A 56,926-nucleotide genomic window follows, 5' to 3' on the forward strand; every position below is an offset into this window, starting at 1 on the left:
CGAAAGTAGGTGGACAGCTCCATCGGACACTTGACCCCCTTGGGGATGTAGCAAAACGAGCCATCGGTAAAGACAGCGGAGTTGAGTGCGGCGTAGTAGTTGTCACCCACCGGCACCACGGTTCCCAGGTACTTTTGTACCAGCTCGGGGTGGTTTTGCACCGCATCCGACATGGAGCCAAAGATGATGCCCACCTCGGCCAGCTTGGCCTTGTAGGTGGTGGCTACCGAGACACTGTCAAAGATCACGTCCACCGCCACACCGGCCAGCGCTGCGCGTTCGTGCAGGGGCACGCCCAACTTCTCAAAGGTGCGCAGCAGTTCGGGGTCAACCTCGTCCATGCTGGCCAGCTTGGCCTTCTTTTTGGGCGCAGCGTAGTAGCTGATGGCCTGGAAGTCGATCTTGGGGTACTTGACAGTGGCCCACTCGGGCTCCTTCAATGTGAACCAGTGGCGCAGCGCTTTCAAGCGAAACTCCAGCAGCCAGGCGGGTTCATTCTTCTTGCCCGAGATCATGCGCACCGTGTCTTCGCTCAGGCCCTTGGCCGCTACATCACTGGCAATGTCGGTCACAAAACCATGCCGGTACGGCTGGCTGACGAGGTCTTTCAGGGTGCTGCTCATGGTGCTGCCTTTTTCAGGTTGAAGCTCTCGCCGCAGCCGCAGCTGCTGCTCACGTTGGGATTGTCGAACTGGAAGGTCCGCTTCATGCCCTCGGTGACATAGTCCATGCGGGAGCCGTCGATGCTGGAGAGGCTGATGGCGTCGACCACCAGTTTGGCGCCGAAGTCTTCAAATACCTGGTCGTCGGGTCGTAGCGTGTCGGCAATATCGTAGGTATAGGCAAAGCCTGAGCAACCCACAGGCTTGACCCCAACGCGCAGGCCCATGCCGCTGCCACGTTTTGCAAGTTGCGCGTTGATTTGTTTGGCTGCGGCTTCGGTCAGGGTAATGGCCATGGTTGGTTTCCTTGACATAAGATATATTTTGAATCAATCTTATAGAGCACACTGCGTTTGTCAAACGGCCTCGGGACAAGTTCAGGGTGCATCCACCAGACTTAGCCGCAACCCCATCACAAAATAGCTAGATAACCCCCGTGGATATTGCATACTTCGCTATAAAAATAATAGCGTTTTTGACTGGATGTGGGCACTGCCAGAGGGGATGAGCGCCCCTACTGGGGTCCCGGATATTGGCGTTCCAGTCAGCCTGGTGCAGCGACAGCCCCTCTGAGCGGCGCTGTCGCGGGAGTGGATGCGCGCACGTGCCCTATCCACCCAACCCCTCGCGCTCAAACCGGCCCAGCCTCTTATCCAACGAGTCCTTGCCGCACTCACAGCAACTTCACCAAACAGTGCGCTGAACGCAATGTAGGCGAGAACGCGCCGCTGCCCTCACCCATTAACTACACGATCGTCTCGCAGAGCCGCTCACTGAAAGGCAGGTCGAATCTTGCTGCCATTTTTCAAAGAAATATGAAGGTTTTTTAAAAGTCTTCGTTTCCAAAAAGTCTCTGGTTTGGATCTATGACTGCCTCTACCATTCACCCGGCTACTTCTATTCCATTAGCCATTTTTTCAAGGAAAAACGCATGAAATGCCCCACCTGCACTGATGTTGCCCTGGTGATGACAGATCGCCAGGGTGTCGAGATTGACTACTGCCCGCAATGCCGCGGCGTTTGGCTCGACCGTGGCGAACTTGACAAGCTGATCGATCGTGCGGCCGTTGTGCCAACACCGCCTAAAGGAGAGGCCGGCGCCCGCTCACGACCCGACTTTGCGGACTCGGACTATGGCCACGCACGAGGGCATCAGCATAAACGTCCGAAGTCCTGGCTCAGCGAAATCTTTGATTGACACCCAAGCAATACAGATATCCCAGACCTATCGCCAAAAAGGAACACCGCTATGCGTCACTATCCTACCGACAGCCCTCAGGCTGCCGCCCGCATCATCGCGCTTACCGTAGTAGCCGACGGAGAGATTGACCAGACCGAACTGGACTTACTGGATCGCCTGGGCGTTGACACCCAGCTCGGGCTGGGTCGAGGCGAACTGCAGATCGTGCTCGATACTTTTTGCGAGGACCTGCTGTCCAGCCACCAACTTCAACTGTCGGATGCGTGCCCGGTAGATGATGCAACGCTGATGCAACTTATGGGCGACATCCAGTCGCCCGCATTGCGCAAACAACTGCTGCGCCTTTGCATTGATATTGCCGAATCAGACTCCTATGTTGCCCAGGGCGAAGCCATTGTTCTCAATGCTGCAGTGGAGCACTGGGGACTACAGCGCTTTATGCTGGAGCAGCCCCACGTGCAGGCTAAACCACCCGAGCGCGCATGCGCCGGGCCCGCCGGATCACAGGCGTGAGAAAAAACATCTGCACCGACACATAGGCGGTGACAGCCAGTAGGGTTGCCAGTACCGGCAAGCCCAATAGCAAGGGCCAGCCCAACGCAGTCATCCACTCGCCCAACCCGGAAGCCCATTGGCTGAAGTTGCCGTGCGGTACCACGAAGGGCGGCATAGCATGCTGTCCTGGTAAGAGAAACGCGCCGATCTGAAACGCCAGCCAATACAAGGGCACGATGGTCAGCGGATTCGTGTAGGCCGTTGTAAGCGCGGCGGCTATGGCGTTACCCCTCAGCCAGGCGCACATTCCCAGCGAACCCAAAACCTGCAGCGGCCCGGGAATCAGGCCGCACAGCATGCCGATGGCTACTCCACGGGCCAGCGGCTCGCGGGTGAAGCTGAAGACATCGTGCCGGTCCAGCCACGGGCGCATGCCGCGTAACCACGGATTGTTCAAAATGTCCAAGACCCGGGGTTCCAGATGCCGCAGCCAGGAACGGAACCTGTGTACCTTGCTCATGCCTTATGGCTGGTGGCGTCACCGCTGCGGCTGCTCACCACCGAGGCGATCACCGAAGCCACGATCAAACCCGCAGTCACCATCAGCGCGACGCCAATCGGGATCTTGTAAAAATCAATCAAAAGCATCTTGCCACCAATGAATACCAGCACCAGCGCCAACCCATAGGCCAGCAGGTGAAAACGACTGGCCATGTCGGCCAACAGAAAATACAGGGCGCGCAAACCCAGAATGGCAAAAATGTTGGCCGTGAGCACAATGAACGGGTCGCTGGTGATGGCAAAAATGGCGGGGATGCTGTCCACCGCAAAAATTACATCAGTCGCACCAATCATCACCAACACGACAAACAATGGGGTGTAGTACTTGACGCCTGATTTCAGCGTGGTGAGCTTTTCGCCATCAAAGCGGTCGCTTATTTTGATGCGCTTACGTAGAAACTTGAGCACCGGGTTGTCGGCAATGTCCGGCTCTTTACCGGCTGCGATCCACATCTTTACGCCAGTCACTACCAGGAAGGCACCAAACACATACAGCAGCCAATGGAAGGTAGCCAACAGCCACGCACCCGCCAAAATGAGCACTGCACGCAACACAATGGCACCAATAATGCCGATGATCAGCGCGCGCTTCTGGTACTGCTCGGGCACCCCAAAGTAGGTGAAGATCATCAGGAACACAAAGATGTTGTCGATGGACAAGCTCTTCTCCACCAGGTAGCCGGTGATGAACTGCATGGAGACGGTGTTGGCCACCTCGCGGCTTTGCGAACCGTCGAGGTACCACCACAGCGCGGCCACGAACACAAAGGCCATTGAAAACCACAGGACGCTCCACAGGGCTGCTTCTTTCATGGTGACCTTGTGGGCACCCTGCTTTTCCATGACCAAAAGGTCAATGGCAATGGCCACCACCACAAAGACGGCAAAGCCCACCCACATCCACCAGGTTCCTATTGTTTCCATCGTATTTCCATTTATTGTCGATGTGGCCTGGCTGGTGCCGGGCCACTGTATTGTGCTTCCGAGTCAGGAGCCGCGGCTAATCGTCGCCGCTGCCCAATCCAAACAGGCTCAGCAAACTGGTGAAAAGGTTGAATAGTGACACGAACAAACCGACCGTGGCCAGCACATAGTTGGTCTCTCCCCCATTCACAATGCGGCTGGTCTCAAACAGGATCAATCCCGCTGAGAGCAAAGCCACCATGGCCGACACCGCCATGCCCAGCGCAGGCACGTCAAACACCATAGCCCCCACACCCGCCAGCAAGGCAATCACCATGCCGGCAAACAGAAAGCCACCCATGAAGCTGAAGTCGCGGCGGGTGGTCAGCACATAGGCCGACAGGGCAAAAAACGTCACACCCGTGGCACCAAGCGCCATACCGATCACCTCGCCACCATTGGGCAAGCCGCTGTAACGGGTAAGGATCGGGCCCAGGGTATAGCCCATAAATCCCGTCAGTCCGAACACGGCTGGCAGGGCCCAGGCGCTGTTTTGCAGTTTGTGCACCGCGTACAACAGGCCAAAGTAGCCCACCAGCGTGATGATGATGCCGGGGCTGGGCGCCTGCAACGCCATAGCGGCTGTGGCCACACCGGCACTGAACAAAAGCGTCATGGCCAGCAGGGCATAGGTGTTGCGCACCACCCGGTTTTGCAGGGCGGGGGATGCTTGGCTGCTGCCGGCTTCGGCCTGCCGCGTGGCGCGTCCGGGCCAAGCAACGGCGCGGGCCTGGTTGTGTTGGGTTGAGTCGTTCATGGTGTTTTCTCCGTTAGTTTGGATCAGGTTCAGCCGTCGGTTTGTGCCAGCGCCAGGGTTCTCATGGATTGGCGCTTGGGCCGCTTGGCTTGGGACAGGGTTTTGACCATCTTGGCCACGATGCGGCGCAAGGCGCCTTCCAACGCCGTGCGCCAGTTGCTGGCCGTAGCACCGACGATCACGGTGCCGTGGGACTCCAGATGCAATTGAATCTGGGCATGCTTGTCGACTCCCCCGCGCGGCCCGTTCACGTCGGTGAAACTGACCCGTGCGGTACTGACTTGCTGCGCCATACGGCGCAGAGCAAAACGCAAACGGTCGGCAGCAATGCCCTTCAACGGTTTGGCATCGGCCGGCTTGGCGTCAAAAACAATCTGCATGGTTGGCTCCAGAGGTTAAGGGATTCAATGTCTTCCGGAATTGAATGTAGGCGCCTCAATGGAATTAAAAAAGAATGTAATATCTTTATATTAGAAAGTAAATTACTTACTTTATCTGCATGCTGAAACTGCCCTATATCCATAGACTCGCGATATGACAAGCTTGCTCGACCCTGCCAATCTCTTTTTCCTGTTCAGCATCCGTACTGGCTTGTGTGCCGGGATAGCGCAATAATTTGTAATTGGATAGTGACCCGCAATGAGCCAATCCTTCAACTACCGCCACCTCTACTATTTCTGGATTGTTGCCAAGGAGGGTGGAATGGCCCGCGCTGCTGAGCGGCTGGACATGTCGCTACCCACCATCAGCACCCAGGTGCGGGAGCTGGAGAAGTCGCTCGGGGTGAGCCTGCTCAAGGCTCAGGGGCGCAACCTGGTGTTGACAGAGGCCGGTGTGGCAACCATGCGCGAGGCCGATCAGATATTTGCCTTGGGCGAAGGTCTGCCGCATCGGGTGCGTGAAGCCGTGAGCGGAACCAGCGTGCGCTTCAATGTCGGTATTTCAGACGGTATTGCCAAGCTGGCGGTGCACCGTATTCTGGCCCCGGTACTGAGCGAACCCAAGCTGCGTCTGCTGTGCCATGAAGGCGAGTTTGAGCAACTGCTCGCGGAGTTGGCTTTGCACAAACTGGATGCTGTGCTGTCCGACCGGGCGGCCCCCGCCAAGTCGGAGTTGCGCATAACCAGCCAGGTGCTCAGCCGAAGCCCCATCGGCTGGTACGCGCCGAAGAATTGGTCGGAGGCAGCCCGCAGCGGCTACCCGCACAGTTTTTCCAATGTACCCCTGTTGCTGCCGACACGGCACTCCGCAGTGCGCTTGCGTATCGACCATTGGTTTGAGCGTGAGCGTATCAGGCCCCTGATTGCAGGGGAATTTGAGGACAGCGCACTGCTAATGACTTTTGGTGCAGCCGGTGTGGGCGTCTTTCCGGCGGCCGTATCCATCAACGACGACTTGCTGGAGACCCACAAACTGGAGCAGATCGGAATATGCGAGGACGTGGAGGAAGAGTTCCATTTGATCTATACGGCACGCAAAGTTCTGCACCCGCTTTTACTGCGGCTCCTGGCAAGTGACTAGTGGCCCGAATGCGCTGCGAGTACCGCACCAAACCAGAGTGGCAGGCGAAGCCAGCTAATGGATCGATTCTTTACGCCGAAGTCCAAGAACGCCCGCTACGCGCAACGACCAACCGAGGTGCGGGCCGGTGCATACGGTGCTGATCTGGCCGCCTCACTGAATCAAAAGGAAAAACTCACCAGGAATGGCTGGGCTTGGACAGGTTTGGGACTTGGGTTCATCGTTACTGTTGGCGCCGGACTGGTTGCACAGGTTCCGGGAGGCGGCGAGATTGCCAGGCTTAAACCGCAGGGACACAAACTCTATTTCCTCGGCGCACTGACTTCGCTGACCTACGGGTTCTCGCTGTGAAGCTGCCATGAAAATGCAGATCACACGACTTGTGCTACTTGCAGCGGCCCTGGCAGTGGTCAGCGCGTCGTTGGTGGTGAAATGGCGTTTCGACAACGACCTGCAGCGCGCACGTGCTCACGCGGCACAAGGTGGCGTGTTGCTGCCCACCCGCTGCGGCCCGATCGAGTATCCGAAGTCGGGCTCCGGTGTGCCTTTGCCGGCGCGCTGGCAAAGTACGGCATTCGGATCATTGCGATGTCCCGCTTCGGCTACTTGCGCACGCCCACGCCGCCCGAGCTTCTCGCGCATGCCAGCCCGCCAAAACGGGCGCAGCCATGACACCGCGAATGCCTTCATCATCCGCAGCATCCCTACTGACGTTCTTCGCGCTTGCGTTTGTCTGGTCCTGGACATGCTGGTTGCTCGCACCCGTGCTGCAGGCGGAGCGTCCATTTGCGGCGACCGCGCTGTCATTGGCGGGCGGCTTGGGGTCGAGCCTAGCGGCGGTGATTGTGATGGTCTACGGCAGCGGCATTGGGGGGCTGCGCCGCTGGCTGGTGTGGTGCATGCGGTGGCGCGTCACCAGCGTGTTGCTGGGCGTAGTTTGGGCGGTCTGGCACCTGCCGCTCTTCTACAGCGCAGGCACTGAGCAAAGCCATCTGCCCATGGGGTTGTATGCGCTCAGCGCGGTCGCCTCCTCGGTGCCGTTCACGTGGTTGTTCAATTTGAGCCAAGGCAGCGTCATTCCCGTGCTGGTGCTGCACACCGCGGTCAATGCTTGGTCCTGACAGCCATCGCGCTGCTGCTCCGCGGCGAACGAATACCCAACAAGGTCGTGGGTCCTGACTAGGACTTCGCCTCACATGGAAATGGAGTATGGGCATGGTGCCATTGTCGCCAGGGCCTTTACGCGACGTTCTGCTCGATGGTTGCCGCGTTGCGGCTGGCCATGCGGGCGTGCGGCGCGACAGGCATTCGGGGGCTGCTCAAACGGTCCTTCGACTTCCGGCGCATCGCCGACAAGCAGTGCTACAGGCCCGACCTGCTGATGCCCGTAGGTAGTGCTTTGGAGGACGCGGTCTGGATTTTGAGGTTCCAACGAGATGCCAACTTGAAATAAAAAGCCGTGCAGCCCCTGTAGAAATTGCATGGACAGCTATTTATTTGATAGCAATTTTGGCTGATCTGATTCGCTTACTTGCGCGGCGGTGGCAAGTCGGTACAGCTACTGTGCGCCACTTCTGCTGCCATGCCGATGGCCAGGACCTTGCCGTGGCCGTGGGCCTCGGGTAAACCATCAAACGGCCCCCCTTCTTTACATAACTTTAATACCCCCCGGGGATGTAATATAAGCACATACGGATTTAAAATCCCTTACGGTGCCGGCTCGCGGGTTCCGCAGCAAGGCTACCCCGTATGCAGTCCTAACCGAGGCCTTACGTCATGTTGTCGAAAAAGTTGTTCTCGTCCATCGCGCAAGTGTTCAAGCAACTCTGGTTCCTCGATCCGCGCGCCGAGCAGCCCTATATCAACGATATCGCTGTGCGCATCCGCGCCGGCCTGTTGCTGGCTATTCCTCTGTACATGGGCTTCACGCTGTACGAGGCCGTCTACGGCTCGCACTGGATCGTCACCGGCAATTCGGTCCGCGACACCTTCGACACTGACTTCGACGGCCACATCCTCTACAGCGTCGAGGCCATTCGCCGCACACTCGATTATTCGAAGCAGACCTGGGTGCTGATGTACGCCTTGTTCGAGATGCTGGCGGGCATGTCCGTCATCACCTCGCGGCTGTCACCCACAGTGCTGATCAGCAGCTTCCTGGCCAAGACCCATGAGCCCGTATGGAAGCCGCTCATACCCAAGCGCTTTGCCTGGTCCATCGGTGCGACCTTCATCTCGGTGTGTCTGGTCTTCTTCAATCCGGAGGTGTTCGCCGGCTTTGTCAACTGGGTCGCCCACAGCGCCGTCCTGACGACCACCTCCAACTACATGCCCAAGTGGATTCCGCTGGTTCTGGTCTGGGTCTGCGTCGGCTTTATGTGGATGGAAGCCGTCTTGGGATTCTGCGTCGGCTGCAAGGTGCATTCCCTAGGCGTAAAAATGGGCCTGCTAAAGGAGGAGTGCGAGGCCTGCAACAACCTGAGCTGGCAAAGCTAAGGTCCTGCGCTGCCCAGTTCCCAGGTGCTGCCTATCAGCATTGCACCCCGTTCAATCCTTGAAGACCACTCCCAGAACACTCAGCTTTTTTGCGTACGAATCCCTGCGTTTTTCCGCTTTGGCAGCGGTTTCGACCGCCGCCTGAATGGCCAAGGGCCCCTTTTTTGCAACCACTTTGATCAATCCGAACTTGTGCGCAGCATCTGCCTGCGCTCTTCTGTAAGCAGCGATGAGTTCGGGGTGGGGGGTGTTCGGGATAGGTTGGTTCATATGGCCCTCATTGTCATCACACAAGCTCTGCGCTGCCCTTGCTCACGCTTTCACCGTCTTGTGGCCGCAGGGTCCAGAACGCTGCCGATGACACCATGGTCAACACCGCCAGCGCCAGGAACGCGTGGTGCAGCGAAGCGGTCACCGCCACGCGGTCTGACTGCGGCAGGCCGCCTAAAAAATACGCCGTGATCAGCGAGCCAAAGGCCAGGCCAAAGCTCATGGACATTTGCTGCAGTGTGCTGGCCAGGGTACTGGCCGTGGCCGTGTCGGCGTCGTTGATGTCGGCGTAGGCCAAAGAGTTCATGCTGGAGAACTGCAGCGAGTTGAACAGGCCCGATTGCCACGCCGGAAAGCCCAGGCCCAACTGGTACAGCAGCGGAAGCAAAAACGGCATGCCGCCCACCCCCAGTCGCGTAGCAAAGCCACCCAGCACAGACACCCGAAACGTGCGCGTGGCAAACAAAGACAAGCGCAACGGCGGATACGGACGGATAGGCGATTCAACCACATGGGGCCAAGTATCGCACCGTTGAAACTCCCTCAATCCGTGTGAAACGCCCGATTTACTAGCCCAGGTACCAGGTTCACCACCAGCGCTTGGTGTTCAAGAGCGAAAATTGCGGTGCGCGGCATGTATGGGGCGCAGGGCCAGCCCGCAGAGAGTCAAAACCGCCGCCGCAACCAGTCACCAACCTGTGCGCTGATCGGCACAGTAATCGGGGGCCGGTTGCTCTGCCAGATCCCAGTCCGGCTCGACCGCAACACCCTCAACCGCCTGCGCATCGCAGTCGTCCCACAGCGGTGGCCCGCGCGCCGGAGCTATGTGTGGGGGCTCGGGGTCGACCCCAATGTGGTTCAGGATCTTCCTGATCTGTGAGCCCTCGGTGACACAAGCGATCGGGCGCATCTGGCCACCGCACATCGGGCACAGCAGCGGGAACACCTCGTAGATTCTGGCGATCAGCACTGCCCATAGATAGTGCGCTGGGCGCTTGGGCGGCACCGGCACCGGCTGGACAGGCTGGACAGGCTCGGCCTGCGCCGTGGCCGGTTGCGTCGGCGGCATCGCTGCGCCCTGTGCCAGCGCCGTGACCGCACAGCGCAGTGGTGAGTTCGGTGCCAGCACTCCGAAGTAGCGGTGCCGATGGGTGCGTGGGGGCGGCACCAGGGCCGCAATGCGGTCGATCAGCTCCAGTGGCGTGAGGGTAAGCTCGTCTGCTTTTGCACCGCGCTTGTCACTGGTGGGCTCACTGCGCTGCTTGGCGCAGCGGTACACCAAATCGTTTCCCTCTTTGCGCAGCCGATCCAGGCCAGCGCGGTCGTGGGCGTCAATGCACACCCCCGCATCGACCGAGAAGCCGCTGTGCTGGTAGGCCAGCATCTCTTCGGCGTCAGCCTTCTCCAGCAGTCCCCAAGCGACGAAGGCACGCAGGATGCGCTTTTGCAAGGTGGCCTGCACCTGGGCCACGCCATACGCATCGATTGCACCGGCCGGGTGGAAGATGACACCCGGCGGTGGGGCTTGCACATCGGCATCGGCATTGACATCAACGTCGCCCTCGCCCACCATCGCCTCAAACACCCCATCGACCACACAAACATGGAAGTGCACATGTTGGTTCAGGCTGGAGCCAAAGCGGTGGATGAAGGCGATTGCGCCAATGTGCAGGGCCGCATTGTCTACCTGCGCCGCCCCTGGGCTGCTGGACTGCAGGCTCTGCGCGATGACCCGCAAGAAAATACGCAGCACCATGTTGAGCACTGGCCCGTCGCGCTGCATGAAGTAGCGCAAGCGCTTTGGCACGGACAGCACCCACTGGCGCACCGGCAGGCGGGGGAAGACGTGGTCCGTGAGGTGCGCCGCCGTCTCCACCATGCGTCGTGTGTTGCATGAGGGGCAGACGCCACGGCCTTTGCAGGAATAGGCGACAAAGTAGTCATGCCCGCAGTCGTCACACCACGCCCGGGCAAAGCCGTGCGCGAAGATGCCGCATTCCAGGTATTTGCGAAAAGTCTGGCGGACATAGGGTTTTGGCGTGTGGTGGTCGCCTTGCCCGTCAAACTGGCCTGCACTGGCGAGTTCATGCCAGGTCTCAAAGTGTTCGGCAATCGTTTGGTAGAGCAGCGTGCGCTCAGGGTGGCAACCCGGCAAACGGCGACAGTGCCGAGGCGAGTGCCATCCCTGCCGTGTACCAAATCACCAAGCGCCCCTGCTGCGCCGCGCTGGCGCGCTTGGCCAGCAGCACCAATGTTGGCGCACGCACCACTGAGGCGCGGACGAGACCGTCACCAACCTGCGTCAGACCGCGGCCCAGCTTACGGGTGAACTGCGAGCTGCGCGATGAACAACCGCTTCGCCGCCGTCGCGATGGTCCTGAACGACTACTTCGAAAGCCTGTACCGCAGCGATTCAAAAATCCTGCGGCGGTTTTTTCATTTCTCGGCACTCTACGCCTGCGCAACGGACGGCACCCTGCTCACCCTGCAGATGGATGCATATTTCCGATCATTGATAAGCGGCCATCTCCAGGGAGCCGTGGCGATCCCACGACGGACCGCATTGTTGCCATCGAGTTCGCGGGGCCGGTCACCGCCTTGGCGCGCGTGGAATGCTCCGTCTTGCCCATGCGTTTCATTGATCTGCTTACGCTGGTCCACATAGATGGGCGCTGGCGATTGATCTGGAAAGTCTTTCACGACGAGTTGGCGCAAGGCCTTCGGATCGACTGAAAATCCAACATATTTCCGATTCAAAATGCAACTTATATTCATCGGTGATCCCATGTGCGCCTAGTGTTACAGCTTTGGCAATGAGCCGATCTGCAGAGCAGTCGTTATGGCACGGATCATCGCACCCGAAGCCCCATTGCTCGTAGTGTTTCGTGCTCTAAAGCGCGTTTTATGTCGACGGACTGGACACTACCGATGCGCATGTTTTCGCCCGCACCACAGCAAATTCGCTGACCGCATTGGGGTACGCAACGTCCACGACTACCGTGCTGAAGTGTTTCATGGCTAAGGAAACCATTGCGCAGACGGGCGAAGATTTCGCCACGGCCAAGCTTTGGGGAATTCATGGTTTTCCCGCGCTCCTGCTGCAGAGGAATGGCAAGTTGCGCTCCGTGACACACGGGTATATGAGTGCGGCAGATATGCGGTTGGCGTTGCGATCCGTTGCGTGCGAGGTCAGCGAAGCGTGACGGCACCACCGTGAAGCTGAGAGCGACCAAACTAGGCATGAGTTGATCCATCCAATAAGCGCGCATGCTGAGCATGTACTTAGTCCAGCAGTGGTACGGTCTGGCTGACGAAGCCGTGGAAGACGCGGTCTACGACTCGCAGGCACTGCGTAACCGCTCGGCTCAATGCGCTGTTGCCTTGCGTAGTTTGTACACGGTCAGGGGAGAGCTACGCCCATAGCGGGCCAAGGGGCGCCATAGGTGTCAAAACAAGCCTCGAAAGAGGCGAAAAAACTAAAAATTCGGTGGAGCGCAGAAAAATATATGCGCTACGCCAACGCCACGGCAAGACTTGATTTGATCCGCGTTTCCTTAGGAAAATCAAGAATTCAACATCCAGTTCAGACATGCCCCGATTTTGCGATGGGGGACAGCACGGGTACCACCAATAATGCTACTGGATATCGCCACAATCACTTGGCTTCGGGAGCGCAATTCATCGCAGCTTACTAGAATAGCCGGCGTGGTGGTTTACGAGACTTGAGGATTTTTATGATGGCCAATACCAATTTCTTTGCTAAGCGCACGCTGCTACTAGCGTTCTTACTGCTCATTGGCGCGTGCGGAAGCAAGGGTGAAGACGAATTGCTTGTCTCGGCCGAAAGGTACTTGCAAAAGAATGAACTCAAGGCCGCAACGATCGAGCTTAAGAATTTGCTGCAAAGCAATCCTTCATCTGCGCCAGCCCGCTTTTTGCTGGGGAAGACCTTGTTTGACGCGGGCGATATGCCAGGGGCCGAGATCGAGCTCAGGAGGGCTTTGGAGCTCGGTCACCCGCAATCTGCAGTCGCGCCGGTCCTGGCCCGTGTCTTGTTGGCGCGCCAGGAGCTCAAGAAACTAATCGAACAGTACGGTGACCTCGCGCTAGACGACAAAGCGGCCATGGCAGCCGTCCAGGCGCAGGTCGCATTGGCATATGCCGCGCAGGATCAACACGCCAAGGCCCGTGAGGTCATAGTCAATGCGCTCAGGTTGGCGCCACAGTCCCCATCCGTGTTGCTCGCCAACGCACGTATCAAAGCGGCAGTGTCAGATTTCGACAGCGCGTTGGCTGCGCTCGACGAGATGTTGGCCCGCACACCGTCTGATTTCGAGGCGTTGCAATTTAGAGGATACGTGTTGCTTCATGGAAAGAAGGACCAGAAGGGCGCCATTGCAGCCTACAAGCAGGCACTCGTGGTCAAGCCGGACGATCCATCGGCCCACTCGATCCTGATTTCGCTCTATCTGGTGCAGCGCGATGGAAATGCCGCCAGCAATCAATTCGAAGCGCTCAGGACGGCACTCCCCGATCACCAGTTGACCAAGTTCTACGATGCCCAAATCACCTTTGCAAGGGGTGAATTTGTGCGGGCCCGCGAACTCGCACTCGACTTGGTGCGTCTCGCGCCGAGCAACGCGGCTTTTCTTCAACTGGCCGGCGCAATAGAACTCAAGCTCGGCGAGCTATCCCAAGCCGAGACCTACCTGACCCAAGCGGTGCAACTGGCGCCGCAATTTGGGGGAGCCCGCACGCTGCTGGCCCAACTCTATCTCCGAACGGATCGGCCGGCCAAGGCGACGTCGATCTTGCGCCCGATGCTCGATCGACCTGGCGCAGATTCCGAAATTCTGATGCTTGCCGGGCATGCAAACCTGCTGGTGGACGACACAAAAGCGGCCGACGTTTATTTCAAACGCGCCGCCGCGCTCAAACCCGGCGACAGTGCTCCCCGCAGCGCACTAGCCCTGTCCCAACTGTCCAAAGGCAATACAGAGGCAGCATTCAGCGAACTGCAGTCCATCGCCGCGAGCGAACAAGGCATTGAGGCGGACTTGGCCTTGATCGGTGGGCACATGCGACGCCGCGAATATGACCTTGCCATGCGGTCAATCGCAGATATGGAAAAAAAGCAACCCCAAAACCCGATCGCTGCCGACCTTCGTGGCAGGGTGTATTTGCTGCGCGGCGACCTTGCCGGCGCCCGAAAAAGTTTCGAGCAAGCAGTGGCCCTCAAGCCTGGCTACGTGTCTTCGGTCATCAAACTTGGGGCCATCGACCTGATTGAGAAAAAGCCGGAGGCAGCCGAAACGCGGGTACGCGAACTGCTCAAGGCAGATCCCAAAAACGTTCAAGGCTGGTTAGCCTTGGCGGACCTCAAGCGCAGGGGCGGCGGTACGCCGGGCGAAGTCGCAAAATTGATGGGCGAAGCTATCACCGCCAACCCGACCGACCCCGAACCGAGGCTTGCGCAAATCGACTTCCACCTAGGACGTGGGGACATCCCCGCGGGACTCGCGGCGGCGCAAGCGGGCGTCGCCGCGATCCCTATGAGCGCCGAGTTGATGGACCGCCAGGCCCGGGCCTTAATGGTGAGCGGCGATCTCAACCGTGCCAGCAGCACTTTTGCCAAGATTGCGGCCGAGCATGCGGACTCCGCACTTGGCTACCTGGGGCTTGCCGAAATCAACGTGGCGAATCGAGACTACGCGGCCGCAGCCAAGAATTCGAAGCGTGCCCTCGAATTGGCTCCCACATCTGAATCCGCACAACAGCTTTCTGTCATCGCCGCCATTCAGCAGAAACGACCAAAAGAAGCGCTCGCAGTGGCGCAGATGATGCAGATCCAACGCCCGAACGACGCGATTGGGTGGATCTTCGAAGGAGACATCGAGATCGGCGAAAACAACTGGGATCGCGCACAGAATGCGCTCCGTCAAGCCATCAGCAAACCGAATCCGGCGCAGGCACCAATGCGTCTGCACTTCGCCCTGCTGGGTGGCAAGAAAGCCCCAGAAGCCGATAAATTTGCGGCTAGCTGGATCGCTGCCCACCCCCAGGACATGGCATTCCTGACCTATTTGGCCGGAGTCGCGACCAACCGCAACGATGCGGTGCTCGCTGAAAAATACTACCAGCAGATTCTCAAGTTTCAGCCTGAAAACGCCTTTGCGTTGAACAATTTGGCATGGGTGTTTATCAAACAAAAGCGCCCGGGTGCGGTCGCCCTGGCCGAGCGCGCGCTCAAGAGCGCCCCCGCGCAAGTTGAAATCATGGACACACTTGCCTCTGCTTTGTCGAGTGAAAACCAGCACGCAAAGGCCATCGAAATGCAAAAGAAGGTGATTTCGCAAGCGCCCAACACCCCGGCCTATCACCTGACGATGGCCAAGATCTATTTGCAGGCGCGTGACCCGGCGCTCGCGAAGGCAGAACTCGAAGGTTTAGCGAAAGTCAAGGAAAACTTTCCCGGTCGTGACGAAGTGGCCCCGTTGTTGAAGTCGTTGCCGTAATCCTGAAACCGGCCGAGCCACTCTACCGCCCGTTCGTTCGCTCGCCGTCGCTGTCGAAAAAGCTTACAGCTCAATCAATTCGGGCTGACGAGCAGGTAGTAAATCATTGTTTTTAATGGATTTTTTAACTTTGGCCCGGTTATTGCTTATATTTTTTGCGTTAATTACATCTGAAGTGCCTCAGGTCCGGGCGGTGTGTTCGAAAACCTGTTTCAGATACCTTCAACAGTCTCAATTTCAAGGAGAATAGCCATGATCAAGCGTTTTCTCGTCGCGACAGCTTCCGCCGCCGCACTATTGGTAGGCTCTGCCGCCTATGCAGGTCCGTTCATTCTGGCTGGGACGGATGCCGATGACCATGGCTTCGCCAGTGGTGGCAACCAACAAGGGTGGCTGTTCATGCAGAAGGCCCTGGAAAATTTGGGCGCTGGTGTCACCAACGGCAATAAAGTCGTCACAATTTTGGGAAGCACCAGTACTGCTAGCACTGCTGCCAATTCGGCATTCAACCTTTCGAGTTTGGTAGGTGCGGGATGGACCGTCAACACGGTCCTGGTCTCGAACTTCGGCACTTTCTTCACTGGCGCTGGCCTCGCCGCTTCCGGCATCCTGATGATGGACTCCGGAGGTAACGTTGGTGGTGGTGTTGGCGGAAGCAGCTATACGCCTTACGCAACCGACATCAACAACTTTCTCGGCGCTGGCGGCGGGCTGTTTAGCCAAGCCAACGGCTACCAGTGGTTGTCTACCCTGGTACCAACGTTAACGGTTGTCAACGAGTCAGGATCGGGTCTTGGCCTTACAGCGGCTGGCAATACTGCTTTCCCCGCGTTGACCAATGCTGATTTGAGTTCAGGCCCTTGGCACAGTTCGTTTAGCACTACGGGTGCAATCCCGGTTCTCGCAGTCTCCGACAACGGTAGCACTTTGAACCATGCCGTGATCATCGGTGGGGCTACTGGCTCCATCACCGACCCTGGTGGCACTGTGCCTGAGCCAGGTTCACTGGCTCTGCTCGCAGTGGCTCTGGGCGCGGCTGGCATGTTGCGCAAGAAAAAAGCAGCCTAAAAGCCTGTCTCTTGACAAAAAACCCGCCCGCATGGCGGGTTTTTTTTGGCCTCGAGAGGCCGCCGTTCGGTTGCAGACGCGGGCAAGCGCACGAAAGGGGCCGACCTCCGTCAATAGGGCGGGCAAAATGCTGCACACACCCCGCATTTTTTACCTGCATTTCAAAGTCGCTGTTTCACGCTGCACGCTTTGGTTCTAGCGACGGATAGATGCTATGGGTGCCCCCTTCGCCGCGGGGCTATCAATCGGAGCTCCAAAATGCAAGTGCGAGTGAGGCGTTGGCGGCCACCAGCGAGGAGCTGTCCGGGCAGGCGGAGCAGTTGCAGCAATCGATTTCCTTCTTCAACCGGGTGCCAGCTCGCCAGGGGATCGAGGTTTTTTGAATGCGTAAACCGCAGCAAGCAGTCCGGAAAGCACCAGAAAACTCATCGGCAACACGAATTGCATATCTTTCAAGGCGGGGTTCTGCGGCAACAGTTGGCTGACAAATCCGATGCGCGCAAAACTGCTGATGGCCAGAACCGAGAAGAAGCTGCCCATGAATTGACCTTCCGCGCCGCGCGTTCCGAATGCACAGGCCTGCTCCAACAAGCCGGCAAATGCTGCCGCCCAGCCGACCCCGGTCAGCAGTTGCATCAGAATGAGGACTCCCAGACTGCCTGCGTCCGCAGCAGCGTAGCTGACAAGCGCTGTCAGCAGCAGTCCACCGGTGGCCACAATTAATGCACCGAGGCGCTTGATGATCGCGCCGACGACCAGCAGGGCCGCGAAGAAGCCGACCCACAGCAAAGGCATCAGCCAGGGTATTTTTTCCTTGGCGGCAAAGGTCAAATACTGAGGCGCCGCATTGACAAAGGCAAGCGCAACAGCGGATACGGCACCCGCCCGGCATGCCATCCATAGGCCGCCAGCAGCCCCAGCGCCACAGCGGCCAGCATGGCCACCGTGCCACCGGGCAAGGCAATCTCGCCGAACACCTCCAGCAGCCACGACAGCAAACCGGCGCCGCTGGCAAACAGCAGCAAGCCCCGCACATCCAGCGGGCGCGGCGTTTCGCTTTTGTAGTTGGGCATGTAGTTTTTGGCAAACCACAGCGCCAGCAGGCCCACGGGTATGTTTACAAAAAAGATCTCGCGCCAGGTGAACCAGTGCACGATCAGCCCACCCACGGTGGGCCCCAACAGCGGCCCCAGCAGGGCCGGAATGATGACAAAGTTCATGGCCTGCAGCAGCTCGCCCTTGGGGAAGGTGCGCAAAATGGCCATGCGGCCCACCGGCATCATCATGGCCGCCGCAATGCCCTGCGGCACGCGGGCGGCAATCAGCATGGTCGAATTCACCGCCAGCCCGCACAACACCGAAGACAGCGTGAACAGCGTTACCGCCAGCATGAAGATGCGCCGGCTGCCATAGCGCTCGGCCAGCCAGCCACTGATCGGAATGCTGACCGCCAGACTCAGGATGTAACTGGTCACCACCGCCTTCAGGCTCAATGGGGTCACGCCCAGGCTGGCCGCCATGGCTGGAATGCCGGTGTTGACGATGGTGGAGTCCAGCTGCTCCATGAACAGGGCGGTGGCGACCACCCAGGGGAGGTAACGTTTTGTTGTAGCGGAACTGGTGACCATGGCAAATGGTACCCGGGCCAACCCCGTGCAGCAGCGGCTGCGCTTTGCCCGCTGAGACACAAGCACCTGGTGGGTTTGCTGCCCTCCGTCACCGGTTTACGAGTCAAATCGGCCTCCAGCCCCCGTGGAATATGCGCAATCTCGCCAATCATGTCGCCTGCATGCGTGCCGATCATGCCGCCGCCCAGGACCTTGCCGTGGCCGGAGGCGGTCCAAGGGAACAGGCCCCTCCGTACCTTGATGCCTTGGGCCTTGGCCTGGTCTTCGGGCATGAGGGGCAGGCGCACGGCTTGCGAGCCTGCCGCAATGATGGCGTTCTTGAACGCAATCACTTGTTTGGCGCCGGTTTTTTCTTGCGCCGCAGCCGGGGCGCGATCAGGTGCGCCGTGGCGCCGGCCGCTTGCAGCGCCGCAGTCATCAACGCGAGCGACTTGGCGTCAACACCATCGGCCACCAAGATGGCCACGCTGCGCGAGCGCACACCGCCATCACCCGGCAGCGCGGTCAGCGACAATGCTGGCGACACATTCACCAGGGACGACAGCATGCGCTCGCGAATCGCGGGCACCGTGACCTTGCCGAGCTCAAAGCGGAAGCCACCCACAATGTGCGCTTGCTCCACGCCGGTCTGGCTCTCATAGAACAGGGTGGCCTGGGTGTAGTGGTCGACAAACTTCTCGGGTTTGCCACGCAGTTTGTCACCTTGCCCGTCATCTAGCGGCTGCGGAAACGACACAAAGCCCTTAGCACCCGCCTGAAACGGGCAACCGCCGCCGAGGGAGTTGGGCTCATACGCAACCCCTCCCCGGGGAATAGCCTGGCGGTGCGTTGATCGGTATCTCGTGGAAGTTGGTGCCGCCCAGCCAGCAGCATGTCAAAGCTGAAGGCATCAGCTTGGGCTTCGGTAAATATTTGCAAGCCCTGTTCCCACTCCGGGTACTCGCCGGCCTCGATGAGGTGTGCACGCCAAAGCCCTGCATCATGCGCAGGCTGCGCGGGATAACGCGGTCGGACATGACCCACATCAGCGTGTGTGTGGTCTCAGGGCTCAGCGAGGCGAACGGGGCGGCTTGCCGCCGGGGCCGGGAACCATACGCTCGCGGAGCTTTGCGTCCAGGCCAGGGGTCGCGTGCATGTCGGTGTCGACCAGGCCGGCGTCAATATCGCGCTTGGCCTGGACCATCAACGGATCGGGCGCCTTGGCACTGGGGTCGGTCGATTCGTCGCGTTCGTGCGGCAGAGCCAGACCCGCGTTTGAGAGGGGCGCTCTCGCATCGCGCGGCGGAGTGGGCTGTTGGCGTCCAACAGGACGCCTGTTCATTGGGTTCATGGACATAGGACACTCTCCAATAGGTGACGGGTGGGCGTGAACGGAATGGGTGAAGCGCTTCACGCCAGCGGCAACGGTCAGCGCCTTCGACCCATTCGTAGCGTGTCTCGCGCAATTGATCGGCCTTCGTATGCAGCGCCTCTGTGGTGGCCGCGGCCGCTGCATGTGAGCCAGGGGGCAATGAACGTGCTGTTGGATGGACGGCTTCGTTCATCAAGTTCTCCCTTCAAATTTGATTCAGGCGACCTGCGCCAACAGCTCATCTGTGCGGGCGGCCATGCGTGCACCGAGGTCGACCGTGGCTTCTGGCACCAGCAGCTTGTCCTTGAGCGCCGCCTTCACGGCCGGGTAGAAAATTTCTTCCTCAATTTGCGCATGCACGGTGAGCGCTGTGCATATCTTGGCCACCAGGGCCTTTTTATTAGCAATCGAAAGGGTCTTCTCGTACTCAGCAAACACCTGGCTCACAGCCGCGTGGTCGGCCTTGAGCAGGGCGATGACGTCCTTAGGTGCAGGCTTGGCCTTGGCAGGACCGGTGGTTTTGGCAGTGATCATGGGAACTCCTGTTGGCGAAGATCAAGTCAGACGCCGAAAAATTCGACGGCTCGCACCTTACGCTGCGAAAGAATCGCAGGGAGTCGCACTAAGGATTTCTGTGCGCTTGCGCACCAAGATCGTGTCAAATGCAGCGCTTGACGGCTTGTCGCCCATGGCGGGCCAAAAAAAAATCATCATGTCCCTGAGCGCGAAGGGGGCTCTTGCAACGCATGGCTCAGGTGCACCCACGCACGAAGAACAACAGCAGCAAAATTGGGACTGGGATTCCCACGAGCCAAAGCAAAATCCACCCCATCTTTCCTTCTTCTTTGTGTCGCATAGCAATCTTCCTTTCTGATAAATGCGTAACGCATGGTTCATTGCACCGCGGATGAAATAGTCTGTCGGTACGCCAACCCACACATGCGCAGGTCGCTATAAGCCGGCTGACGCGCATACCTGAAAGTTGATCAGGCGTTGCCGCTCTCGTGTAGGAGCGGAAGAATCAACTATTGCTCTTCAGACTTGAATACGCAGTCCCTCACAGTTGTGTGCCTATCAGCGATGCGATCGACTCGCCAAACCTCTCGCGCAGCGGGCGGTCCTGCCACTCGGCGTAGGTCACCTGGTGCGACAAAGCCAAATCAGCTTCAAAGCTTGTTGTCTGTGTGCTTGCGAAGGCCTTGTCAACGACGTTCAACGTCGCCTCATCGTTGAGGCGAAAGGAACGGTTGTCGAAGTTGGTGGAGCCTACCGAGGTAAGCAGACCATCGACGATCATCACCTTGCAGTGGTACATCGTGGGGCTATACTCCGCGATGACTGCGCCAGCGCTGAGCGAGGCACCCCAATTGGCCCTTGAAGCACCGCGAACAGCATCGCTGTCGATGTGCTCACCTGGAACGATGATGCGCAGCTTGACACCCCGTTTTTGCGCATCCACCAAGGTGCGCAGCGTCAGGGCATCTGGCACGAAATAGGCCGCTGACAGGTCGATCGAGCGTGACGCCGCGGTGATGGCAAGCAGATACATCAGTTGCATCGACTCACTGCCCCCGCTGGGCGAACTGCTGAACATCTGCGCCGCTTCCTGCCCTGCCGTCTTCAGGCCTGGAAAGTAGTCCGGCCCATGCAGCACGTCACCGGTCACCTTGATCCAGTTGTCGATGAACACCGACTGCATTTGCGCCACCACCGGGCCCTCAACCTGAAAATGCGTGTCGCGCCAGTGCGCCGGGTCTTGAGCGCGACCGGTCCACTGCGGCGCGACGCCCACGCCGCCCGTGAACCCGATGCGACCGTCAACCACCAGCAACTTGCGGTGGGTCCTGTTGTTCAAGCGCCCCAGATGGGACCAGTGCGGCGGATGAAACTTGCGCACCTGGACGCCGGCACCCCGCATGGCGTCGAGCATGCTGTCGTCCAGCTTGGCACTCCCGACCCAATCGAGCAGCACCTGAACCTTCACGCCCTGGCGCGCCCGCTCGGACAGCGCATCGGCAAACGCCTGACCGATGTCGCCCGACCAATAGATGTAGGTCTCGAATGTGATCGACTCCTTTGCGCTGCGAATGGCTGCGAGCATGGGCGGAAAAATTTCGTCGCCGTTCGACAGCGCGGTAATTTTGTTTCCGGTCAGAAACGGCGGACCCAGCAGCACGCCCAGTTCGTTCAAGAAGCGCGGATCATCGAGCGCATAAAGGCGTTCGATCCGACGCTCAATTTTTGTTTCTCCGCCCATGAAATTCGACACCAGCAGAACGGCGATGAAAGCGAGGCCGGTCACGCCCGCCACAACAACAACCCAACGCGGCAAGTCTGGCATGGTGTTCTCAGTCGGCTATCGCATCACTCAGCCCTACATCGGCAGCGGCGTGGGCAACGGCGCAGGCGGTGGCGAGGGAAACGGTGCCTGTTGTGGCGGCGGCATAGGCGATGGTGGCATCGGCACAGGCGGCATCGGTTCTGGTGAAGGTGATGGCATTTCGATGTTCATGTGGGTTTGTTTCATGCGTTCATTTTTTGTGCTGTCATGTCTGCCGTCTGTGCGTTGGCGCACCAGGCAAGCACAGCACAGCTGGGGCATCGGGCCCGTTTGCTGCCGTACTTCATCGGAACCCCTTGCTCGGCTGCTCACGCATGCAGCAGATGCTTTGGAAGGTGGTTCCAAGCCGGCCAAGATCGTTGACCTGGTGCCGCCGCATGGGTATCGAAGCATTGGCGGCCGACCAGACCTGCGAGCAGGCCGCAGGCCCCGGCTACAAGATGCTGCTGGCATCCAGTATCAGTGGCAGGTTTGCGCTGCTGGGTGGCGACGAGTATTGGGTGCACAACGCAATGCAGGCCGAAAAGAACTGCTGGAAGTCGAATTAAGCACAAAAAAGCCGCGCAGCCCCCGAAAGAATTGCGCAGCCAGCTACTGAATTGATAGCGGGTTTACCGGCTTGTTCTGACTGACTGACTTACTTGCGCACCGGCGGCAAATCCGTGCAACTACCATGCGCCACTTCAGCCGCCATTCCAATGCTCTCGCCCAGCGTCGGATGCGGGTGAATGGTTTTTCCGATGTCCACTGCGTCTGCACCCATCTCAATGGCCAGCGCAATCTCGCCAATCATGTCGCCGGCGTGCGTGCCGACCATGCCGCCGCCCAGAATCTTGCCGTGGCCATGCGCCTCGGGGCTGTCATCAAACAGCAGTTTGGTGACGCCTTCGTCGCGGCCGTTGGCAATAGCGCGCCCGGATGCGGTCCAGGGGAACAGGCCCTTCTTGACCTTGATGCCTTGGGCTTTGGCTTGGTCTTCGGTGAGGCCAACCCAGGCCACTTCGGGGTCGGTGTAGGCCACACTGGGGATGACGCGGGCGTTGAACGCTGCGCTGGCCAGCTCTTTGTTGCCTTGCAGTTCACCGGCAATCACTTCCGCTGCAACGTGGGCTTCGTGCACGGCCTTGTGCGCCAGCATGGGCTGGCCCACGATGTCGCCAATGGCAAAGATGTGGGGCACGTTGGTGCGCATCTGGATGTCGACATTGATGAAGCCACGGTCTGTGACGGCCACGCCGGCTTTTTCGGCGCTGACCTTTTTGCCGTTGGGCGTGCGGCCCACAGCTTGCAAGACCAGGTCGTACACCTGCGGAGCGGGGGCCGTGCCACCCTCCTCTGCTGCGGCAAACGTCACCTCAATGCCTTCGGGCAAGGCGCGGGCGCCCACCGTCTTGGTCTTGAGCATGATGTTGTCGAAACGCGGGGCGTTCATCTTCTGCCAGATTTTGACCAGGTCGCGGTCCGCACCCTGCATCAGGCCGTCAAGCATTTCCACCACGTCCAGGCGTGCACCCAGCGTGCTGTACACCGTGCCCATCTCCAGACCGATGATGCCGCCGCCCAGGATTAGCATGCGCTTGGGGACTTCTTTGAGTGCCAAGGCGCCGGTGCTGTCCACCACACGCGGGTCTTGCGGCATGAAGGGCAGGCGCACGGCTTGCGAGCCTGCCGCAATGATGGCGTTCTTGAACGCAATCACTTGTTTGGCGCCGGTTTTCTCTTGCGCCGTGCCGCTGGTGGTCTCCACTTCAACATGGTTGGCACCCACAAACGCGCCGTAGCCGCGCACGATGGTGACCTTGCGCATTTTGGCCATAGCGGCCAGACCGCCGGTGAGCTTGTTGACCACCTTGTCTTTGTGGCCACGCAGCGTGTCGATGTTGACCGTTGGCTTGCCAAAGTCCACACCCAGTGCGGCCATGTGGCTCACTTCGTCAATGACGGCCGCCACATGCAAAAGTGCCTTTGATGGAATGCAACCCACGTTCAGGCACACGCCGCCAAGCGCTGCATAGCGCTCCACCAGAATGACCTTGAGGCCCAAATCCGCGGCGCGAAATGCAGCTGAATAGCCACCAGGGCCGGCGCCCAGCACCAGCAGGTCGCAATCCAGATCGACCGTGCCCGCAAAGCTGGAGGCAGCGGGCGCTGCAGATGCTATGGTTTCAGTAGCTGCTTGCGCAGATACGACGGGGGCTACAGCCGGTTTTGACTCTGAAGGTGCCGCCACCGAAGCGGCAGGCGCCGCAACTTCGCCGGCCACTTCGAGCATCAGCACGAGGGAGCCTTCTTTGACCTTATCGCCCAGATTGACTTTGAGCTCTTTCACCACACCGGCGTGGCTGGACGGGATCTCCATGGAGGCCTTGTCCGACTCCACGGTAATCAGGCTTTGATCGGCCTTGATGCTGTCGCCCGGTTTGACCATCAACTCGATGACCGTGACTTCGTCGAAGTCGCCAATGTCCGGGACTTTGATTTCTACGATTGCCATATCTTTTCCTTTAGAGCATGACGCGGCGGAAATCGCCCAGGATCTGACCGAGGTACACGTTGAAACGTGCAGCGGCAGCGCCGTCGATGACGCGGTGATCCCAGGTCAGGCTCAGTGGCAACATCAGGCGCGGCACAAAAGCCTTGCCATCCCATACCGGCTGGATGGTGGATTTGCAGACACCCAAAATGGCCACTTCAGGCGCATTGATGATGGGCGTAAAGTAACGCCCGCCAATGCCACCCAGGCTGGAGATGGTGAACGATGCGCCCGACATTTCTCCGGGGCTCAGCTTGCCATCACGCGCCTTTTTGGCCAGATCACCCATTTCTTGCGAAATCTGGAAAATGCCTTTTTTGTCGGCATCCTTGATCACCGGCACCATCAGGCCATTGGGCGTATCGGCTGCAAAGCCGATGTGGAAGTACTGCTTGTAGATCAGCGCATCACCATCGAGTGAGCTGTTGAACTCGGGGAATTTCTTGAGCGCGGCCACGCAGGCTTTGATGAGGAAAGCCAGCATCGTCACCTTAACACCTGACTTCTCGTTCTCTTTATTGGTCGAGACGCGGAAGGCCTCCAGATCGGTGATATCGCAATCGTCGTGGTTGGTGACGGCCGGAATCATGATCGCGTTGCGCAGCAGATTGGCACCGCTGATCTTCTTGATGCGACTCATCTCCTTGCGCTCGATCGGGCCAAACTTGGTGAAGTCGACCTTCGGCCAGGGGATCAAGCCCAAACCAGCACCGTCGCCACCGGCTGCAGGCGCTTTGGCGGCCGCTGCGGCAATGGCTTTGGTCTGCGCCGTACCGGCCATCACACCCTGGGTGAAGCTTTGCACGTCGACATCGGTGATGCGGCCTTTGAGGCCACTACCCTTGACTTCATCCAATGGCACGCCGAGTTGGCGTGCGAACTTGCGCACCGAGGGCGACGCATGGGGCAAGCCGACGGGTGCGCTGGTGGGGTTGTGGGCAGGTACGGCCACAGCAGCGAGCGCTACGGCTGGTGCAGCACTGGCAGCCACCGCAGCAACAGCGGCCACTGGCGCAGCGGCTGGGGCAGATGCAACCACAGGCGCGGCAACCGAAGCAGCAGCACCGGCTACTTCGAGCACCGCCAGCAAGTCGCCAATGTTGATCTTGTCGCCGAGCTTGACCTTCAGCTCTTTGAGCACGCCTGCATGGCTGGATGGAATTTCCATCGACGCCTTGTCGGACTCCACGGTAATGAGCGACTGCTCCAGCTTGATCTTGTCGCCGGGCTTGACCATCACTTCAATGACGGTAACGTCCTTGAAATCACCAATATCGGGCACGTGCACTTCCACCGGGCCCGACGCTGAAGCCGTTGCCACAGCGGCCACCGGCGCAACTGCTGCTACAGAAAAAGGAGCAGCCTGCGCAGGCGCAGCAGGGGCTAGCACCATATTGGATGATTGGGTTGGTGCCTGGGCTGCACCGGCAACCTCCAGCACCAGCACGAGCGAGCCTTGCTTGACCTTGTCACCCAAGTTGACCTTGAGTTCCTTCACCACGCCTGCGGCGGATGAGGGAATCTCCATGGACGCCTTGTCGGACTCGACGGTGATCAGTGACTGTTCGGCCTTGACCGTATCGCCGGGTTTGACCATCAACTCAATCACCGTCACTTCATCGAAATCCCCAATATCGGGGACATGTATTTCTACCAATGCCATGTGTGTCTCCTGAATTCTTATGCGTACAAGGGATTGATTTTGTCGGTCTTGATACCGTACTTGGCAATCGCTTCGACCACTTTGCTGACGGGCACCGTGCCCTCTTCGCTGAGCGCCTTCAGAGCGGCCACTACGATGAAATGGCGGTTCACTTCGAAGTGCTCGCGCAGCTTGCTGCGGAAATCACTGCGGCCAAACCCGTCGGTGCCCAGCACTTTGTAGGTGCGGCCCTTCGGAATGAACGAGCGAATCTGCTCGGCATAGGCCTTCATGTAGTCGGTGGACGCCACCACGGGACCGGTGTGCTTATCCAGTTGCTGGGCCACGAAAGACACGCGGGGTGCGTCTGCCGGGTGCAGCATGTTGTGGCGTTCGCAGTCCTGGCCTTCGCGGGTCAGCTCGTTAAAGCTGGGGCAACTCCAGACGTTGGCGGCAACGCCCCAGTCTTTCTCCAGCAGCTCTTGGGCGGCAATCGATTCGCGCAGGATGGTGCCCGAACCCAGCAGTTGCACGCGGGGTGTCAGCTTGGCGCCTTCCTTGCAGAGGTACATGCCCTTGATGATCTGCTCTTCGGTGCCAGCGGCCAGGCCGGGCATCGGGTAGTTCTCATTGAGCAGCGTGATGTAGTAGTACACGTTGTCCTGCTTCTCCACCATGCGTTTGAGGCCGTGGTGCAGGATGACGCCCACTTCGTGTGCAAACGTGGGGTCGTAGCTGATGCAATTGGGAATGGTATTGGCCATGATGTGGCTGTGGCCGTCTTCGTGCTGCAGGCCTTCGCCATTGAGCGTGGTGCGCCCGGAGGTGCCGCCCAGCAGGAAGCCGCGTGCCTGCATGTCGCCCGCTGCCCAGGCCAGATCGCCAACGCGCTGGAAGCCGAACATCGAGTAATACACATAAAACGGCACCATGATGCGGTTGCTGGTGCTGTAGCTGGTGGCCGCGGCAATCCAGCTGCTCATGCCGCCGGCTTCGTTAATGCCCTCTTGCAGAATCTGGCCCTGCTTGTCTTCCTTGTAGTACATGACCTGGTCTTTGTCGACCGGGGTGTACTGCTGACCGGCAGGGTTGTAGATGCCGATCTGGCGGAACAGGCCTTCCATACCAAAGGTGCGGGCCTCGTCCACCAGAATGGGCACCACGCGTGGGCCCAAAGCCTGGTCACGTAACAGCGTGGTCAGGAAACGCACATAGGCCTGCGTGGTAGAAATTTCGCGACCTTCTGCCGTCGGTTCAATGACGGACTTGAAGGTTTCGAGTGACGGCACGGTGAACTGCTCGTCCGCCTTGGTACGGCGGTGTGGCAGGTAGCCGCCCAAGGCCTTGCGGCGCTCGTGCAGGTACTTCATTTCAGGGGTGTCTTCGGCTGGCTTGTAGAACGGTATGTCAGCCAACTGGCTATCGGGCACCGGAATATTGAAGCGGTCGCGGAAGGCTTTGATGTCTTCGTCGGTGAGCTTCTTGGTCTGGTGAACGTTGTTCTTGCCCTCGCCGCTTTTGCCCATGCCAAAGCCCTTGACAGTCTTGATCAGCAGCACCGTGGGCTGGCCCACATGCTTGACCGCGGCGTGGAACGCCGCATACACCTTCTGGGAATCGTGGCCGCCGCGGCGCAGGTTGAAGATATCGTCGTCACTCATCTTCGCGACCATCTCCAGCGTGCGGGGGTCCTTGCCGAAGAAATGTTTGCGCACATAGGCGCCGTCATTCGCCTTCATGGCCTGGTAGTCGCCGTCAAGCGTGTCCATCATGACCTTGCGCAGCGCACCATCCTTGTCGCGTGCCAGCAGCGGATCCCAGCCACTACCCCACAGCAGTTTGATGACGTTCCAGCCGGCACCGCGGAACTCACCCTCCAGCTCCTGGATGATCTTGCCGTTGCCACGCACCGGGCCGTCCAGGCGCTGCAGGTTGCAGTTGATGACAAACACCAGGTTGTCGAGGTTCTCGCGTGCCGCCAGACCAATAGCGCCCAGCGACTCCACTTCGTCCATTTCACCATCGCCACAGAACACCCAGACCTTGCGGTTCTCGGTGTTGGCAATGCCACGGGCGTGCAGGTACTTCAGGAAGCGGGCCTGGTAAATCGCCATCAGGGGGCCAAGACCCATCGACACGGTGGGGAACTGCCAGAACTCGGGCATCAGCTTGGGGTGGGGGTAGCTGGACAGGCCTTTGCCATCGACTTCCTGGCGGAAATTGAGCAACTGCTCTTCACTCAGGCGGCCTTCCAGGTAGGCGCGGGCATACACGCCGGGGGACACGTGGCCCTGGATGTACAGGCAGTCGCCCCCATGTTCCTTGCCAGGCTCATTGTTCTCAGCGTGCCAAAAGTGGTTGAAACCGGCGCCAAACATGCTGGCCAACGAGGCGAACGAGCCAATGTGGCCGCCCAGGTCGCCACCGTCAATGGGGTGGTGGCGATTGGCCTTGACCACCATGGCCATGGCGTTCCAGCGCATGTAGGCGCGCAGCCGCTCTTCAATTTCCAGGTTGCCGGGGGAACGCTCTTCCTGATCGGTCTCGATCGTGTTGACATAGCCCGTGGTGGCAGAAAAAGGCATATCGATGCTTTTCTGGCGGGCATGTTCCAGCAATTGCTCCAACAAGAAGTGAGCACGCTCAGGGCCCTCACTCTCAATCACGGCGGACAGTGCATCCATCCATTCACGGGTTTCCTGACTGTCCAGGTCAGGTGAGTTGGCGGGCGCCGCATTCTGGGGAACTGCTGACATTTTTTGTCTCCTGGTTACTTTTGTGTAATTTAGTACGGTACGTCTAGTTTCTCATATTTTATTTAAAATTTCAAATCATGCTTATTGATTTCATAATGTGGATTTACAAAAAACAACAAATACCCTCGTCACCTACACTTGGGCCATGCCTTTGCCCAATCTGATAACGCTGACCGGTCAGCTGAACCTGCCCACTGTCGGCCGCGCACGGCGCTGGTGGCAGCGCCTGACGCCCCACCGCCAGGATCGGGTCGCCATGCTGGCTCCTCTTGCGGCGGTATTGCTTTTTTTTGCGGCCATCGTGGCGGCGCTGGGCTATCTGCGCGCCGAAGAAATAGACCGGGAGCAGCAAGCGGTCCAGCGCGATGTGGAGTACACCCAGCAGCGCCTTCGTCTGCGATTGCTGGAACGACAGGAACAGGTCATGCGCATCGCGCGCGAAGTTTCCAACCGTGAGCTGGACGCGGTCGATTTCAAGGCCCGTGCCGAGTCCATGCTGAACCAATACCCGGAGTTGCAGGGCATCGCCTGGGTGGATGACCGCCGGCGGGTCAAAACCAGCCTGGGTTCGGCCATCCTTGCGGCCACCCAATTGAACCAGTCAGCGGACGGCCCACAACGCAGCGACACCCTGAATGGGTTTGCTCAGGCTCGCGAATCGCGCCAGCCGGTGTACCTGCAGCGCGTCCGGACGGAGGACCGCGCGCCTCTTTTGCAAATGCAAGTGCCCTTGAGCGACCGTGGCAAGTTTTCCGGCGTGCTGTTGACCGAGTACTCGGTAGATGGCCTGTTCAGATACGGCGTCCCTTCGGAAGTGTCTGCGCGGTATGCCATATCGTTACTGGACGCCAACGGTGGCTTGCTGGCTGGCACTGCCATGCCCAAACGGAAGATCGCCAATCTGTTGCCCTGGGCCAGTCCTGCCAACGAATATTCGATGCCTGTATCGCCAGTCGGCAGCGGCCTCATGATTCGCGCTCAGGCCTACCGGACGTCTCTGGGCGTTATTGGCAGCGGATTGTTCTGGCTGGTCACCGCCCTGAGCGTGATGACCGCATGGATGTTGATTGCCAATTGGCGTCACACCCGCAGGCGTGTGCAGGCACAGCAGGCACTGATTTCAGAAACCAATTTCCGCCGGGCCATGGAAAACTCCATGCTCACCGGGATGCGCGCCATGGATTTGCAAGGGCGTATTACCTACGTTAACGCTGCGTTTTGCCAGATGACGGGCTGGTCTGAATCCGATCTGGTGGGCCGAACGGCACCTTTCCCCTACTGGCCCGATAGCGACCTGGAACAACTGACCACGCTGCTGGAAGAAGAGCTGGCAGGAAAAGCCAGAAAAGGCGGCATCCAGGTACGCGTCAAGCGTCGGGATTCCACCCTATTTGACTCCCGCCTTTACGTGTCGCCGCTAATTGACGCAATGGGCACCCAAACCGGCTGGATGACCTCCATGACGGATATTACGGAACCCAACCGGGTCCGGGAGCAGTTGTCTGCGTCACACCAGCGTTTCACCACGGTGCTGGAAGCGCTGGATGCGTCCATTTCAGTGGCTCCGCTGGGCAGCGACGAATTGCTGTTTGCCAACAAACTGTACCGCCAATGGTTCGGCACGCAGGCGGGAGGACACCTTCAACTGGTGGCACAGGCAGGCGTACCGACGAGCCCGACGAATGACGAGTCGATGGACAGCGTGGACTCGTTTGCCGGCCTGCCCACCACCGCCTTGCCCGACACCGATACCGAGAGCGCGGAGATTTTCATCACGGAAATCGGCAAATGGCTGGAGGTTCGCACGCGCTACCTGAGTTGGGTGGATGGGCGGCTGGCGCAAATGGTGATTGCCACTGACATCTCCAGCCGGCGCCTGGCTGAAGAACAATCTGCGAGCCAAGCCGAGCGGGCCCAAAATGCAAGTCGCCTGATTACCATGGGCGAAATGGCCTCCAGTGTGGCCCACGAGTTGAACCAGCCGTTGACGGCCATTAACAACTACTGCAATGGCATGGTGTCGCGCATCAAAGCCAAGCAAATCACCGAAGAAGACCTGCTGGGCGCACTGGAGAAAACGGCCAAGCAGGCACAACGTGCGGGACAGATCATCCACCGCATTCGCGCCTTCGTGAAGCGCAGCGAACCCAATCGAACCCCCTCGGAAATCAGTCTCATGGTTTCTGAAGCGGTGGAACTGGCGGAACTGGAACTCCGCCGTTTCAATGTGCGTTTGAACTACTACGTTGCGGCGCGGCTGCCCGTGCTGATGGTGGACCCCATACTGATCGAGCAAGTGCTGGTGAATCTGCTGCGCAATGCAGCCGAATCCATTGACATGGCATTTCGCCCCACGTCCGAGCGCAATGTGGAACTGCGGGTCATTCCCCGCACCATTGAGGAAAAGCCGGTTGTGGAGTTTTCAGTACAGGACACAGGCAAGGGTCTGGCACCGGAAGTCATGGCCCGCCTGTATGAAGCCTTCTATTCCACCAAGGCCGACGGCATGGGTATTGGCCTGAGCTTGTGCCGTTCCATTGTGGAATCCCACCTGGGCCGAATGACCGCCGAGAACATCTACAATGGCGCCGATGTATCGGGGTGCCGATTTTCGTTCTGGATACCCTTGACAGAAGCCAGCCCTGATCTGGCACGCAATCAGCGCAACCGCAAATAAAACCCTGGAACACTGAATGAGCTTGATTCCCAAAAAAGGTACGGTTTACGTAGTGGATGACGACGAGGCAGTGCGCGACTCACTGCAATGGCTGCTCGAAGGAAAAGGCTACCGGGTTCGTTGCTTTGATTCGGCTGAATCCTTCCTGAGCCGATACGACGCTCGTGAGGTAGCTTGTCTGATTGTGGATATCCGTATGGGTGGCATGACCGGGCTGGAGCTGCAGAACCGGCTCGTGGAAGGCCGCTCACCCCTGCCCATTGTGTTCATCACCGGCCATGGCGACGTGCCCATGGCCGTGGACACCATGAAGAAAGGCGCCATGGATTTCATCCAGAAGCCATTCAAGGAAGAGCAGCTGGTAGATCTGGTGGAACGCATGCTGGAGCATGCGAAGGATTCGTTTACCGACTATCAGACCTCGGCCAACCGTGACGCCTTGCTGTCCAAGCTGACTCTGCGCGAGTCGCAGGTGCTGGAGCGCATTGTGGCTGGTCGACTGAACAAACAAATTGCCGACGACCTGGGCATCAGCATCAAGACGGTGGAGGCCCACCGCGCCAATATCATGGAAAAGCTCAGCGCAAATACCGTCGCAGACCTTTTGAAGATTGCATTGGGACAAAACGCCACAAAGACCTGACGCTACCAATTCAATAGCACCTTACGCCCGCTCCACCTGGACTGCGGGCGTTTTTACTTAGCAATATGACCATGACTACCCGTACCAGCGCCCAGATCATTGATGGCAATGCACTTTCCGCCCAACTGAGGGGCGACGTTGCTTTGCGTACCGCCGCGCTCAAGGCCCGCGGCCTGACGCCCGGCCTGGCCGTCGTGCTCGTCGGCGAAAATCCGGCCTCCCAGGTCTATGTGCGCAACAAGGTCAAGGCCTGCTCTGACGCCGGCCTGCATTCGGTGCTGGAGCGTTTTGACGCCAGCATGACTGAGGCAGAGCTGCTGGCCCGCGTCGATGCGCTCAACAACGACCCCAGCATCCACGGCATTCTGGTGCAGCTCCCGCTGCCCGCTCACATCGACGCACACAAGGTGATTGAGGCGATTTCACCCGCCAAGGATGTGGACGGTTTTCATGTATCCAGCGCGGGGGCCCTGATGGTGGGCCAGCCCGGATTCTGGCCTTGCACCCCTTACGGCTGCATGAAGATGCTGGAGTCGATTGGCTACGACTTGCGTGGCAAGCACGCGGTGGTCATCGGACGCAGCAATATTGTGGGCAAACCCATGGCGCTCATGCTGCTGCAAAAGAATGCCACCGTCACCGTGTGTCACAGCGCGACACCGGACCTCAAGGCCATGACCCTGCAAGCTGACGTAATCGTGGCGGCCGTGGGCAAACGCAATGTGCTGACCGCCGACATGGTCAAGCCCGGCGCCGTGGTGATTGACGTCGGCATGAACCGTATTCCCGACGGAGAAGAAGGCGCAGGAAAACTGTGTGGCGATGTCGACTTCGCAGGCGTCAGCCAGGTTGCCGGCTACATCACTCCGGTCCCGGGTGGCGTGGGCCCCATGACCATCACCATGCTACTGGTCAACACCCTGGAGGCCGCCGAACGCGAAGCGGCACGGCTTGAAACATTAGCCGCTGTACCCACATAAGCATTAGCCATTTCGCATTCATCCACACCCCATCCATCCATGAATCCTCTTCTGAGTTCTGAAACGCTGCCCCTGTTTGACCAGATCCAACCGGACCATGTCGCGCCTGCCATCGACAACCTGCTGGCCCAAGCCAATAAGGCCCTGGAGACGGTTACCGCAGCCGACTTCCCTGCAGAATGGACAGCCATAGCGCGCGAACTGGATGTGGCCACCGAGAAACTGGGCCTGGCCTGGGGCTCCGTCAGTCACCTGAACAGTGTGGCTGACACCCCGGAACTGCGAGCAGCCTATAACGCAGCGCTGCCATTGGTCACGGAATTCTGGACCCGTCTGGGAGCCGATGAGCGCCTGTACGCCAAATACAAGGCCGTTGATGTCAGCACACTGAATGCCGAACAGCGACAGGCTCATAAAAATGCGATGCGCAACTTTGTGCTGGGCGGCGCCGATCTGGTGGGTGCCCAGCTCGAGCGCTTCGCTGAAATTCAGGAAAAACAGGCCGCGTTGAGCCAGAAGTTCAGCGAGAACACACTGGACGCAACCGATAGCTTCAGCTACTACGCTACGCTGGATGAGATGGCTGGCGTGCCCGATGACGTGCAGCAAGCCACGCGCGCTGCCGCCCAGGCAGAAGGCAAAGAAGGCTACAAACTCAGCCTCAAAATGCCCTGCTACCTGCCCGTGATGCAGTTTGCCGATAGCAGCGCACTGCGCGAAACCCTGTACCGAGCCTATGTCACGCGCGGCTCCGATCAGGCTGACGCCGCTGCGCTGAAGTTTGACAATTCACAAGGCATTCGCGACATCCTGGCCCTGCGCAAGGAAGAAGCGCTGTTGCTCGGCTATCCCAATTTCGGCGCCTTGTCTCTGGTACCCAAAATGGCGACCTCTCCTGCGGCTGTCATCGCGTTCCTGCGGGATCTGGCGAACAAGGCGAAACCGTTTGCCGAAAAAGACCTGGCGGACCTGCGCACCTTTGCGCAGGACAAGCTGAACATGGCTGACCCGCAAGCGTGGGACTGGCCTTATGTGAGCGAGAAGCTCAAGGAAGCGCGCTATGCCTTCAGCGAGCAGGAAGTCAAACAGTATTTCACGGCCCCCAAGGTGTTGGCTGGCCTGTTCAAGATTGTGGAAACGCTGTTTGACGTGTCCATCCGTCCCGACACTGCGCCGGTATGGAATGCCAACGTGGAGTTCTATCGCATAGAGCGCACCGGCCCGGCCGGCACCCATCTGGTGGGCCAGTTCTACCTCGACCCTACGGCGCGTAGCGGCAAACGCGGCGGTGCCTGGATGGACGATGTGCGTACCCGCTGGCTGCGCCCGGATACTGCACAACTGCAAACACCCGTGGCCCACCTGGTGTGCAACTTTGCCGACGGCATGGAAGTGGACGGCGTCAAGAAGCCCGCCCTGCTCTCGCACGATGACGTGACCACCCTGTTCCACGAGTTCGGCCATGGGTTGCACCACATGCTCACCCAAGTCAATGAGCACGACGTATCTGGCATCAGCGGAGTGGAGTGGGACGCTGTGGAGTTGCCCAGCCAGTTCATGGAAAATTTCTGCTGGGAGTGGAATGTGCTGGAGCACATGACCGCGCATGCAGAAACCGGTGAGCCACTGCCGCGCGCGCTGTTTGACAAGATGCTGGCCGCCAAAAACTTCCAGAGCGGTATGCAGACGCTGCGACAAATTGAGTTCTCTCTCTTTGACATGCTGCTGCACACGGAACACGACGCCCAGCAGGATTTCATGCCTTTGCTCGATCAGGTGCGCAGCGAAATATCGGTGCTGCAGCCACCCGCCTGGAGCCGAACAGCCCATACATTCAGCCATATTTTTGCAGGAGGCTACGCGGCCGGGTATTACAGCTACAAATGGGCAGAAGTCCTCAGCGCCGATGCGTATGCGGCCTTTGAGGAAACAGCCGGACCCGATGGCTTGCCCAATGTGGAAACCGGTAGAAAATACCGCGAAGCGATTCTGGAAGCGGGTGGAAGCCGGCCCGCCATGGAGTCGTTCAAGGCGTTTCGGGGCCGGGAGCCGACATTGGACGCTTTGTTGCGCCACCAGGGCATGTCCGCCTGACCCGCCTGATCTGCCTGTGACTATTTGAAAGATAAGAGGAGCATTCACATGAAACACCGGATCGTCGCATCTTTGCTGTGCAGCACTGCCATGTTCTGCGCTGCATCAGGCGTACAGGCACAGACAATCTACCGAATCGTGGGTGCCGACGGCAAGGTCACTTTCTCGGACAAACCACCGGTCTCGGCAGACAAGGGAAAAATCTCCGGCACGGGCGTGGGAGCCACTGGCGCAGCGTCCGCGTCCGCATTACCTTTTGAACTTCGCCAGGTGGCGAACAAATACCCGGTAACCCTGTACACCGCCCCCAAATGCGTACCCTGCGATACCGGGAGGGCTCTGCTCACTGCGCGTGGCATCCCCTTCAATGAACGCACGGTAACTACACCAGAAGATGGCGACTACCTGCAGCGACTCAGCGGCGAGACCTCGTTGCCGTCGCTCAGCATTGGCAGTCAGCGCATCAAGGGGTTCATTGACTCCGAGTGGACGCAGTACCTGGACGCCGCAGGCTACCCCAAGACATCCGTACTTCCAGCCACCTACAAAAATCCGGCGCCAACGCCGCTGGTCAGCGTGCAAAAAGCAGCGCCACCGGCAGCCAAGGCCGAGGAAAAACCACAACAACCCGCTGCGGAGTCGGCACCGCCAGCAACCAGCCCGACTAACCCGGCAGGCATTCAGTTTTAGGTCAAACAGCCCTCGGGCTAGTGACTGTCGTCACTGTGGCCTGAGTGCCACTCCGGCAAGCTCCAGCCCCGTTGAAGTGCCAATAGGCGCAACACGGTAGCAGTTGCCGCGGCGGCAACCAGGCTTCCCCATTGCGGTGCGCCCAGGAACTGGGCAATCACCATGATCCAGGCACCGGCAAAGGAGCACACCGCGTAAGGCTGATGGTCTCGAAAGGCACGCGGGATTTCGTTGCAAACCATGTCACGCATCACGCCGCCAAACACGGCGGTAACCATTCCCATCAGCACCGCAACGATTGCAGGCATGGACGCATCGAGCGCAATCTGCGTGCCACCAGCGGTAAACAAACCCAGCCCCAATGCATCGGGCCACTGCATGGCCCGCTCGGTAGGCTTAAAATGGTGTGCCCGCAGAAAGGCCATGGCACCCACGCACAAGGCCAGCAGGACCCACAGCCAGGCAGCGTGTTCAACCCAGAAGAAGGGTCGACGGTCCAACAGGATATCCCGCAGGGTGCCGCCGCCGAACGCGGCCAAACCAGCGACTACGCACACACCCACTGCATCCAGCCGCTTGCGAGCCGCCTCGATCAGTCCGGACAATGCAAAGGCCAGGGTCGCGGCGGCCTCAATGGCAATCTGCGTGTTGGAAAGCGTCAGAACTTCTGTAAATGGGGAGACAGCCATTCGATTAACCGGGTGAAGGCCTCAGAACGTCAGGGTCTTGACACCGCTGGCTGTGCCCAGCAGGCACACCTGGGCACGCTGGCTGGCAAAAACACCCACGGTGACCACGCCTGGCCACTGGCTGACTTCGGATTCAAACGCCAAAGGGTCCGTGATCTGCAAACCCGTCACATCCAGGATGCATTGGCCGTTGTCGGTCACCAGTGGCTTGCCATCTTTGAGGCGGATTGTTGCGGTGCCGCCTTTGGCTGCAAACTGGCTGATCAGGCGCCGCGTGGCCATGGGAATCACCTCCACGGGCAGTGGAAACTTGCCCAGTGCGTGTACCAGTTTCGATTCATCGGCGATGCATACAAATTGGCTGGCTAACGCAGCCACAATTTTTTCGCGGGTCAGTGCAGCGCCACCACCCTTCACCATGTTGCCGTGGCCATCAATTTCGTCTGCGCCGTCGATATAAACGGAGAGCTTGTCCACGTCATTGGAGTCAAAAACCGGAATGCCCAAGGCCAGCAAACGCTCGGTGCTGGCCACGGAACTGGAAACCGCACCCTTGATCTGGTCCTTCATGGTCGCGAGGGCGTCGATGAACTTGTTGACCGTGGAGCCGGTACCCACCCCCACGATTTCACCCGGTACCACATACTGGAGGGCCGCCTGCCCCACCAGGGTTTTGAGTTCATCTTGTGTCAGTGCGGCAGGATTGGGGGTGTTGGTGCTATTCATCGGTGAAAATTGGGCTGTTGTTGAAATATTGCAGGAATTATCCGATGTCTCTTGTTCCCTACGGGCTGGCCCGCCGAGTTTTGTTCAGTCTGGACCCCGAAGTCGCCCACGAAATCACCATGGCCAGCCTCGCCAAGGCCCAGGGCACGCCCTTGCAGTGGGCCTACTGTGCAGCCCGGGTGGATGACCCGATTGAACTGGCGGGTCTTCATTTCCCCAACCGGGTGGGACTGGCGGCAGGCCTGGACAAAAATGCCCGGTGCATTGACGGACTGGGTGCCATGGGCTTTGGCTTCGTCGAGGTAGGAACCGTGACCCCCAAGGCGCAACCGGGCAACCCCAAGCCCCGCATGTTCCGCCTGCCCGCTGCCAACGCACTGATCAACCGGCTGGGCTTCAACAATGACGGATTGGATGCCTTTGTGGCAAACGTGCAGCGCTCTGCGCTGCGCCGCCAGAAAAACCCCACCATGCTGCTGGGCCTGAACATCGGCAAGAACGCGGCCACTCCGATTGAAAATGCCACCGACGATTACCTGCTCTGTCTGGACGGCGTGTATCCGCATGCGGACTATGTGACCGTCAATATTTCCAGCCCCAACACGAAGAACCTGCGCGCGCTGCAAAGCGACGCCGCGCTCGACGCTTTGCTGGGTGCCATTGCCCAGCGGCGTGAAGCGCTGCAGAAACAGCATGGCAAGCGGATTCCAATTTTTGTGAAGATTGCACCGGATCTGGACGAAGCGCAGGTCGCGGTGATTGCCGCCACGCTGGTACGCCACGGCATGGATGGCGTGGTAGCCACCAACACCACGCTGAACCGCGAGGCGGTCCAAGGCATGGCGCATGCCCAGGAGGCGGGCGGCCTGTCGGGAGCGCCTGTGCGGGAGTTGAGCAATAAGGTCATATCGCAATTGCGCTCGGCGCTGGGTCCGCTTTTCCCCATCATCGGCGTAGGCGGCATCCTGAGCGCAGAAGACGCAGTGGCCAAAATCAGGGCCGGCGCAGATGTCGTGCAAATCTACACGGGACTGATTTACCAGGGGCCGCAGCTCGTAAAAGACGCTGCGCTGGCCATCAAGAACGCTGGGATTCCCAGCGTACGCGCCACGCGTTGAAGTCTGAAGCCGGCAAGGGCCGGCTCATGTGGTAGCCCTGCCCTTCATCACAGTGCAGCTCGGCCAGCATGTCGTAAATATGCGCACTCTCCACGCCTTCTGCCACGACGGTCAGTCCCAGGTTATGGGCCAGATCGATAGTAGAGCGGACAATTTTGGCGTCACTGGCATCGGTTTCCATGCCCATCACGAATGACTTGTCGATCTTGAGTTCATTGACCGGCAAACGCTTCAGATACGCCAGCGAGGAATAACCGGTGCCAAAGTCGTCGATCGACAGTTTGTAGCCACTCGATGAAAGCTGGTTGAGCGTAGCCTCCGCGCGCTGCGGGTCATCCATGATGGCGCTCTCGGTAATTTCCAGACACAGCCCATCGCGCGGCACATCGTATTGGGCCAGCAGGGCATCAATCTTGGCGGGAAATTCCAGGTCCATCAAGTCGCGCGTCGACAGATTGATGGCAATGCGCAATAGGCCCGCCGAAGGCTGCAGACTGCGCCACTGGCGGGCCACCTCCTCGAACATCCAGAGCGTCAGGTACCGAACGAAGCCCGTCTGCTCCGCAAACGGAATGAACTCCATGGGGGGCACCATGCCACGCGTCGGGTGCTGCCATCGCACCAGCGCCTCGGCAGCCGAAACACGGTGGTCGGACAAGCCAATTTTCGGCTGCAAAAAGAGCCGTAACTCGTTGCGGTCGATCGCCTGGCGCAGCTCGGTCAGCAGCGAGAGCGTCTGGGCGCTACCCGAATCCAGCGACGGGTCGTACACCAATGTGCCTATGCTCTTGCGCTTGGCCGCGTACATGGCCAGCTCGGCGCGTCCCAACAGCACATCCACCTGGTCGGCATGCTCGGGCCAGCATGCAATACCCATGCCCGCACTCAAATCGACCGTCTGGTTATCCAGCGTTACCGGCTCTTCAAATGCCAGGGTAATCTGCCGAGCCACAGTCAGCGCCCGGCCGGCGTCGCACGCCCCCAGCAGCAAGGCAAACTCGCCACCCGTCACCCGCGCAGCCAAAGCCTGCTCCGATTGGGCGAGACGGGTCAGGCGCTGCGCGACGACCTGCAATACGCGGTCGCCAAAGCTGTAGCCCAGCACATCGTTGATGTGCTTCAGCCGATCCAGATCCAGCACAATAACGGCCGCATGCTGGAGCGCGGTGGACTCTTTTGCCAGCATGGCAAGGAGGGCTTCCCGAAGCTGGGCCTGGTTGGGCAGGCCCGTTAACCGGTCCCAATAAGCCAGTTGGCGAATTTCGGACTGGCTGGCTTGAATATTCAGGCGCATGCGGTCAAACGACCTTGCCAAATTGCCCACCTCGTCATGGCGGCCAAAGTCGTTCACCGGTTGCGAGTAGTCACCCCGCCCCAGCCGTTCTGTGTCGGTGACGAGCAAATCCAGTGGCTTGGCGACCCGCCGGGCCAACAAGCTTGCACCTACTGCAAACAGCAACAAGGCCAGACCATCAATCAGCAAAAGCAGTTTTTGCATGCGATCAAAAACCGTATGCGCTTCTGGGGACGATCGGAGCAAAATTGCCTTCAGCCCATCCGCGCTGCCCGGAAGTACGACGTATTTGATGGCAAATTCCTCATCCCCGATTTCCAGCGTGCCCCGCGTATCGACCGGCAGGGCCACGCCCGCAGCGGAAGGTCCTGGAAGCGTTGAATAGATAACCTGCTGGTTTGTTTCACCTGCGTGATTAACGATGATGACCTGGGCCCCGGACAAGGCCTGCATATCGGTGGCCAGGCTTTGATCGACAGCGAAGCCCATCACGACCCAGCCCACCACCAGCGGCGCACGAACCGGAACCATGACGAACTGGTGCAGTCGTCCTTGCACCAGCGCCATGCGTCCTTGCTGACCATCGCGCGCCATGGACTGTCCGACCTCGACCAGATTCTGGCGGGTCACCCCGGCATCCTTCGGGTTCGCCATCGCCGTGAGCTGGAATTCCGGATTCAGAAAAGCGGAAATAGTGGCACCGATACGGGCACCATGGTTTTCCAGTGCGGACTCGATGGTATCGGCGTCGGCTGACGATACGGCAGCACGAAAGCCAAAGTCCGAAGCCAACACCGATGCGCCCAGCTGCAGCCTTTGGGCGTTTTGCTCCACCAGCCGTGACCAGACCCGCTCGTCAGACGACAACTCCCGCTGAAGATTCAGTTGCACGCTGTCCTCAATGCTGCTGCGCACCACGGTTTGCACCGCGATCTGAATCAACAGCAACAAGGCGACGGATAGCAGCACAATCCGCCGGACCAAGCCCCAGCGTTGGTACTTCGAGCGGAATTGACGCAATATATTCAAGGTGAAACACCCTTCAAGTTGACCACCACATTCGCATCAGCCGACGTGACGCTCAGAGGCTGCTCCTGTGCGGGTGCACCCACCGGCAGACTGGCGTGCCAGGCATGCAGGCGGTAGCTACCAGCCGATACGCCTGCCAGCGTCAATTGCCCCGCTGCATTGGTTTTGCCGTAATACGGTGTTTCCACCACCAGCATCCACGCCACCATTTGGTCGTGGATATTGCATCCCAGCACCACAACACCCGGCTTGTCGAAAAGTACCGGATTTGAGGGATTGCCTGCGTAGAGCTTGAGCTCGAAATTCTTCGCAGGTGAAAACGAGTAGACATGGTGTCGCACCGTGTCCCGGTTAGGGAACTGCACGGTGGAACCCACTGGCATCACAGTCACGCGCGGAGCAAACTGCCTGGACACTTGCTCAATCTCCATACCCAAAACCGGTTTGACCAATGCTTTAGCAGCGGGAGAATCCAGAAACACCACGGCATCCGACACCGGCTTACCCGCGCCATCGGCAACCTGCACCTGAATGCTGCCTGCCTGAACCGCAACGCAAGCCCAAAACACCACAGCACCGAACAAAATGCGACGGGCCTGGGCGTGAACCGATGAAACCATGTTGTCTCCAAATCGACAAAAAAAATGCGGTGAAAAAAAACGTCTTAAAAGAATATACCTTGATCGCAGCACAATTCGGGAATCAGTCGCCCAGCAGACTGACGACATATTCTCCAATGGCCAGTGAGCTCGTGAGCCCAGGCGACTCAATGCCAAACAGGTTCACCAGACCGGCAACGCCGTGGTCTCTGGGGCCCTGAATGCAAAAGTCCCGCGCTGCTTCATCCGGGCCATGAATTTTGGGCCGGATGCCTGCGTAAGCCGGGATCAGCGCGCCGTCTGGCAGCTCCGGCCAGTATTTCCGAACCTCTGCGTAAAAAGCAGAACCTCGCGCGGGCTGCACCTCAAGGTCGTCCGGGGAATCCACCCACTGCACATCGGGTCCGAAGCGGGCCTGTCCACCCAAGTCGAGCGTCAGATGCACACCCAAGCCGTCAGGCTCGGGAACCGGGTAAACCAAATGCGAAAACGGCGCACGCCCCGCCAGCGTGAAGTAGCTTCCCTTGGCATAGTGAGCCACTGGAACATGGCACCTGTCCAGCCCAGCGAAACGTGTCGCCAACGCGGGTGCCCGCAAGCCCGCCGCGTTGACGACCGTCCTGGCCCGCAGACGAGTGCCATCCTCCGATATCAATTCAATAGCTTCTTGGGCATATTCCGCGCGGGCTAGAGGTGAATTCAGCGCTAAAACACCCCCAGCATTTTCCAGGTCACCCAATAGCGACAGCATCAGCGCGTGGCTGTCGATGATGCCCGTGGATGGCGAATGCAGCGCACCACGGCAACGCAACGCAGGCTCTGCGGCGCAAGCCTGCGCTTCGCTGAGCAACGCAAGGTCATGCACGCCATTGACCTCTGCACGCGCCCGAATCACCTGCAACTGCGCAAGCTGTGAATGGGTGGTGGCAACAATGAATTTTCCGCAACGCCGGTGGGCTATGTTGCGATCAGAACAGTAGTCATACAGCAGCTGCTTGCCACGGACACACAAGGCGGCCTTTAAAGAGCCTGGCGTGTAATAGATACCGGCGTGAATGACTTCGCTGTTGCGCGAACTGGTTTGTGTGCCAATCGCATGACAAGCCTCCAACACAACCACTTCCCTGCCGGCCAGTGCCAATGCCCGTGCGACCGCAAGGCCGACCACCCCCGCTCCTATCACGACGCAATCCACCTGCTCCGCCACACCACTCTGCATTGCAAGCGTCATTTCGGCTCAAGCGCAAGGGCTTCAGCGCCCACCACCCACTGCTGGTTGGCGGGCACCACGAGATACGCCTTGGCATCCTGCGGAGCCAACCCGAACGTGAGACTCGCGGGGCCGTTGGCGGTTTGCCCATAGGCGTACCCCCGGGTTTCACCAATAAAGGCCACACGCATGGACAACGCCGTGCCGTTGTTGCAGTTCACGTCCATCACGCCGGAGGTCGTACCGGAATAACGCAGTCGCCCGGCACAGTTGGAAAGCGGTGTTTTGGCGGCGGATTCCAACGTAACAGTGCCTGTGCGGTCCGGCAAGAGTCGCACTTCACCCTGCAGCAGCTGCTCATTGACAATGGCCGTCGCAGCAACTGAACTCGAAAAGGCTCCCATTGCCTTGTCGTTCATCCAGGCGCATGCGGCAAGCACCCAACCCGCGCCAGCCACCAAGGCCCATGCGATGTATCGCTGTTTCATTGTCTACCCCTTGTGTGTGTCGGCCCGCAGCCGGTGTACGATCTTATAGCGCGCGCACGGCGACAAAGCCGCGAACAACCCGGAGAAACCCATGATGCATCGCACCTTTGCACCCCACAAGCCGCCCCGCCGGCTAGGGTCTCGCATCGCCCTTGGCTTGGTCATCGTGCTGGTGCTGGCGGTTGTCGTCTTTTTTATGGGCCCGCGCAACACCTTCGGATCCAACACGCCTGCGCAGCGAACCTTGCCCCCACAGAGCATCGGCGCGCTGGATGACTGGCTCACAACCAGCGAAGCGGCCTACACGGACATCAAGCCCGGCACGGCAAAAGGCATTGTGTGGGCCACTGCCGCCAAAACACGCACGCCATGGTCGGTGGTCTATATTCACGGCTTTTCAGCCAGCCGACTGGAAACCGCACCCGTAGCGGATCTGGTCGCCAAAGAGCTGGGTGCCAACGCGTTTTACACCCGACTGGCGGGCCACGGCCGCGCAGGGACCGCCATGGGTGAGGCCAGCGCGCAGGACTGGATGGCCGACGCCATTGAAGCCGTTCGCATCGGAAAAACACTGGGTGAACGGGTGCTGGTGATCAGTTGCTCCACCGGCTCCACGCTGGCAACCTGGCTGGCCCTCAGTCCCGAAGGAAGCCTGGTGGCGGCCCACGCATTCATCTCACCCAACTTTGGTCCCAAAGACAAGCGCTCGGAATTGATCAACGGCCACTGGGGTCAACAGATTGCATTGGCGCTGGAAGGTGAAAACCGCGGTGGCCAGCCCGAAAACGCGCGTGAAGCCAACGCCTGGACCACGCGTTACCCCACACGCGCACTGTTTCCGATGATGGCGCTGGTGAAAAGTGTGCGCGAGAGTGATTTGTCCTTCTTTCAGACGCCCGTGCTGGTTTTGTACAGCGAGCAGGACCAAACGGTCGATCCGCAGGAAACCCTGTCAGCCTTTAGCCGGATTGGCTCTCCACTGAAATCGATCGAAGTGGTGAACTACAGCAGAAGCAAGGGCCAGCACGTGCTGGCTGGGGACATCAAGGCACCGGAAGCCGTAGCCCCCATGGTGGACACCATTGTGAAATGGGCCCAGTCCCTGCCCAAGCCAGGCACATGAGCCTGACCGCGCCCCGTAACCTGCCGAAAGTCCCCGCATGAATCAAGAAGAAGCCAGCAGCCCTGATGTCGCCCGACTCCCCCTGAAAGCCATGGGTCTTCGCACTGGCATGGCACTGCAAACCCGCCGTCTGGTGGAGGGTGCCACTAAAAAAGAGTCACAGTTTTTTGGCGCCATCGAAGGCAAAGGTGTCATGGTGGGGCCCGTCGGCCCGGATGGCGCAAAAACCGAACTCGAAGAGGGTGAAATCTGCGTGGTGCGTTGCTTCACTGGTCAATATGAGTTCTCATTCCTGAGCAAAGTGTTGCAAACATTCGAGAAACCCTTTGCGTATGCGTTGCTGGCCTATCCTGCACAGGTAGACGCGCGTTTGGTGCGCCATTCCATGCGCACCAAAACCTCGTGGCCCACCACCGTGCAGGTGCCAGACAAAACGCATGCAACAGGCACCCAGACTCTGGATGTCACGCTGGTCGACATCAGCCTGTCCGGCGCCATGATCAAGGCTCCCACAGCCCTGGCGGCCATTGGTGACGTTGTCGACGTCAGTATGGCGGTCGCCTTTGACGATGCGCCGATGCAACTCACCCTGAAGGGGCGTATCTGCCACAACAACAGGGCGGGCATTGAACCTGCGTTTTGCATCGGTCTGGCATTCCAGAATCTCACGCAACACGATAAGTTGGTGTTGCACTATTTGACTCAATCGCCGCAGGCCTGAACGGGTCCAGCCCGTAGCCGCCGGGTCAGATCGGCACCGTCCAGCGCTTTGGCAAACAGCCATCCCTGGTATACCTCACAGCCCTGCTCGCGCAAAAACTCCAACTGCTCAACGGTTTCCACCCCCTCGGCCACCAGCGTCATGTCCAGGCTGTGGGCCAGTGCAATGATGGACCTTGAAATTTTCACATCATTGGGACCATGGGGCAGGTCCTTGACGAAGCCCCGGTCAATCTTCAGTACGGATACCGGCAACGCTTTCAGATAGGCCAGTGACGAATAGCCCGTTCCAAAGTCGTCCAGTGCCACCGTGCAGCCCAGCGCCACCAGCGCCTCCAGTTGTTCGCGTGCCAGCGCCGGATGCTCCATAGCGACGGATTCCGTGATCTCAACCTCCAGCAGTTGCGCACTGGCACCGGTGCGCTGCAGCACGGCATGCACCTTGGCTGGCAGGTTACCCTGGCGGAACTGCTGGGCTGAAAAATTGACCGCCACACGCAAGGGTGTTCCCCCAAGTTCCCACGCGGCAATCTGCTGGCAGGCGGTTTCCAGTACCCAGTCCGACAGAGGCAAAATCAAACCAGTCGTTTCAGCAATCGGTATAAACCGCGCGGGCGATACCTCGCCCAAAGCGGCATCGTTCCAGCGAAGCAGGGCCTCTGCTCCGACAATTCCACCGCTGACCACGTCAACTTGTGGTTGATAAAAGAGTCTCAACACCCCAAGATCAATGGCCTCTCTGAGCCGAACATGCAATTGCATGTTTTCATGTGCATGCTGATCGAGTTGTGCTGAAAAACAGGCGTAGGCGCCGCGGCCAGACTGTTTGGCCTGGTACATCGCCATATCGGCGTAACGCAAGAGGTTTTCGCTCTCCTGCGTGTCGTCGGGATAAAAAGCCAGACCAATGCTGCCACCGGACAGCACATCCTGGTTTTGCAGCTGATAGGGCTGGCCGAGCACCGCCAACAGCTTCTCGGCCACGCTGACCGCCTCATCGGCACTGTCCATATCGGCAATCAGAATGGCAAACTCATCTCCGCCCATGCGGGCAAGCGTATCGTCTTCGCGCAGGACTCCGCGCAAACGACTGGCAACCTGCACCAGTAATTGATCGCCAGCCGCATGCCCGAAACTGTCGTTCACATTTTTGAAATCATCCAGATCCAGAAACAGGGCCGCCACTCGGCGCTCACCGCGTTTGGCATGTGCCAAAGCCTGGTCGAGCTGCAATCGAAACAGCCATCGGTTCGGCAGACCGGTCAACTCATCATGGGTAGCCCGGTGTCGCAAGGACTCTTCAAATCCTTTTCGCTCAGTCAGGTCACGCACGTACGCAATGGCATGCCGCGCATCGTCGTCTTCCCAATATCCCAGTGAGATATCAACCGGTAACATGTGCCCGTCACGGCGCATAAGTTTGAGATCCATGTCACCCATGGCTCTGGCGTGCGGATCAATGAAAAAAGCCCGCATGGACGCGGCATGCCGTGCCCGCAAGTGCTGCGGAAGAAAAATATCCACGTTTTGACCCACCAGCTCATGGGCCCGATAGCCCGACATGGCTTCCATAGCCGGGTTGACCATCAAGATTTGTCCCGTCTGGTTCACCCACAAAACTCCGTCGGGAGCCGCGCTGAGCACCTGTTTTTCGCGCAAATTCTGAACCGTCAACCGGTCCAGTGGTCGGCGAAGGGACTCGTTAAACGTGGCGTGAAACAGGTACAAGTAGGCGGCTACCTTGTAGAGGTGCCCGATCACGTTGGCCGCATCCTTGTCAATGACCCCCAGCATAGTGAAAAATAACTCCGAGACGGCCGATAGAGCCACACCAAAACCCAGCGCCATCACACATTCGTTAGCCAACTCGTCCCGGCGCTTCCAGAGTGCCGCCAGTGCAAGCAGATTGATGCCGATGATTAACCACTCGACACCAATTTTCAGTGGAGTCAGACCTCGGCCGTTTACAAACAAGGCAGGTACACGGTCTGGCCATAGCAAGCCGATGGATCCCAGAACGGCGACAAAAGCCAGCATCAGTGCGAGACTCATTCGTTTTCGAAGCAGACTCACATCCGGCACAGCTGGTAGCACCGCATACGCCAACAGCGCCCCTGCCGCGAGCAAGCGGGCGCACAACCAGAAAAAGATGGATTTTTGGGACGAGTTAGCTGAAATGGCATCCGGCATACCGGCATAACTCATGGTGTGCAAGAAATCGAGTAACGCCACACCCAAAAATCCAACACCCAACACCACCACGGCACCATTGCGCGCCGATACCATGGCGCGGTACCCCGTGACGAACACCAGTGCAGCCACTACGACGGCAAAGAGCTCCACCACGGTGTGAAAAAATACAAACAATGCAGGTTCCACCACGACCGGAGTCGAGGTGTGATAAACCCACCACAAAGAGGGAATAGCCAGAACCAGTAACGACCAGCCGAATGCCTCCTGGTAGGGGTGATGGTGTCTGGACTGCATGGCTGTCAATTGGAAAATACTTTGACCGCATCCATCAGGCGCTGTGCCTGCTCGCTCAAGCTGGTCGCCGCCGCACTGCTCTGCTCCACCATGGCGGCATTTTGCTGGGTCATCTCATCGAGTTGCGCGACAGCTTGGCCCACCTGCGCAATGCCGATGGCCTGCCCCTTGGAAGCTCCGGTAATCTCTGTAATCAGGTCATTCACCTGCCTGACCTGGTTGACTACGCCCGCCATGGTGTGACCGGCCTCGGCCACCAGACGCGTGCCACTGTCCACCTTGCTGACGGAATCATCAATCAGCGTCTTGATTTCTTTGGCAGCCGCTGCAGAGCGGCCTGCAAGATTACGAACCTCAGTGGCCACGACGGCAAAGCCACGGCCCTGCTCACCTGCCCGGGCCGCCTCTACCGCGGCGTTCAGCGCCAAAATGTTGGTCTGAAAGGCAATGCCGTCAATGACGCTGATGATGTCTGCAATCTTGCGGCTGGAGCCCGAAATGAGCGCCATGGTGGAGACCACATTGGCCACGGCCTCGCCGCCGCGGGCCGCAGCCTCGGTGGTGGTGTTGGCCAGACGGCTGGCCTGCTGTGCGGTGTCTGCATTCTGGCGAACGGACGCAGTTTGCTGCTCCATGGCCGCAGCAGTTTCCTCCAGGCTGGACGCCGTCTGCTCGGTTCGGCTGGAAAGGTCGTTGTTGGCAGAGGCAATCTCTCTGCTCGCCACTTGCACCCCGGAAACCTGCTCCCGCACATCGGACATCAGGGATTGCAGGTTCAATCCGGACTGGCTAATGGCACGCGCAATCAGTCCGATTTCGTCGCACCGGTTGAAGCGCAAATCTTCGCCGGCCTCGCCGCTGGCGACCTGCTGGGCCACTATCAAAACTTTGTGCAGCGGCGTGGTGACCTGCGACTCAATAAACCCCCACGCCAACAGCAGGCTACCAGCGATCACTGAGCCGGTAGCCGCCAAAGCCGCACCGCCCAGGCCGGACAAGCCCAGAGCTGCGCCGACCGCTGCGCCCGCCAGCAGAATAGGCAGGCGCACTCGCCAGGCAGTCGGTAGCAGCTGCAGCGCACTGAGCCAGCGCATGGCGCCAGTGCGTACGACCAAGCCACGGTGAAAGGCCAAGCCTCCAGCCCGTCCATCCTTGAAGCGTTTGTACAACGCAGCGGCGCCATCAATCTCGGCGCGCGTAGGTTTGGTCCGAACGGACAAATACCCGGTGAGCTGCCCATTGCGCCGCATGGGTGCCGCATTGGCCCGCACCCAGTAATGGTCTCCATTTTTACGGCGATTTTTGACGAGTGCCGTCCAGGACTGCCCTTCCTTGAGACTGCGCCACATATCGGCAAAGGCCTCTACCGGCATATCAGGGTGCCGCACTGCATTGTGCGGTTGCCCCATCAGCTCTTCCGTGGAAAAACCGCTGGTGCGCATGAACGCGGCATTGGCGTACAGGATGTGGCTTGCGGTGTCAGTCGTCGACAGCAGCGTCTCCGTACCGGGAAACTCGTATTCGTTCTGGGTAACAGGATGATTGGTTCGCATTGCGGCTCCTTAGGTCGGGGCAGGGAGCGCGCGGTGCGCCTTGACATGGACGTGATTTATTTGTCCCTGCCCGGGGCTTAACCTGAACACAGCCACTGTGCTCACCAGCTCCTGCGCCTGGGATTTCAAGCTACTGGCAGCCGCTGCCATCTCTTCCACCAGGGCCGCGTTTTGCTGTGTGACCTGGTCCATTTGCGACACGGCCTCACCTACCTGCGAAACACCCGCAGCCTGCTCGCTGCTGGCAGCACTGATTTCGCCCATGAGGTCAGTTACCCGCTTGATACTGCTGACCACCTCAGTCATGGTGGTGCCCGCTTGGTCCACCAACGCAGTACCATGCTCCACGCGCTCGACGCTGGCCCCAATCAGGGTTTTTATTTCTTTGGCCGCCGCGGCTGAGCGCCCAGCCAGGCTGCGCACTTCAGTGGCCACCACGGCAAAACCGCGCCCTTGCTCACCCGCACGGGCGGCTTCCACCGCGGCATTCAGCGCCAGAATATTGGTCTGAAATGCAATGCCGTCAATGACACCAATGATGTCGGCGATCTTGCGGGAAGAGTCATTAATGCCTTTCATGGTTTCCACTACTTGAGCCACGACCTCACCGCCTTTTACCGCCACCGTACTGGCGCTCAAGGCCAGCTGGTTAGCCTGACGCGCACTGTCGGCGTTTTGTCTGACCGTAGAGCTCAGCTCTTCCATGGAGGCGGCGGTTTGCTCCAGCGCACTGGCCTGACTCTCGGTCCGGGCAGACAGATCGTGGTTGCCGGACGCAATTTCGGCGCTGGCCGTCGAGACTCCTTCAGAGCCTTGGCGCACGCTGGACACTACCTGGGTCAGGCTAGCCTGCATGGTCGACAAGGCGACCAGCAAGCGGGTAATCTCGTCCTTGCCTTCAATCCGGATGGGGTGACTCAGATCGCCCTGGGCCACTGCGTCAGTGGCCTCGATGGCTTGCTTCAGGGAACGCGAAATGCCACGAATAAGGGCCAGACCAAACAGGATGGCAAAAAGCACACCCCCCACAATGGCGCTGATGGAGAAGGCGCGAATCGTTTCATAACGGGCCACAGATGTGTCGAACTCCCTCTTGGCTTCATCCAGCTGTAACTGCATCAGGGCTTCAACGCCAGCACGTACTGGCACGTAGAGCGGACGAATTTTTTCCACAACGACCCGATTGGCTGCCTCGATGTCATTGGCGCGCAAGGCAGCTACCGCTGGGCTCAGGCCCTCCTGCAAAAACCTGGCGCGGTCTTCAGCAAATTTCTGTGCAAGCTTTGCCTCCTCCGACGTCAGGGTGGTGGCCATATACGCATTCCAGACTTTGCCGATCGTGGCGATGTTGGCGTCAATCTCGGCCGTTGCCGGGTTGATCACATCGGGAGTAGGAGTAACCAGCGAGACGGCAATTGCCAGGCGGTTGCGCAACAGCTGGCGTTGGATCTCTGCAATCTGGCCCATGGGTATGGTGCGGTCCACATAGACAGACTTGAGCGCGTCGTCGGTTTGGCTAATGCCAAACAGGCCCATTGCGCCAATGGCCACGAGTAGCATCGACAGGATGCCGATCAACATCAGCAGACGCGTGGATATCTTGAGATTTGACATGACCGTGAACCCCTGCCATTCTGCTGAAAGAATGGACCGTTAGTTCCTGTCTGCACCACCAAAGAGCAAACAAGCAAGTTAACGAAGCGGGTTCAAGGCTTCAATGAGCACCAAGCGACAAAATCAGGGTCGCTTGATGCAAGTCATCTTAACGCAATAATAATCTGAAGCAAAACAAAATACCCCCGATCAGACGCGGTGCAGTACTTCAACTGCGTTCACCACATCGGTCACTACATCGACCAACTTTCGACGTTGCGTCCGTGACGCAGTTCTCAACATATTGAAAGCGGCGGCACGGCCCAATCGGTACTGCACCATCGTGATTCCTACAGCCACATTGACATCGCGTTCGGCATTCAAGGCGCTCTGCAATTGCGCGGTGGCGGTCTTCAACGCTCGCAGTTCGCTTGCGCGCACAAGGGCCGCCTCAATGGCGGGAATCATCTTGTGGGTGTCCATCGGCTTGACCAAATACCCCAGCGCACCCGCAGCGGTTGCTCTGTCCACCGTTTCGCTGTCGCTATACGCGCTCAACATGACGAAAGGAATGTGATCAAAGTCAGAAAGCCTGGTCGCCAGGGCCAAGCCGTCAGACTGCGGCATGTGCACATCCAGAATGACGAGGTCCGGTCGCGCGCCACCCTGCAGAATGGCCTCGGCATCCTCCTGAGACTCGGCTGTGCTGACCTGATAGCCCGCATGTTTCAGGCCGCTGGCAAGCGTGGACAAGATCAACCTGTCGTCATCCACCAACAACAAATGGGTGCGATCAGACACGAGAACTGCTTTGCTCATATTGGCTCAACAATCTCAAGGGAAATCACGGGCGGACCTAGTTCGAGTGTTGTACAAGTGCTGTCCGAGTGCAGCACTCGGATCAGTTTAGCGCCATCGCGCGGCATCAGGCTATCAACCAATTGCAGGCCCACATGCGCGCCTCGCGTTACAGGTTTCCACATGCCGCCGTTCATGATGCAAATGCGCACCATGCATGGACGTTCACCTTTTTGCAGTGTGACCGTCACGCCACCATATGCGGTGTCGCCGTGCTTGACCGCATTCAGGATCAATTCGTTCAGCACGAGTGCAACCGGGACGGCCTCGGCTTCGGTAATCAGACAAGGCACCCATTGGGCAGGAATAGCGACATTGATGGAGGTATGCCAAAGGGAATCAATGCCAGCTGCAACTTCGACTGTCAGTTCACACAGGCGCACCTGGTCCAGCGTCGATCTGCCCTGCAAACCATGAATTACCGCAATACTCTGGACCTGCCCCACTGCCTGGGAAATAGGCTCCATGGTCTCAGGATGGTTACGCCCGAACTCGCGCAGAATACCCACGACCCCCTGCAAACTATTTTTGACGCGGTGGTGAACCTCACGCACCAGCACATCTCTCTGGGCCAGTTCTTCCTCCGCTCGTTGCACCTGCAGGCGCTTGCGGTCGGTAATGTCGGTGAGCGTGCCCACATAGTGGGTTATTTTCGCGGTGTCGTTTTTAACGATCGTCAAAGTCGACCAAACGGCAATCCGTTCGCCCGTTTTGCGTCGCACGGTGATTTCATCACTGGATTCACCATCAAGGGCAATGTGCGCCCAAATGGCATCATGGGCTTTTGGGTCCATACGATCCGAAAACACAATAATTTCTGGTGTCTCTCCCAAAACTTCGTCTATCGTGAAGCCCAACATCTCCGAAAACGCACGATTGATGCGGATGAACTTTCTGCTTTCGTCCAAAATAAACATGGACTGCTGGCTTTCAAACGCAGTTGCACCGATGCGCAGGTCAGCCTCCACACGTTTGCGTTCAGAAATATCACTCAATGTGCCCACCGCGCGAAGTGGCTTGCCTGCCAAATCACGACTGAGCACCATGCCGCGGGAAATAAACCACTTGTATTTCCCGTCCTTGCACAGCATTCGATACTCCGCGGTGTATGACTCGGATCGCCCCTCTAAAAGGCTCTGAAGCAAGGCTATTGTGGCCGGCAAATCTTCCAGATGTACGAGGCCAGACCATTGCTCAAACGTTGGGCCTACCTCGCCATCTTGATACCCCAGAATTTCTCTATACCGGGCAGATACATAGAGCGTACTATCGGAAATATTCCGGTCCCACAAGCCATCTCCGGAACCTTCAAGCGCAAATTTCCAGCGCGATTCAGACTCCCGCAAGGCTGATTCGGTCTGCATTCGCGCATCCTGCATGGTGTTGAACTGGCGTCCGACGAACTCAATTTCCGCAGGACCGGACGGTACAACCCGTACCAGACTGCCGCCCTGCGCCCCCTTGGCCGCGGCCTCAGCCAGTGCCCGAATCGGATTGGCAATAGCCGACGCGATACGCCACGCCAGCACAAGCACCAACAGCACGATTGCAAGTACCAGAGCAAGCCCCTGATCGCGTCTTGCGCGATAGCCCGCCATGGCCTGCGCTTCAGGCACACCGGCCACCACCCGCCATCCGGTAGCCGGAAGGGTGACAAACGCCACCATTTTTTCAATGCCCTCCACACTGCGCGCGGCAACAAGCCCTTCGTGCTGCGCGGTATCCAAAGAAGTGCCTACATCGAGACCAGGTTGTCCAATCCATTTCTCCGGATCAATCGAACGCACAAGAAACTTTCCCTCCCGATCCAGTACCGCCACCGAAAACCCATTGGGAATCACTGGCGCCTTCAGCAAACGCGCGTTCAGTTGCAGCAAATCAATAGACGCACTGACGATTCCGGTCCGTACGCCGTCCTCGCCGTAAACCGGGTGGCGCCACACCGACACCCAGCGACCGCTCAGGTGCCCAAAAAATGCGTCTCCAGCTGTGAACGTCTCATCCCGAAGGGCCTGCTGAATCCAGGGAACCTGCGCCGCACTTTCCGCAGATGCCGAACTACTCAGATAGGAGTAAATGTTGTTGGCATGCAGGTCATGCACAGCGAGATTGATAACCTGAGGGTGTATATCCATGAACTGCGCTGGCTGAAATCGGCGCGCACGGACGGGTGGATTGCCACGAAACTCCGTAGCAATCAGACTCAACATGGCCTCGTGATCCCGCAAGGTCAATTCAAGCCTTGCCGCAGTGGAGCGTGCCAACTCCTGCACATTCGCATAGGCAGCTGCACGCGCGAGCTCATCCTCCTCGACGATCAAATGCTGGATAAGCAGAGTGCCAAGCGGCAAGACGAAAGCAAGCACCAGCAGAATCAGCCAAGTGCGGATGGACAGCCGGGGTGTGGGCAGTGTCATGGCTGGGGTGATTGGCTTCGCATGCGCGGGAGCTTATCGCGTTTTTTGTCGGCGGCGCGACACGTATGGGACAAAAAAAAGACTTGCGATTTCTCGTTAGTCCTTGATTTGATTTACGGTAACAAGGCGTTGCCAGCTATGTTCAGCTGCACATGTTGGCGTGTTGGCATGTTTGCTGACTCGCTGCTGCGAAGCTCTGACTGGCATCATCCTAAACGCGGCAACGAATGATGCGGAACCGTTGACGGGGTGAGAACGGAAGGGGGATCCACAGCCACTGGACATTCTGACGCGATGACGCTCATCAGAAGAAAAACTATTCGGTGATATGGATCACCTGGATGGCGGTGTCAAAGAGTTTCGCCTTACCGGCATAGTAGCGATCAAGCCGCCACTCACGAAGAATTTCGATTGCCAGTTTGAAGTGTTCCATGTCAAGTTGATAGATGCTTGCAATGGAAAATTCCACTTCCGATTCCAGGGCCAGAATCAGCTTGGCAAGCGTTTTGACTGACGGATCCAAAGGATTGCGCCTGATCAGTTTCCGGGCTTCCTTGATAGCATGCATTGGACACCTCTAAATACAAAAGACACCATTGAGAATGGCCTGATCATAACGGCCGCACTTATTTTTTGGAGAAAATCAATTTGTATTTTCCCTTGATATGACGGAGTTGGCTGCGGCCAACGTCAATTCATTTTGACCCTTCCATGCCCACCGCCACACCACGCAAGAATTCGACTATTCCAGAGTCTGCTTCTGCCTTGGCGGCGAGTACACCCGCTTGCATGACGTCGCGCATCGATCCGATGCTCATCTGGAGATTCGTGGCCTGTGCGCACCAGCGCTTGGTCTGATGCGTGGGCAACAGGGGCCGCAGTGCTTCGATGCCGTAGCGCAACCGCTTGGCCAGTATGCGAGCACGGTGCTGGCTAACAGGGTTGCCGACATCCCGAAGGGCGACCTTCAATTGGCCATGCAGGCGAACAATGCGGCGCCTCGCCCAAGGGCGCAGGGATGTTTTCTTGTCGCGGCTTGACTCATCCTTCCCCGTCGACGTTGACAGCGCTTCCATCCATTGCGTGATGGCAAGCAGATTCGCACCCAATGACGGAACTTCAAGCGCGTAACGAATGGATTTCCGACTGAGGTCAGCCGCATTCGCCAGTGCCTGCGTCATCGCTTGCCACTTTTCTTCTCTCCGGGGATCTCCGGCCCTGTAATCGTCAGCCCATGCAGGGAGCGTTTCGTTCAGGGCCACATCGAGATCCCGCAACTCGCCCAGGAAAGTCAGAAACGGCCGCAGTGACTCATATGACGGCACACCACCTGCCGCAAGGACAGGCTTGAAAAGTCGCAAAGCGCTTTTGAAGCGTCGCCAACCCACCCGGGCCTGGTGCACCACTTCTGGGTCATCCGACGTACGTAGCGCGTTGAGGTTGGTGGTGAACTGGCAAAACATTTCGCGGAGCACGCGCTGCGCGGCATCGCACAACAGCATTTTGGATGTCAATGTCGGTGGCCGCGCGCGCAAGGGTGCGTACAGAGAATCCTGCGCCAAAGCGTATCCGCGCTCCGACTTGCTTGTGTTTAACGGCGTCAGCGCGACCGTGTTTGCGATCTGTTGGGCAATGTCGAACAACGCTGCAGGCAGGCCTGCCAATAGCTCAATCTCCAACTCACAAAGGGAGGTGCTCTTATCGCCGGCCGCAATCTTTCCAACGTCCAGCGATACCTCCACGACGCTGCCATCGCGTCTGCGAACTTGCCAGTTCGTTCGGTCAAATGTTGTCGTAAAACAGGGCACCATCGCCCGAAAAACGGTTCCATCCGGATCGATATCTGACCATGGCGTCGCTTTGAGAGCGTGCAACGCCAGCAGATCACTGGGCACTGGCGCTTCCCACTCGTCGCGCTGGCTTAGTGCCGAGTCGTTGCGACCACCGATCTTCAAGGTCTGCAGCCACTGCGACTGTGTCTCACTGCCATTGTGCCGAACACGCAAGGACACATTTTTTCGGCGCAAGACTTGATCAGGTGTGTCGTAGTAGACGCTGTGCAGTTGCAGGTGCGTCACCTTGCGCCGCGCCAACATGGGCATGCGGGCCAGGCGCTTCTCCAAGCTCGAGGGATCGGATGCGGGAAAAGCCAGCTTGAGTTCGATTTCTTGCTGATGGTGAATTCGTGCATCTGGCTTCATATTGTTCAATCTGCGCGCGTGAACCGCCCCTCGGATTCGTTGACATGACATGACGGGGGTTGCCGATGCTGGCGCGAACAGACTCGTCGCTAACACCCTAAATTCCCACGGCAAAGAATGCACCGCTGGTATCAAAAAGTCCAGACCGGATGCCTCAAGCAATTGACGGAACGCAAAGGCCTCAGCCACTCTTCATGAAAGATTGAATCGAATTCATGCCCATGAAGCAGACTTTTCCAACGCGGGCACCGAAGTGCACTGGCGTTCTGAAGCGGCAAGTCATTGCAGGCAATGGTGAGTCCTGGACGGGAACGCGTGAATCAATGGGAATGAACGCTTACCTCATTTTGACATCTGCGATTCACAATGGGGGGCCACAATCGTTGCATGACCAAGCGAGTCCAGAGTCTGGGAGAGGAAATTGCAAACAGCGTGAGCCATGGTCTTGGACTGTTGGCTGCCGTAGGTGCTGCGCCAGTTCTCATTGCAACCTCCCGGGACTGGAACAACAAGAGCTTTATCGGCTCAGTGGTGTTCGCCGCTACGATGGTGCTACTGTATTTGACCTCGACGCTTTACCACGCGCTGCCGGAAGGCCGTGCCAAACGCGTCTGGCTGAGACTTGACTATTGCGCCATCTTTCTGTTCATTGCTGGCAGCTACACACCCTTTGCGCTGGGCGCTCTGCATGGTCCTTGGGGCTGGACGCTATTGGGGCTAGTTTGGTCTGTTGCTTTGGTCGGCGTCTTACTGAAATCCACTGACAAGTTGTCGCATCCCTGGATTTCCACGGGACTGTACCTCGGGATGGGCTGGCTGGTCCTAATTGCCGCAGTGCCACTTGTTGAACGCGTCCCCACCGAAGGTCTCGTTTGGCTGCTGGCTGGTGGACTCGCTTACACCGCAGGGGTCATCTTTTTTGTACTGGACTCCCGCATTCGGTACGCCCATGCCATCTGGCACGGGTTTGTCGTCGC

50 protein-coding genes and 5 pseudogenes (2 of these 55 running past the window's edge) are annotated in these 56,926 nt (G+C 58.7%); 23 read left to right on the top strand and 32 right to left on the bottom strand.

Annotated elements, in window-relative coordinates; all coding sequences use genetic code 11:
- Both sufB and AC097W_RS09645 read right to left on the bottom strand, forming a co-directional pair.
- Positions 1-623: the start of a Fe-S cluster assembly protein SufB gene (sufB, locus tag AC097W_RS09640; protein WP_479602286.1), read on the bottom strand. It extends 814 nt beyond the left edge of the window; only the first 623 of its 1,437 coding nucleotides appear in the window; its start codon is at positions 621-623; its stop codon lies beyond the left edge, outside the window.
- Positions 620-958: a HesB/IscA family protein gene (locus AC097W_RS09645; protein WP_479602287.1), complete on the bottom strand. Its 339-nt coding sequence runs from the start codon at positions 956-958 to the stop codon at positions 620-622. Before AC097W_RS09645 ends, sufB begins: the two co-directional genes overlap by 4 nt.
- Positions 959-1,593: 635 nt before the next feature.
- On the opposite strand from AC097W_RS09645, the gene AC097W_RS09650 reads away from it, so the two are divergent.
- Positions 1,594-1,860, top strand: coding sequence for a TFIIB-type zinc ribbon-containing protein (locus tag AC097W_RS09650; protein ID WP_479602288.1), 267 nt, complete (start codon positions 1,594-1,596; stop codon positions 1,858-1,860).
- Between the two features lie 51 nt (positions 1,861-1,911).
- The gene (locus AC097W_RS09655; RefSeq protein ID WP_479602289.1) at positions 1,912-2,376 is read left to right on the top strand and encodes a TerB family tellurite resistance protein; all 465 of its coding nucleotides are present in this window, start codon (positions 1,912-1,914) and stop codon (positions 2,374-2,376) included.
- Here AC097W_RS09655 and AC097W_RS09660 read toward each other — a convergent pair.
- From AC097W_RS09660 to AC097W_RS09675, 4 genes are all read right to left on the bottom strand, one after another.
- On the bottom strand, positions 2,327-2,878 hold the full coding sequence (locus tag AC097W_RS09660; protein WP_479602290.1) for a DUF2062 domain-containing protein: 552 nt from the start codon (positions 2,876-2,878) through the stop codon (positions 2,327-2,329). The two genes, AC097W_RS09655 and AC097W_RS09660, sit on opposite strands and share 50 nt — an antisense overlap.
- Complete coding sequence (locus AC097W_RS09665) at positions 2,875-3,843, bottom strand: TerC family protein (protein WP_479602291.1); 969 nt, start codon at positions 3,841-3,843, stop codon at positions 2,875-2,877. Before AC097W_RS09665 ends, AC097W_RS09660 begins: the two co-directional genes overlap by 4 nt.
- Positions 3,844-3,919: 76 nt before the next feature.
- Positions 3,920-4,639, bottom strand: a complete 720-nt coding sequence (locus AC097W_RS09670; RefSeq protein ID WP_479602292.1) for a Bax inhibitor-1/YccA family protein — start codon at positions 4,637-4,639, stop codon at positions 3,920-3,922.
- Positions 4,640-4,668: 29 nt separating this feature from the next.
- Positions 4,669-5,019 (bottom strand): HPF/RaiA family ribosome-associated protein, encoded by a 351-nt coding sequence (locus AC097W_RS09675; RefSeq protein WP_479602293.1) that lies wholly within the window; start codon positions 5,017-5,019, stop codon positions 4,669-4,671.
- Between the two features lie 259 nt (positions 5,020-5,278).
- Here AC097W_RS09675 and AC097W_RS09680 point away from each other — a divergent pair, with 259 nt between their 5' ends.
- Both AC097W_RS09680 and AC097W_RS09685 read left to right on the top strand, forming a co-directional pair.
- On the top strand, positions 5,279-6,160 hold the full coding sequence (locus AC097W_RS09680; RefSeq protein ID WP_479602294.1) for a LysR family transcriptional regulator: 882 nt from the start codon (positions 5,279-5,281) through the stop codon (positions 6,158-6,160).
- Positions 6,161-6,217: 57 nt separating this feature from the next.
- Positions 6,218-6,511: a hypothetical protein gene (locus AC097W_RS09685; protein ID WP_479602295.1), complete on the top strand. Its 294-nt coding sequence runs from the start codon at positions 6,218-6,220 to the stop codon at positions 6,509-6,511.
- A gap of 117 nt (positions 6,512-6,628) precedes the next feature.
- On the opposite strand, the gene AC097W_RS09690 is transcribed toward AC097W_RS09685, so the two are convergent.
- Positions 6,629-6,853, bottom strand: a complete 225-nt coding sequence (locus AC097W_RS09690; protein WP_479602296.1) for a hypothetical protein — start codon at positions 6,851-6,853, stop codon at positions 6,629-6,631.
- Here AC097W_RS09690 and AC097W_RS09695 point away from each other — a divergent pair.
- Positions 6,841-7,281, top strand: a complete 441-nt coding sequence (locus AC097W_RS09695; RefSeq protein ID WP_479602297.1) for a hypothetical protein — start codon at positions 6,841-6,843, stop codon at positions 7,279-7,281. The genes AC097W_RS09690 and AC097W_RS09695 overlap by 13 nt on opposite strands.
- A 655-nt stretch (positions 7,282-7,936) precedes the next feature.
- Entirely contained in the window at positions 7,937-8,656 is a 720-nt protein-coding gene (locus AC097W_RS09700) for a DUF4395 domain-containing protein (protein ID WP_479602298.1), read from the top strand.
- Between the two features lie 51 nt (positions 8,657-8,707).
- Here AC097W_RS09700 and AC097W_RS09705 read toward each other — a convergent pair whose 3' ends face one another.
- The 3 genes and pseudogenes from AC097W_RS09705 to AC097W_RS09715 all read right to left on the bottom strand — a co-directional run bounded on the left by AC097W_RS09705 (position 8,708) and on the right by AC097W_RS09715 (position 11,081).
- Positions 8,708-8,926, bottom strand: coding sequence for a hypothetical protein (locus AC097W_RS09705; protein WP_479602299.1), 219 nt, complete (start codon positions 8,924-8,926; stop codon positions 8,708-8,710).
- 16 nt (positions 8,927-8,942) lie between these two features.
- Positions 8,943-9,413 (bottom strand): annotated as a pseudogene (locus AC097W_RS09710) (MFS transporter); the annotation flags it as partial.
- Positions 9,414-9,614: 201 nt separating this feature from the next.
- Positions 9,615-11,081: a transposase gene (locus AC097W_RS09715; RefSeq protein WP_479602300.1), complete on the bottom strand. Its 1,467-nt coding sequence runs from the start codon at positions 11,079-11,081 to the stop codon at positions 9,615-9,617.
- Positions 11,082-11,297: 216 nt separating this feature from the next.
- Here AC097W_RS09715 and AC097W_RS09720 point away from each other — a divergent pair.
- The 6 genes and pseudogenes from AC097W_RS09720 to AC097W_RS09745 all read left to right on the top strand — a co-directional run bounded on the left by AC097W_RS09720 (position 11,298) and on the right by AC097W_RS09745 (position 16,509).
- Positions 11,298-11,659, top strand: a pseudogene (locus AC097W_RS09720) (nuclear transport factor 2 family protein).
- Between the two features lie 281 nt (positions 11,660-11,940).
- The gene (locus AC097W_RS09725) at positions 11,941-12,129 is read left to right on the top strand and encodes a hypothetical protein (protein ID WP_479602301.1); all 189 of its coding nucleotides are present in this window, start codon (positions 11,941-11,943) and stop codon (positions 12,127-12,129) included.
- Between the two features lie 58 nt (positions 12,130-12,187).
- A pseudogene (locus tag AC097W_RS09730) lies at positions 12,188-12,280 on the top strand (transposase); the annotation flags it as partial.
- 89 nt (positions 12,281-12,369) lie between these two features.
- On the top strand, positions 12,370-12,621 hold the full coding sequence (locus tag AC097W_RS09735) for a hypothetical protein (RefSeq protein ID WP_479602302.1): 252 nt from the start codon (positions 12,370-12,372) through the stop codon (positions 12,619-12,621).
- A gap of 39 nt (positions 12,622-12,660) precedes the next feature.
- Complete coding sequence (gene prsT / locus AC097W_RS09740) at positions 12,661-15,441, top strand: XrtA/PEP-CTERM system TPR-repeat protein PrsT (protein ID WP_479602303.1); 2,781 nt, start codon at positions 12,661-12,663, stop codon at positions 15,439-15,441.
- A 252-nt stretch (positions 15,442-15,693) separates the two neighbouring features.
- Positions 15,694-16,509: a PEP-CTERM sorting domain-containing protein gene (locus AC097W_RS09745; protein ID WP_479602304.1), complete on the top strand. Its 816-nt coding sequence runs from the start codon at positions 15,694-15,696 to the stop codon at positions 16,507-16,509.
- Between the two features lie 342 nt (positions 16,510-16,851).
- Here the strand turns inward: AC097W_RS09745 and AC097W_RS09750 are convergent, their stop codons facing one another.
- From AC097W_RS09750 to AC097W_RS09770, 5 genes and pseudogenes are all read right to left on the bottom strand, one after another.
- A complete protein-coding gene (locus tag AC097W_RS09750; protein ID WP_479602439.1) occupies positions 16,852-17,406 on the bottom strand; it encodes a hypothetical protein in 555 nt (184 codons plus the stop codon).
- Positions 17,361-18,137, bottom strand: a pseudogene (locus AC097W_RS09755) (MFS transporter); the annotation flags it as partial. The pseudogene AC097W_RS09755 and the gene AC097W_RS09750, both read right to left, overlap by 46 nt.
- Before the next feature lie 361 nt (positions 18,138-18,498).
- Positions 18,499-19,198 (bottom strand): annotated as a pseudogene (locus tag AC097W_RS09760) (catalase-related domain-containing protein); the annotation flags it as partial.
- Complete coding sequence (locus AC097W_RS09765) at positions 19,186-19,473, bottom strand: hypothetical protein (protein WP_479602305.1); 288 nt, start codon at positions 19,471-19,473, stop codon at positions 19,186-19,188. The pseudogene AC097W_RS09760 and the gene AC097W_RS09765, both read right to left, overlap by 13 nt.
- A 231-nt stretch (positions 19,474-19,704) precedes the next feature.
- Positions 19,705-20,022: a hemerythrin domain-containing protein gene (locus AC097W_RS09770; protein ID WP_479602306.1), complete on the bottom strand. Its 318-nt coding sequence runs from the start codon at positions 20,020-20,022 to the stop codon at positions 19,705-19,707.
- Between AC097W_RS09770 and AC097W_RS09775 the strand changes: the two genes are divergently transcribed.
- The gene (locus AC097W_RS09775) at positions 20,021-20,362 is read left to right on the top strand and encodes a hypothetical protein (protein ID WP_479602307.1); all 342 of its coding nucleotides are present in this window, start codon (positions 20,021-20,023) and stop codon (positions 20,360-20,362) included. The genes AC097W_RS09770 and AC097W_RS09775 overlap by 2 nt on opposite strands.
- A 183-nt stretch (positions 20,363-20,545) precedes the next feature.
- Here AC097W_RS09775 and AC097W_RS09780 read toward each other — a convergent pair whose 3' ends face one another.
- Positions 20,546-21,829, bottom strand: a complete 1,284-nt coding sequence (locus AC097W_RS09780) for a phospholipase D-like domain-containing protein (protein ID WP_479602308.1) — start codon at positions 21,827-21,829, stop codon at positions 20,546-20,548.
- A gap of 377 nt (positions 21,830-22,206) precedes the next feature.
- Here AC097W_RS09780 and AC097W_RS09785 point away from each other — a divergent pair, with 377 nt between their 5' ends.
- Complete coding sequence (locus tag AC097W_RS09785) at positions 22,207-22,377, top strand: hypothetical protein (protein WP_479602309.1); 171 nt, start codon at positions 22,207-22,209, stop codon at positions 22,375-22,377.
- A gap of 89 nt (positions 22,378-22,466) precedes the next feature.
- Here the strand turns inward: AC097W_RS09785 and lpdA are convergent, their stop codons facing one another.
- Genes lpdA through aceE form a run of 3 tightly spaced genes read right to left on the bottom strand, consistent with a single transcriptional unit; the run spans position 22,467 to position 28,760 of the window.
- On the bottom strand, positions 22,467-24,323 hold the full coding sequence (gene lpdA / locus AC097W_RS09790; RefSeq protein ID WP_479602310.1) for a dihydrolipoyl dehydrogenase: 1,857 nt from the start codon (positions 24,321-24,323) through the stop codon (positions 22,467-22,469).
- A gap of 10 nt (positions 24,324-24,333) precedes the next feature.
- Complete coding sequence (gene aceF, locus AC097W_RS09795) at positions 24,334-26,025, bottom strand: dihydrolipoyllysine-residue acetyltransferase (RefSeq protein ID WP_479602311.1); 1,692 nt, start codon at positions 26,023-26,025, stop codon at positions 24,334-24,336.
- A gap of 17 nt (positions 26,026-26,042) precedes the next feature.
- Positions 26,043-28,760, bottom strand: coding sequence for a pyruvate dehydrogenase (acetyl-transferring), homodimeric type (gene aceE, locus AC097W_RS09800; RefSeq protein WP_479602312.1), 2,718 nt, complete (start codon positions 28,758-28,760; stop codon positions 26,043-26,045).
- Positions 28,761-28,905: 145 nt separating this feature from the next.
- On the opposite strand from aceE, the gene AC097W_RS09805 reads away from it, so the two are divergent.
- From AC097W_RS09805 to AC097W_RS09825, 5 genes are all read left to right on the top strand, one after another.
- Complete coding sequence (locus AC097W_RS09805; protein ID WP_479602313.1) at positions 28,906-31,437, top strand: PAS domain-containing sensor histidine kinase; 2,532 nt, start codon at positions 28,906-28,908, stop codon at positions 31,435-31,437.
- 16 nt (positions 31,438-31,453) lie between these two features.
- Positions 31,454-32,080: a response regulator transcription factor gene (locus AC097W_RS09810; RefSeq protein ID WP_479602314.1), complete on the top strand. Its 627-nt coding sequence runs from the start codon at positions 31,454-31,456 to the stop codon at positions 32,078-32,080.
- 71 nt (positions 32,081-32,151) lie between these two features.
- Entirely contained in the window at positions 32,152-33,060 is a 909-nt protein-coding gene (folD, locus tag AC097W_RS09815; protein ID WP_479602315.1) for a bifunctional methylenetetrahydrofolate dehydrogenase/methenyltetrahydrofolate cyclohydrolase FolD, read from the top strand.
- A gap of 39 nt (positions 33,061-33,099) precedes the next feature.
- Entirely contained in the window at positions 33,100-35,154 is a 2,055-nt protein-coding gene (locus AC097W_RS09820) for a M3 family metallopeptidase (RefSeq protein WP_479602316.1), read from the top strand.
- Positions 35,155-35,202: 48 nt separating this feature from the next.
- Positions 35,203-35,844: a glutaredoxin family protein gene (locus AC097W_RS09825; protein WP_479602317.1), complete on the top strand. Its 642-nt coding sequence runs from the start codon at positions 35,203-35,205 to the stop codon at positions 35,842-35,844.
- A gap of 17 nt (positions 35,845-35,861) precedes the next feature.
- On the opposite strand, the gene AC097W_RS09830 is transcribed toward AC097W_RS09825, so the two are convergent.
- Positions 35,862-36,533, bottom strand: coding sequence for a trimeric intracellular cation channel family protein (locus AC097W_RS09830; RefSeq protein ID WP_479602318.1), 672 nt, complete (start codon positions 36,531-36,533; stop codon positions 35,862-35,864).
- Positions 36,534-36,554: 21 nt separating this feature from the next.
- Positions 36,555-37,259, bottom strand: coding sequence for a ribose-5-phosphate isomerase RpiA (gene rpiA / locus AC097W_RS09835; protein ID WP_479602319.1), 705 nt, complete (start codon positions 37,257-37,259; stop codon positions 36,555-36,557).
- 44 nt (positions 37,260-37,303) lie between these two features.
- On the opposite strand from rpiA, the gene AC097W_RS09840 reads away from it, so the two are divergent.
- Positions 37,304-38,377: a quinone-dependent dihydroorotate dehydrogenase gene (locus AC097W_RS09840; RefSeq protein WP_479602320.1), complete on the top strand. Its 1,074-nt coding sequence runs from the start codon at positions 37,304-37,306 to the stop codon at positions 38,375-38,377.
- Here AC097W_RS09840 and AC097W_RS09845 read toward each other — a convergent pair.
- The 4 genes from AC097W_RS09845 to AC097W_RS09860 form a co-directional block, all read right to left on the bottom strand.
- Positions 38,337-40,700, bottom strand: coding sequence for a putative bifunctional diguanylate cyclase/phosphodiesterase (locus AC097W_RS09845; RefSeq protein WP_479602321.1), 2,364 nt, complete (start codon positions 40,698-40,700; stop codon positions 38,337-38,339). The two genes, AC097W_RS09840 and AC097W_RS09845, sit on opposite strands and share 41 nt — an antisense overlap.
- On the bottom strand, positions 40,697-41,320 hold the full coding sequence (locus tag AC097W_RS09850; protein ID WP_479602322.1) for a methylamine utilization protein: 624 nt from the start codon (positions 41,318-41,320) through the stop codon (positions 40,697-40,699). The genes AC097W_RS09845 and AC097W_RS09850 overlap by 4 nt, the downstream gene beginning before the upstream one ends.
- 82 nt (positions 41,321-41,402) lie before the next feature.
- Complete coding sequence (locus AC097W_RS09855; protein WP_479602323.1) at positions 41,403-42,530, bottom strand: NAD(P)/FAD-dependent oxidoreductase; 1,128 nt, start codon at positions 42,528-42,530, stop codon at positions 41,403-41,405.
- Positions 42,527-42,997: a hypothetical protein gene (locus AC097W_RS09860; protein WP_479602324.1), complete on the bottom strand. Its 471-nt coding sequence runs from the start codon at positions 42,995-42,997 to the stop codon at positions 42,527-42,529. Before AC097W_RS09860 ends, AC097W_RS09855 begins: the two co-directional genes overlap by 4 nt.
- A gap of 91 nt (positions 42,998-43,088) precedes the next feature.
- On the opposite strand from AC097W_RS09860, the gene AC097W_RS09865 reads away from it, so the two are divergent.
- Both AC097W_RS09865 and AC097W_RS09870 read left to right on the top strand, forming a co-directional pair.
- Positions 43,089-44,120: an alpha/beta hydrolase gene (locus AC097W_RS09865; RefSeq protein ID WP_479602325.1), complete on the top strand. Its 1,032-nt coding sequence runs from the start codon at positions 43,089-43,091 to the stop codon at positions 44,118-44,120.
- A gap of 37 nt (positions 44,121-44,157) precedes the next feature.
- Positions 44,158-44,841 carry a PilZ domain-containing protein gene (locus AC097W_RS09870; protein WP_479602326.1) on the top strand — a complete coding sequence of 228 codons (684 nt, stop codon included), beginning with the start codon at positions 44,158-44,160 and terminating at the stop codon, positions 44,839-44,841.
- Here the strand turns inward: AC097W_RS09870 and AC097W_RS09875 are convergent.
- The 7 genes from AC097W_RS09875 to AC097W_RS09905 form a co-directional block, all read right to left on the bottom strand.
- Positions 44,823-47,327: a putative bifunctional diguanylate cyclase/phosphodiesterase gene (locus tag AC097W_RS09875; protein ID WP_479602327.1), complete on the bottom strand. Its 2,505-nt coding sequence runs from the start codon at positions 47,325-47,327 to the stop codon at positions 44,823-44,825. The genes AC097W_RS09870 and AC097W_RS09875 overlap by 19 nt on opposite strands.
- Before the next feature lie 5 nt (positions 47,328-47,332).
- The gene (locus tag AC097W_RS09880) at positions 47,333-48,880 is read right to left on the bottom strand and encodes a methyl-accepting chemotaxis protein (RefSeq protein WP_479602328.1); all 1,548 of its coding nucleotides are present in this window, start codon (positions 48,878-48,880) and stop codon (positions 47,333-47,335) included.
- A gap of 9 nt (positions 48,881-48,889) precedes the next feature.
- The gene (locus tag AC097W_RS09885) at positions 48,890-50,494 is read right to left on the bottom strand and encodes a methyl-accepting chemotaxis protein (RefSeq protein ID WP_479602329.1); all 1,605 of its coding nucleotides are present in this window, start codon (positions 50,492-50,494) and stop codon (positions 48,890-48,892) included.
- A gap of 189 nt (positions 50,495-50,683) precedes the next feature.
- Positions 50,684-51,292 carry an ANTAR domain-containing response regulator gene (locus tag AC097W_RS09890; RefSeq protein ID WP_479602330.1) on the bottom strand — a complete coding sequence of 203 codons (609 nt, stop codon included), beginning with the start codon at positions 51,290-51,292 and terminating at the stop codon, positions 50,684-50,686.
- Positions 51,289-53,748: a PAS domain-containing protein gene (locus AC097W_RS09895; protein ID WP_479602331.1), complete on the bottom strand. Its 2,460-nt coding sequence runs from the start codon at positions 53,746-53,748 to the stop codon at positions 51,289-51,291. The genes AC097W_RS09890 and AC097W_RS09895 overlap by 4 nt, the downstream gene beginning before the upstream one ends.
- A 316-nt stretch (positions 53,749-54,064) precedes the next feature.
- Positions 54,065-54,316: a hypothetical protein gene (locus AC097W_RS09900; protein ID WP_479602332.1), complete on the bottom strand. Its 252-nt coding sequence runs from the start codon at positions 54,314-54,316 to the stop codon at positions 54,065-54,067.
- A gap of 127 nt (positions 54,317-54,443) precedes the next feature.
- Positions 54,444-55,949, bottom strand: a complete 1,506-nt coding sequence (locus AC097W_RS09905) for a CYTH and CHAD domain-containing protein (protein ID WP_479602333.1) — start codon at positions 55,947-55,949, stop codon at positions 54,444-54,446.
- Between the two features lie 387 nt (positions 55,950-56,336).
- Between AC097W_RS09905 and trhA the strand changes: the two genes are divergently transcribed.
- A protein-coding gene (trhA, locus tag AC097W_RS09910) for a PAQR family membrane homeostasis protein TrhA (protein ID WP_479602334.1) crosses the window boundary here: on the top strand, positions 56,337-56,926 show its 5' portion. It continues 46 nt past the right edge of the window; only the first 590 of its 636 coding nucleotides appear in the window; it begins with the start codon at positions 56,337-56,339; its stop codon lies off the right edge, out of view.

This window comes from Rhodoferax sp. GT1R46, assembly GCF_056521285.1.

Excerpts from the sequence above, each read along its gene's own strand:
- AC097W_RS09645 (WP_479602287.1), bottom strand. The coding sequence starts at position 958 with ATGGCCATTACCCTGACCGAAGCCGCAGCCAAACAAATCAACGCGCAA.
- AC097W_RS09650 (WP_479602288.1), top strand. The coding sequence starts at position 1,594 with ATGAAATGCCCCACCTGCACTGATGTTGCCCTGGTGATGACAGATCGC.
- AC097W_RS09655 (WP_479602289.1), top strand. The coding sequence starts at position 1,912 with ATGCGTCACTATCCTACCGACAGCCCTCAGGCTGCCGCCCGCATCATC.
- AC097W_RS09660 (WP_479602290.1), bottom strand. The coding sequence starts at position 2,878 with ATGAGCAAGGTACACAGGTTCCGTTCCTGGCTGCGGCATCTGGAACCC.
- AC097W_RS09665 (WP_479602291.1), bottom strand. The coding sequence starts at position 3,843 with ATGGAAACAATAGGAACCTGGTGGATGTGGGTGGGCTTTGCCGTCTTT.
- AC097W_RS09670 (WP_479602292.1), bottom strand. The coding sequence starts at position 4,639 with ATGAACGACTCAACCCAACACAACCAGGCCCGCGCCGTTGCTTGGCCC.
- AC097W_RS09675 (WP_479602293.1), bottom strand. The coding sequence starts at position 5,019 with ATGCAGATTGTTTTTGACGCCAAGCCGGCCGATGCCAAACCGTTGAAG.
- AC097W_RS09680 (WP_479602294.1), top strand. The coding sequence starts at position 5,279 with ATGAGCCAATCCTTCAACTACCGCCACCTCTACTATTTCTGGATTGTT.
- AC097W_RS09685 (WP_479602295.1), top strand. The coding sequence starts at position 6,218 with ATGGATCGATTCTTTACGCCGAAGTCCAAGAACGCCCGCTACGCGCAA.
- AC097W_RS09695 (WP_479602297.1), top strand. The coding sequence starts at position 6,841 with ATGCCTTCATCATCCGCAGCATCCCTACTGACGTTCTTCGCGCTTGCG.
- AC097W_RS09690 (WP_479602296.1), bottom strand. The coding sequence starts at position 6,853 with ATGATGAAGGCATTCGCGGTGTCATGGCTGCGCCCGTTTTGGCGGGCT.
- AC097W_RS09700 (WP_479602298.1), top strand. The coding sequence starts at position 7,937 with ATGTTGTCGAAAAAGTTGTTCTCGTCCATCGCGCAAGTGTTCAAGCAA.
- AC097W_RS09705 (WP_479602299.1), bottom strand. The coding sequence starts at position 8,926 with ATGAACCAACCTATCCCGAACACCCCCCACCCCGAACTCATCGCTGCT.
- AC097W_RS09725 (WP_479602301.1), top strand. The coding sequence starts at position 11,941 with ATGGCTAAGGAAACCATTGCGCAGACGGGCGAAGATTTCGCCACGGCC.
- prsT (WP_479602303.1), top strand. The coding sequence starts at position 12,661 with ATGATGGCCAATACCAATTTCTTTGCTAAGCGCACGCTGCTACTAGCG.
- AC097W_RS09745 (WP_479602304.1), top strand. The coding sequence starts at position 15,694 with ATGATCAAGCGTTTTCTCGTCGCGACAGCTTCCGCCGCCGCACTATTG.
- AC097W_RS09750 (WP_479602439.1), bottom strand. The coding sequence starts at position 17,406 with ATGGCATGCCGGGCGGGTGCCGTATCCGCTGTTGCGCTTGCCTTTGTC.
- AC097W_RS09765 (WP_479602305.1), bottom strand. The coding sequence starts at position 19,473 with ATGTCCATGAACCCAATGAACAGGCGTCCTGTTGGACGCCAACAGCCC.
- AC097W_RS09775 (WP_479602307.1), top strand. The coding sequence starts at position 20,021 with ATGGGAACTCCTGTTGGCGAAGATCAAGTCAGACGCCGAAAAATTCGA.
- AC097W_RS09770 (WP_479602306.1), bottom strand. The coding sequence starts at position 20,022 with ATGATCACTGCCAAAACCACCGGTCCTGCCAAGGCCAAGCCTGCACCT.
- AC097W_RS09780 (WP_479602308.1), bottom strand. The coding sequence starts at position 21,829 with ATGCCAGACTTGCCGCGTTGGGTTGTTGTTGTGGCGGGCGTGACCGGC.
- AC097W_RS09785 (WP_479602309.1), top strand. The coding sequence starts at position 22,207 with ATGGGTATCGAAGCATTGGCGGCCGACCAGACCTGCGAGCAGGCCGCA.
- lpdA (WP_479602310.1), bottom strand. The coding sequence starts at position 24,323 with ATGGCAATCGTAGAAATCAAAGTCCCGGACATTGGCGACTTCGACGAA.
- aceF (WP_479602311.1), bottom strand. The coding sequence starts at position 26,025 with ATGGCATTGGTAGAAATACATGTCCCCGATATTGGGGATTTCGATGAA.
- aceE (WP_479602312.1), bottom strand. The coding sequence starts at position 28,760 with ATGTCAGCAGTTCCCCAGAATGCGGCGCCCGCCAACTCACCTGACCTG.
- AC097W_RS09805 (WP_479602313.1), top strand. The coding sequence starts at position 28,906 with ATGCCTTTGCCCAATCTGATAACGCTGACCGGTCAGCTGAACCTGCCC.
- AC097W_RS09810 (WP_479602314.1), top strand. The coding sequence starts at position 31,454 with ATGAGCTTGATTCCCAAAAAAGGTACGGTTTACGTAGTGGATGACGAC.
- folD (WP_479602315.1), top strand. The coding sequence starts at position 32,152 with ATGACTACCCGTACCAGCGCCCAGATCATTGATGGCAATGCACTTTCC.
- AC097W_RS09820 (WP_479602316.1), top strand. The coding sequence starts at position 33,100 with ATGAATCCTCTTCTGAGTTCTGAAACGCTGCCCCTGTTTGACCAGATC.
- AC097W_RS09825 (WP_479602317.1), top strand. The coding sequence starts at position 35,203 with ATGAAACACCGGATCGTCGCATCTTTGCTGTGCAGCACTGCCATGTTC.
- AC097W_RS09830 (WP_479602318.1), bottom strand. The coding sequence starts at position 36,533 with ATGGCTGTCTCCCCATTTACAGAAGTTCTGACGCTTTCCAACACGCAG.
- rpiA (WP_479602319.1), bottom strand. The coding sequence starts at position 37,259 with ATGAATAGCACCAACACCCCCAATCCTGCCGCACTGACACAAGATGAA.
- AC097W_RS09840 (WP_479602320.1), top strand. The coding sequence starts at position 37,304 with ATGTCTCTTGTTCCCTACGGGCTGGCCCGCCGAGTTTTGTTCAGTCTG.
- AC097W_RS09850 (WP_479602322.1), bottom strand. The coding sequence starts at position 41,320 with ATGGTTTCATCGGTTCACGCCCAGGCCCGTCGCATTTTGTTCGGTGCT.
- AC097W_RS09855 (WP_479602323.1), bottom strand. The coding sequence starts at position 42,530 with ATGACGCTTGCAATGCAGAGTGGTGTGGCGGAGCAGGTGGATTGCGTC.
- AC097W_RS09860 (WP_479602324.1), bottom strand. The coding sequence starts at position 42,997 with ATGAAACAGCGATACATCGCATGGGCCTTGGTGGCTGGCGCGGGTTGG.
- AC097W_RS09865 (WP_479602325.1), top strand. The coding sequence starts at position 43,089 with ATGATGCATCGCACCTTTGCACCCCACAAGCCGCCCCGCCGGCTAGGG.
- AC097W_RS09870 (WP_479602326.1), top strand. The coding sequence starts at position 44,158 with ATGAATCAAGAAGAAGCCAGCAGCCCTGATGTCGCCCGACTCCCCCTG.
- AC097W_RS09875 (WP_479602327.1), bottom strand. The coding sequence starts at position 47,327 with ATGCAGTCCAGACACCATCACCCCTACCAGGAGGCATTCGGCTGGTCG.
- AC097W_RS09880 (WP_479602328.1), bottom strand. The coding sequence starts at position 48,880 with ATGCGAACCAATCATCCTGTTACCCAGAACGAATACGAGTTTCCCGGT.
- AC097W_RS09885 (WP_479602329.1), bottom strand. The coding sequence starts at position 50,494 with ATGTCAAATCTCAAGATATCCACGCGTCTGCTGATGTTGATCGGCATC.
- AC097W_RS09890 (WP_479602330.1), bottom strand. The coding sequence starts at position 51,292 with ATGAGCAAAGCAGTTCTCGTGTCTGATCGCACCCATTTGTTGTTGGTG.
- AC097W_RS09895 (WP_479602331.1), bottom strand. The coding sequence starts at position 53,748 with ATGACACTGCCCACACCCCGGCTGTCCATCCGCACTTGGCTGATTCTG.
- AC097W_RS09900 (WP_479602332.1), bottom strand. The coding sequence starts at position 54,316 with ATGCATGCTATCAAGGAAGCCCGGAAACTGATCAGGCGCAATCCTTTG.
- AC097W_RS09905 (WP_479602333.1), bottom strand. The coding sequence starts at position 55,949 with ATGAAGCCAGATGCACGAATTCACCATCAGCAAGAAATCGAACTCAAG.